Raw genomic sequence first — 54,773 nt, forward strand, 5'->3', positions numbered from 1 at the left:
ACTCGGCAGCCCGGAGAGCGCGAGCGCCGTCGTCACCGCGCTCGGACCCGGCGCCGCGGTGACCGGATAACCCGCGTCGAGAGCGGCCCGCACCAGACGGAAGCCGGGGTCGGACACGCTCGGCATCCCGCCGTCGGTCACCACCGCCACGACCGCGCCGCCGGCCAGGGCATCGACCAGTTCCGGCGTACGCCGCTCGTCGTTGCCCTCGAAGTACGAGACGATCCGGCCGGTGACCGTCACCCCCAGGTCGCGGGTCAGCCGGGCCAGCCGCCGGGTGTCCTCGGCCGCGATCACGTCGGCGGTCGACAGCACCTCACGCAGCCGGGCCGACGCGTCGCCGACGTTGCCCAGCGGGGCGCCGAGCAGAACCACCCGGCCTTTCTCTGACGAGTCCACCGGGAAAGTCCATCACACGCCCGGGCCCGGTGACGGCAGGCGTCACCTTCCAGCCGCACGCCCTACGATCGCGGGGTGACTACGGCGCCCACGACGGAGACTGAGCTCACCCCGGAACCGCCCGCGGCGGCCGAGCCCGGGGGTGTGCGCGGCGTCCCCGAGATCGTCCGGCGCCGGTTGAGCACGCTCGACAACTGGCTCAACCCGCACTCGTGGCTGGTCACCGCCGTCGTCGTGGCGATCGCGGCGATCCTGCGGCTCAACGGGATCAGCAACCCGAAGGGCTACATCTTCGACGAGGTCTACTACCCGACCGACGCCTGGGACATGCTCCAGCACGGCGTCGAGTGGGACGAGAAGACCAACAGCGCGGCCTACGTCGTGCACCCGCCGCTGGGCAAATGGCTGATCGCGCTGGGCGAGCTGATGTTCGGCAACACCGAGCTGGGCTGGCGCTTCCCGGCCGCGATCGCCGGCACGGTCATGGTCCTGATCCTGGTCCGGGTCGCCTACCGGCTGTTCCATTCGGTGCTGCTGGCCGGGCTGGCCGGGATGCTCATGGCCCTCGACGGCTTCCAGCTGGTGCTGTCGCGCACCTCGCTGCTCGACATCTTCCTGGCCACGTTCCTGCTGGCCACGTTCGCGGCGCTGGTGCTCGACCGCGACCACTACCGCCGCCACCTGCTGCGGGCGCTCGAGAACGGGTACGACCCCGGCCAGACCCCGTACGTGCCGCGCGCGGTGCCGGGGTGGCTGCTGGTCGCCGGCGTCCTGTTCGGCCTGGCCTGCGGCGTGAAGTGGAGCGCCCTGTTCTTCGCCCCGTTCCTGGCCGGCCTGGTCATCGCCTGGCGCACCCAGGCCCGTCGCTCGGCCGGGGTCCGCGGGCCGTTCCTGGCCGGCATCATCGGCGACCTGGGCTGGCTGTTCCTCAGCTTCGGGCTCACGTTCGTGATCTACCTGTCGACCTGGACCGGCTGGTTCGTCACCGACACCGGCTACTTCCGGCACTACCGCGAGGCCAACGGGCTCAGCGAGCCGCCGTTCCTGGGCGCCCTGCTCAACCTGTGGCACTACCACCACGAGGCGTACACGTTCCACAGTGGCTTGACCGAGCGACACGTCTACCAGTCCTGGCCGTGGCAGTGGCTGCTGCTCGGGCGGCCGGTCGCGTTCTACTGGAACAACAGCGGCGACTGCGGGGCGTCCAGCTGCGCCCGCGAGATCCTGCTGCTGGGCACGCCGGTGCTGTGGTGGTCGTTCCTGCCCGCGCTGGCCGGGCTGATCTGGTTCGGCCTGGCCCGACGCGACTGGCGGGCGTGGGCGATCCTGGTGCCGGCGGCGGCCGGGCTGCTGCCGTGGTTCTACTACGCGGTCAAGGACGGGCGCACGATGTTCTCGTTCTACGCCCTGCCGGCCCTGCCGTTCCTGATCCTGGCCGTGGTCTACGTGCTGGGGGCGATCATGACGCCACCGCAGGGCATCGTCGCGGGCTCGTCGCGCACCGATCGCCAGCTGGTGGGCACGGTGGTGGCCGCAGCCTATCTGGTGCTGGTGGCGATCTGTTTCGCCTACTTCTATCCGGTCTTCGTGGGCCAGACCATCCCGTACGAATCCTGGTCGAACCGCATGTGGCTGGGCGGCCGCTGGATCTAGTCCGTCCCACCCGAGCCGTCGCCGTGGACATGGTCCACGCGGCGGCTCGATGCTTTCCAGGCTCAACCGGCACGGGAGCAAAGCTGGAAAAGAAAGAGCGCGCCCCGATCGCCTGCCACGGGGGAAGCGGGCGATAGGGGCGCGCAAGATGAAGCTTAACGACCTCTGATGACGGATTCAACGGGTGGCCAGGGGAATTTCAAATTTCGATCACGCACAGGACCGACAAGTTGGACATAATGGTATATTCTTATTAAGGCGCACAATTAGGGCCATGAATAAGCTTCGCCATTTTGCCTCTTTCATTGTCGTTAATGCGACAGGAAAACAATGGGGAAATCGGCGTAACCTTCGGCCCTTCGTCATCCCCGTGCAGCTCAGAGATCTGTCCCCGGCCGTGGCACATATGACGTGCTATCTGGTCAAACGCTGGGCCTCATCATTTCGGTTGATTTCCGGGAAACGATCATCCGTCACTCCCGAGGGTGAGTAATAGCAAGATCGCCAATTATCTTTTTAAGCTCGCCGCGTGACTTCGCAGGAGCCTGAAAACCCGCATTTCGTTGCGACCGACGTTCTCGCGACCGAGGTGATCTCTGTCGAGATGCCCGCCCCGGTCTTCGTCGACAGCACCGGGCGCCGCAGCCGGTTCTTGCGGCGGATCGCGTACGCCTTCGGCGTGCTGGTCATGCTGTACGGCGGACTGATCAGCGTCAGCCTCGCCGGCGGACCGGTCCGTTCCAGTGCCGTGCTGCCGCTGCCCGGACTCGAGCCCGAGAAGAAGGAGACGCCGGCCCCCAAGCCGCCCGCCCCCGCGCCCAGCCCCACCCCGACGCCGACCCAGGTGGCGCGGGCCCTCTCCGTCGCCGATCCGCTGCCCCGCCGCACAACCGCGCGGCCGCGGACGCCCCGCCTGGAGTCCACCCGGACTCCGGCCGCGACCAGGACGCCCACGCCGAGCAAGACGACCAGCACCACCAAGCCCAAGCCGCCCACGACCACGAAGATCCCGGAGTCGACCACCTCGCCCAAGCCGGGGCCGGTCGTGGTGATCCCGCCGCCGGGCGGGGACACGCCCACCACTCCGACCACCACCCCGACGACCGAGCCGGTCGTCCCGGTGCCGCCGGCGCCGCCCGGCTCGGAGGGGACCGGCGGGACCGGCGGCGGGACCAGTGACGACGGCGGCGGCGGAACCGGCGGCGCCGGTGGCGGAACCGGCGACCCGACGAGCCCGAGCCCGACCGGCTCGGGCTCGTCCGCCTCCGGGGGCAGTTCCGGCTCCGGTTCAGGCAGCAGCGGGTCGGCCGGCAGCGGAGGGTCGGCCGCCGGCTCGTCCACCGAAGAAGCCACCGCCTCGGCCGTCGACCTCGTCATAGCTCGCGATGAAGACCTCACTTCCAAGGTGCTGCAGTGACCCCCCACACCCCCGCTCACAAGGCCCCGGCGCCCAACACCCCGCCGCCGATGCCGAGCAGCCGGCAGCGCACCCGCGGCCGCGGCCCGGTCCGGCGCCGTCTGCTCCCCCGCCCCCGCGTGCTGCTCGGCACCCTGCTGGTGTTCGTCTTCGTGGCCGTCCTGGTCGTCCAGGCCTACGTGAACGCCGAGTTCAAGGGCGACCACGTCGAGACCGAGGTCGGCGACAACGTGACCGTCCCGGCCGAGGTTCTCAACGGCGGCCCGGTCATCAACACGACCGGCGGTCAGGAGAGCACCAGCCGCATGCCGGCCAAGACCATCGCCCTCACGTTCGACGACGGCCCGGATCCGACGTGGACGCCGCGGGTTCTCGACGTGCTCAAGAAGCACGACGCGCACGGCACGTTCTTCGTGGTCGGCTCCGAGGTGTCCCGGCATCCGGCCCTGGCCAAGCGGGTCACCGACGAGGGCAACGAGCTCGGCCTGCACACCTTCACCCACCCCAACCTGCAGCTGCTCGCCCCCTGGCGGCGCACCCTGGAGCTGTCGCAGACCCAGGTCGCTATCGCCCGGGCCACCGGCGTGCACACCAACCTGGCCCGCTTCCCGTACTCGTCGAAGAACGCCGCGATCGACGACGAGAACTGGAAGATCATCAAGAACGCGGGGCGGCAGGGCTACCTGGTCGTCGTGAACGACACCGACAGCCAGGACTGGCAGCGGCCCGGCGTCGGGCAGATCGTCAAGAACGCGACCCCGGCCGGTGAGGCCTCGGCCGTCATCCTGTTCCACGACGCCGGCGGCGACCGGCAGCAGACCGTCGACGCGCTCAACCAGTTCATCCCGATGATGAAGGCGCGGGGCTATTCGTTCACGACGGTCACCGAGGGCCTCAACCGCACGATCGAACAAAGCAACACGGCCGCGGCGAAGGGGGCCGAGCCCGTACCGAAGCTGGCCGAGAATCCGGAGGCCGCCGGCAGCGACGTCTGGCGCGGCAGCGCGGTGATCTGGACCGTGCGGGTGGCCGACGGTCTGGTGTGGGTGATCGCCATCCTGTTCCTCGTCGTCGGTGCGCTCACCATCGGCCGTACGGCGTTGTTGCTGTTGCTGGCGACCCGGCACACCCGGCAGCGCCGCAAGCCCGGCTGGAGCTGGGGTCCGGTCGTGACCGAGCCGGTGTCGGTGATCGTGCCCGCCTACAACGAGAAGGAGGGCATCGAGGCCGCGGTGCAGTCGCTGGCCGGCGGCGACTACCCGCACATCGAGGTGGTGGTGGTCGACGACGGCTCCACCGACGGCACGGCCGCCCTGGTCGAGCAGATGCGACTGCCCAACGTGCGGGTCGTCCGCGTGCCCAACGGCGGCAAGTCGAACGCCCTCAACACCGGCATCGCGCTGGCCCGGCACGACCTCATCGTCACGGTCGACGGCGACACGATCTTCGAACCGGACTCGATCCGCAAGCTCGTGCAGCCGTTCGCCGACCCGACGGTGGGCGCGATCGCCGGCAACGTGAAGGTCGGCAACCGCGAGAAGATGGTCGCGGCCTGGCAGCACATCGAGTACGTGATCGGCTTCAACCTGGACCGCCGCCTGTACGAGGTGCTCGGCATCATGCCGACCGTGCCCGGCGCGATCGGCGCGTTCCGCCGCGAGGCGCTGGCCCAGGTCGGCGGGATCAGCGACGAGACGCTGGCCGAGGACACCGACGTCACGATCGCGATGCTGCGGGCGGGCTGGCGGGTGGTCTACACCGAGGACGCGAAGGCGTGGACCGAGGCGCCGGCCACTCTGGAGCAGCTCTACCGCCAGCGTTACCGCTGGAGCTACGGCACCATGCAGGCGATGTGGAAGCACCGCCGGGCGCTGTTCGACAAGGGCCCGTCGGGTCGCTTCGGGCGGATCGGCCTGCCCTTCCTGGCCCTGTTCGGCGTGGCCCTGCCGATGCTGGCCCCGGTGGTCGACATCATGCTGCTGTACGGCCTGGTCTTCTGGGAGCTCGAGGAGACCGTGGTGGCCTGGCTGGGCATGCTCGCCCTGCAGCTGTTCACCGCGGCGGTGGCGTTCCGCTTCGACAAGGAATCGCTCAAGCCGCTGTGGCGGTTGCCGTTGCAGCAGTTCGCCTACCGGCAACTGATGTATCTGGTGCTGATGCAGTCGGCGACCACGGCCCTGACCGGCGGCCGGCTGCGGTGGCACAAGCTGCACCGGGCCGGGCTGGGCCCGCGGTCGGCCACGGTGCCGCCGCCCCCGCCCATGCCCGAGGTCGCGCCCGTCATCGACACCTGGCCGTCGACCCTGGGCCAGGGCCGGCCCGACCTGCACCCGGCGGCGGGCCGCGCGGTCGCCCGTCCGGCCGTACCGACCCAGACCGTCCGCGACCTGAACCCCGAGGACCTTCCGTCAGCCGGCTCGCCCCCGGGTGGCGGCTCCGGCCCGGTCTACACCGGGTAATGCGTCGGCCCGCGCCTCGCTCGAACTGCAGCCGAGCGAGGCGCGGGCCGATGTGTCCTACGCCGCGATCAGGTCGTCGAGCATCGCGGCCGGGTTCAGGTCGGCCGACGGGAACACCACGTGCAACGAGGTGCCGTCACCGGGCCGGTCCGACAGCGCCACGGTCGCGTGATGCGCGTCCAGGATCTTCTTGGCCACGGCCAGACCGCGGTCGGGCCCGGGCACGGTGGCCGGGTTGGCGATCGCGCCGTAGTACAGGTGCGGGAACAGCTCGGGTCGCATCCCGTCCGGCAGGTCCATGTCGTCGAGGCGCACCGCCGGGCCCGACTCGATGTCGGTGCCGACCCGCACCCGCCCACCCGACGGCGTGTACTTCACCGCGGCGAACAGCAGATGGGTGAGCACCTGCTCGAGTCGTACGGGATCGGCGATGATCGGCAGCGTGGGCCCGTCGGCCTGGTTGAGGATCCAGATCTGTTTGGTGGCGGCGATCGGGCGCACCGCCTCGACCGCGCGCCGGGTGATGCGGGTGAGGTCGATCTGGCGCATGTGCAGGCTCTCGGCCCCGAAGCCGGTCTCGGCCATCTCGGTCAGGTGGTGCAGCAGGTCGGTGAAACCGCGGATGTGCCCAGCGGTAGCCCGCGCGACCTGATCGGCCAGGTCGGCGTCGTGCCGGCCGGTCCGGCCCAGCTTCTCGAGGTACGCCGCGACCACCCGCAGCGGCGCCCGCAGATCCCCGCCGATCAGCCCGGCCAGGTCGTCCTTGCGCCGTTCCAGCTCCTGCAGCCGGGCCGTGGTATTGGCCAGCGCGACCGCGTGCCGTCGCAACTCCATCTGCGAGGTCACCTGCCGGGCCAGCGCGCGCAGGGCCTGCAGTTGCTCGATGTCGAGCCGGCGCGGCTGATCGTCGACCACGCACAGCGTGCCCAGCGCGAAGCCGTCGGTGGTGACCAGCGGCGCCCCGGCGTAGAAGCGGATGCCGTTGGCGCAGTCGACCTGCGGGTTGTCGGCGAACCGCGGGTCCTTGGTCGCGTCGGGCACGACGAGCAGGTCCCGGCCGAGGATCGCGTGGGCGCAGAACGAGATCTCGCGGTCGGTGTCGGTCTCGTCCAGGCCGACCCGGGCCTTGAACCACTGCCGGTCCATGTCGACCAACGTCACCAGCGACATCGGGGTGCCGCACACGTTCGATGCGAGCGCGACGATGTCGTCGAAGTCCTGTTCCGGCGCGCTGTCGAGAATGTCGAGGGCGTACAGCGCCGCGAGCCGGTCGGTCTCGTTGTCGGGAAGGGGAGCTTTCATGAGGCACCTCCGAAGGCTTGCTTCAGAGGTACCACACGAAAGTAGCAATACCGACTTTTGGTACGGGCCCTCAGGCGGTCAGCGAGCCCGCCGGGCGCCACTGCTTCAACGGCTGGGTCGCCACCGGCCAGCCCAGGTGGGTGCGCAGCTCTTCCGGGGTGCACAGGATGTCGGCGCCCAGCTCGACCTCGGCCACCTTGCGGGCCGCGATCGGGTCGGGGTCGTAGCCGTACACCTCGGGCCACTGACGCCGCAGCCGGGGCTCGCCGCCGAACGTCGGGTCGGCGTTCTCGAGCACCATCGGGTCGCCGTAGACCGCGCCCTGGGCGCCGGCCAGCAGGCCGTACCAGATCGCGCTGCACAACCGGTTGGACACGACCCGCTTGTGACGGCGCAGCTCGGCCAGCTGGCGGACCAGGAAGTCACGGTCGTGGTCGCGCCACCAGAAGCCGCGGTAGCCGTGGCAGATGACCCGGAAGCCGGCCTTCTCGTACAGCCGGCGGATCGCCTTGACCTTGTGCTCGTTCCAGTACAGGCAGACCGTCAGCGGGCCGGTCTCGTGCGCCTTGATCTCGTCGATCAGCCGCTGGTGGTCACCCATGACCTCCTGCCCCTCCCAGCCGTGGAAGGGGTAGAAGATGGTGCCGTCGCGCTTCGACTCGTCGACCGGCGTCTCGTCCATCTCGAGCAGATAGGCGAAGGGCGAGCCGACCGCGATGACGTCGCGCCGGCCCTGCGACCAGGCCCGGCGGCGCAGCTGGTCGGACCAGACCAGCAGGCGGCTGCCGTCGACGAACGGGACACCGGGGGCCATGCCGTCGCCGATGTTCCACCCGTGCTGCAGGTAGCCCTGCATGCGCGGCGGGTGCATCCAATCGTCCAGCTGGGCGTAACGGGCAAGCAGGTGAGCGTGACCGTAGTAGTAGTTGGCGTGGTGCATACCCTCATCCAGACAGCGCAGCGGTGGGCGATACGTTCAAGCCGTTCGGCGAGCGATTGTACCGATCCGAAGAGACCACCAACCAACGGCGTGAGGGCAACTGATGAATGACCAGGCGGGGCCGGTCGTACCGGTCCGGGCGCGGGGCGCCTACCGCCAGTCGGCGCTGGTTCTCGGCACGGCTCAGCTCGGCGGGGCGTACGGCATAGCCAACCGCACCGGAATGCCGGACGACGACGCGACCGCGCGCATGCTGACCGCGGCCCGCGACCTCGGCGTCACCCACGTCGACACGGCCCGGGCCTACGGCGACAGCGAGCGCCGGCTCGGGGCCGCTCTGCCCGGCCTCGACCTGAACGTCATCACCAAGATCGGCCCCGGCGCTTCCGTGGGCGAGAGCCTGGCCACCAGCCGGGAGGCGCTGGGGATCACCGGCCCGCTGACCGTCCTGCTGCACCGCGCGGCCGACGTCCCCGCCGGGTGGGCTGACCTGCGGCAGCGCCTCGCCACGGGCGAAGCCGACCGCATCGGGGTCTCGGTGCAGTCCCCCGACGAGCTGCGCCAGGTGCTGACGCTGCCCGACCTCGGCTACATCCAGCTGCCGTGCAACATCCTCGACAAGCGGTGGCACTTTGAGGGCGATTTTTCCGACATAGTGGTCACCGTGCGGAGCGCCTATCTTCAAGGCCTCCTCGCCGCCGGCCGCGATGTGACCTGGCCGCACCTGCCCGACGCCGAGCGCGACGCCGTCGTCGCCACCCTCGACCGCCTGGCCGCCGAGTTCGGCCGCGAGGACCGTACGGATCTCTGCCTGGCCTATCTGCTCTCCCTGCCCTGGGTGACCTCGCTGGTGGTCGGGGCCGAGACCGAGGACCAACTGCGCCGCAACACCGACCTGATCAGCCGCAAGCCGCTGACCGACGCCGAACGGGAGCACGCGCTGGCCGCGCTGCCCGAGATGCCGGTGCAGCTGCTCGACCCGAGCCGGTGGAACTCATGATGACCCTGGAAGACCTTTTCGGCCTGCGCGGACGGGTGGCCGTGGTGACCGGCGCGACCGGCCGGCTGGGCCAGGTCATGGCCGAGGCGCTGGCCGCCGCCGGGGCGACGACGTATCTGGTCGGCCGCGATCAGGGCCGGCTGGAAGCGCTGGCCGACAAGCTGGGCCCCAGCTGCCACGCCGCCCGCTGCGACGTCACGGTCGACGAGGACGTGGCCGCCCTCGGGGCCCGGCTGCATGAGGACCATGGCCGGCTGGACGTGCTCGTGCACAACGCGCACGTCGGCCAGGGCGGCTCCCTGCGCAACGCCAAGCCGTCCGACTACCTGGCCGCGGCCGATCTCGCGCTGGGTGCCCTCCAACGCCTGCTCGACGCGACCCGCGACCTGCTCGAGGCCGCCTCCTCGGACAGCTCGCCGTCGGTCATCACCGTGGCTTCCATGTACGGCGTGGTCAGCCCGAAGCCGCACCTGTACGACAATCCCGAGGCCGGCAACCCGCCCTACTACGGCGCCGTCAAGGCCGGATTGGTGCAACTCACCCGGTACGCGGCGGTCGAACTCGGGCCGGCCGGCATCCGCGTCAACTGCGTGACCCCCGGCCCGTTCCCGGGCGACGGCGGCGACCCGGCCCTGCTGGCCCGCCTCGCCCAGCAAACGCCCATGGGCCGCGTCGGCGACTCGGCCGAGATCGCCACGACGGTGCTTTACCTGGCTTCGCCACGCTCCAGCTACACCACCGGCGCCAACATCGTCGTGGACGGCGGCTGGACCATCTGGTGACCTGATCCGCGTCGACCGCTGCCTGCTCGCCCTTTCAGGCCGCCGCGTTCTTCCGCTCCCGCAGCCGCACGAACACGAGCATGGCGATGTTGACCGCTCCGAGAATCAGCACGGCCGCATCACCGGTGTCGGTCGACCGGTCGATGGAGAACGGCTCCCCGTCCGACATGAGCGTGTTGACGCTGGTGAACAGGACGTTGTTGGCGACGTGGAACGCGACCGGCGCCTCGATCCCACCGCTCATGATCGCCATCAGCCCGGTCGAGGCGCTGATGAACGCGTAGTACCCGAACAACCAGGGATCCGAAGACCCGTGCAGCAGCGCGAACCCGAGGCTCGACACCACGAGACCGAGCACCAGAGCCGGGCGAACCGCACGCACCCACGACGCGGCGGCCGGCAAAGCGGCGCTGTGGAACATCAACTCCTCACCGAGCGCCTGCAGCGGCGTGGTCAGCAAAGTCAGCACCAGAATGACGACCGTCGTGCCGGACACCCCGAAAGCGATCCACCCCGGAGAGTCCGGGGCGACCAGCGCCACCACCCCGATCCCGACGGCCACCAGCACCGCGGCGCCAACCAGATACTCCCCCAGCCGACGCCGGTCGAAGACCCGCGGCGAACTGATCAGCCGACGCCAGGGCACCCCGGCCAGCCGAGCCAGCAGCAGAATCGCCACCACACCGGCGGCAATGGTGGCCAGGTTCACGGCCAGAAAATTCAACGGCGTCAGGGTCGCCGACATCGGGTCATCGCTGCCCTCGATGACCCCGACCAGCTGATACCCCAGAACCTGAAACACCAGCAACGCCACCGGCGGCACAAGAACGACCAGAAGCGGCTTCCACCAGCTCATACGCAGATGCGCGCCAAAGGGCCGCGCATCGTCAGGGACTGCGCCCATCAAGATTTCCTTAGGACTCGAGGACAATGCCTCGCGAGTGGAAACCCTGTTCCCAGGCCAGGGTCAAGCGGCTCAGCTGACTCCCACGATCCGAAGGTGCCCTTCACACTCAATAGGTCGCAACGCGGGCTTCAGGACACTCGACCCGAGCAACCACCCACCACCCACCACCCACCAACCGCAACAGACCGCAACGCGGGGCTTCAGGGCACTCGACCCGAGCAACCACCCACCACCCGCAACAGACCGCAACGCGGGGCTTCAGGGGCACTCGGCCCGAGCAACCACCCACCAACCGCAACAGACCGCAACGCGGGGTTTCAGGGGGCTCGGCCCCCTGAGCAGAAATGCGAAACGGCCCCCGGTTCGCGCTTACCGCGAACAGAGAGCCGCCAGACGTGGAGCTGTGGGGATTTGAACCCCAGACCCCCTCGATGCGAACGAGGTGCGCTACCAGACTGCGCCACAGCCCCTTACCAGCCCTCGGACAGCTGTCCGGGGAACCGCAGCAAGGCTAACAGGTTGTCAGCCATCGCCGCGAACCGACCCCTCTTATGCCGTGTGGTGTCGGCCGCCCGCCTCGTAGGCACGGCCGCGCAGGCCGCCCACCCGGCGGTAGTACACCGACGGCGCGGCAGCGGGCGGCTCGTCGCGGTCGAGGCCCATCGCCGTACGCCGGGCCGCCTCCCTCTGGGCCGCCAGCTGCTTCTGCTTCTCGCGGCGGTCGCGCGCCCGCCGGGCCTGTTCGCGGCGGACCATCGCCTGCTGGGCGGCCAGCCACGCCGCCTCGCGGGCCTCGACGCGGCGCCGGCGGCGGTCGGCCAGGGCTCGGTTGCGCAGGTGGACCAGGTCGAAGGCCAGCAGCATGCCGGTGACGGCGAAGCCGATCCAGAAGCCGGGGCCGACCGCGGCCACGCCGACCAGCTCGATGATGTTGAGCAGCAGCAGGGCCGCGAAGACCCGGCGCCGGCGGACGACCGCGGGGGTGTGCCGGCGTTGCGGCGCCCGGCGGACGGGGCGGCGACCCGGCGTGACCAGACGCAATCGGCGCTGCTGCTTCGGCAGAGCCGGAGAGACCGTAACCGTGACCAGCCGTCCGGGGTTGATCGGTCGGCGTCCGGGCACAGTGCGTCGACGGCGGTGGCGCTGCAGCACCCTCGCCGTGGACGACGCCCGCTCCGCGGCGAGCCGCTCGGTGGCGTCGTACCGGCGAACGAGCGCCGGCGCGAGGGCGAGCAGTCCGGCCGCGGCGAGGACGGCGAGGAGCACCGAGGTCGGCACCCTCACCCCTCCCGTCAGCTACGGGCGGTCCGCTTTACACGTCTCCGGTGGCGGACCGCAAGACCCAATCTCCCCGAGGCTACGGGCGCGAGCTGCGGAAACACGCTCGACGCGCCGGGCGTGTCGGGGTTGAGGATCAATAGGCACACGGGGGTCAGGCCCGGACGCGGCGCCAGCGGGCCATCAGGCCGCCTTCGGCCGCGATCTCCTCGCTGGTCAGGGCATATCCAAGATGATCACGCCAGGTGCCGTCGATGTGCATGTAGCGCTGGTGGTACGCCTCCTCGCGGAAGCCCAGCTTCTCGACCACGCGACGGGACGGGTGGTTCTCGGGGCGGATGTTGACCTCGATGCGGTGCAGCCCACCGGGGCCGAACGCGTGGTCGACGGCGAGCGCCAGCGCCGTCGGGATCACGCCGCGGCCGGCGGCCCGATGGTCGACCCAGTATCCGGCGTACGCGGAACTGAAGGCTCTTCGCACGATGTTGCCGAGGTTGAGATGGCCGACCAGCCGATCCTCGTAGAGGACCGCGAACGGCATGCTCTCGCCTTTACGGGCGGCCCGGCGCATGTCTTGATAGACGTAGCCGTAGGCCCGGGTCGAGTTCATCTCGGACCACGGGCCGGGTGGGGCCGACTCCCAGGGGGCGAGCCACTTCTGGTTGGCGATGCGCACCTCGGACCAGGCCCGGCCGTCGCTGCGTTTGTAGGGTCGCAACACCACCGGACCGTCCGCCAGCACGGCGGGCCATCCGGGTGTGGACCCCAGCATCATCGCCTCCGGTCGAGTAACAGCACGTCAACGGTCGAGCCGGCGGCTGCCGTGGTGACCCGTTCGCCGAGCACCAGCAGTCCGTTGGCCTCGGCCAAACCGGAGAGAGTGTACGGCCCACCGGCCAGCGGTTGCACCGTATGTCCGCCGCCGCGCCGCTCGGCCACGTGGGCGGGCCGGAATTCGCGCAGCCCGCCGGGGGACGACACGGTTTCGAGCAGGTGGGCCTTGACGCTTTTGCGGAAGACCGGTTCGGCCCCGGCCAGCAGCTGGATGACCGGGCGGGCGAGCACCTCGAAGCCGATCAGCGCGGCCCCGGGCTCGCCGGGCAGGCACACGACCGGCACCTCTTCGCCCCCGACCGTACCGAAGCCCAGGGTGGCGCCGGGGCAGAGCGCGACGTCGGTGAATTCGACGACGCCGCGGCCGGGGTCGCGGCGCGAGAGCACCCGGCGCAGCATGTCGCCAGGGCCGGTGCCGGTGCCACCGGTGGTGATGATCAGGTCGGCCCGCAGCGTCTGGTCCTCGAGCAGGCCACGCAGGCCCTCGGGGTCGTCGTCGCAGATTCCTATTCGGTACGCCAGGGCGCCCGCCTCGACCGCGGCCGCGGTCAGCGCGTGCGAGTTGGCGTCGACGACCTGCCCGGGCTGGCTGGGCCGGCCCACGTCGACCAGTTCGTCGCCGGTGGCCACGACCACGACGCGGGGGCTGGGCCGGACGACGACGTGACCGATGCCCGAGGCGGCGAACGTGGCCACCATGGGCGGCGTGACGTAGGCCCCGGCCGGCGCCAGCACCTGCCCGGCCGCGATCTCGTCACCGGCCCGGCGTACGCCCGATCCCCGCTTCGGCGCGTGCAGGATCTCGACCGCGGCCATGCCCTGGTCGGTCCAGTGCACGGGCACGACCACGTCGGCGCCGATCGGCAGCGGCGCGCCCGCGGCCACCGAGAAGCACGTTCCTGGGTTGAGCCGCACCGGCCGCCAGCTGGCCGCGCCGAGGTCGCCGACCACGTTGAGCCGCACCGGCCGCCCGCCCTCGAACCGCCCGAAGGACGGGTGCGAGCCGACCCGCCCGGCGCCGGAGAGGTCTTCCCAGCGGGCCGCGTAGCCGTCGATCGCGGCCTGGTCGAAGGCCGGGAACGGGTGCGGCGCCAGCACGTCGTTGGCCAGCACGTTGCCGTGGGCCTGGGTCAGGTCGAGGTCGAGCGGAGGCAGCGCCCGGAGCCTGCGCAGCACGCTGCCCAGGTATTCGGCGAGAGGCTTCAGCTCGTTGGCGGCCGCCTCGGCATCGGCCGTGGCCGTCATCCCCTCGCACCGCCGGCGACGAACTCGGCCAGCCAGCTCCGGAACTCCTCGCCCAAGTCGTCGCGCTCGGCCGCCAGCATGACGACGGTCTGCAGGTAGCCCAGCGGCATGCCGGTGTCGTAGCGGTGGCCGCCGTAGATGATGGCGTGCACGGGAACGCCGTCGGCCAGCAGTTGCGCCATCGCGTCGGTCAGCTGGATCTCGCCGCCGCGGCCAGGCTTGGTGTTCTTGATGGCCTCGAAGATGCTCGCCGGCAGGATGTAGCGGCCCAGGACGGCCAGGTTGCTCGGTGCGTCCTCGGGGTCGGGCTTCTCGACCAGGCCGGTGACCTCGACCACGCCGTCGTCCGACGGGGTGACCGCGGCGATGCCGTAGCGCGACGTCTCCTCGGGCTTGACCTCGCCCAGGGCCAGAACAATTCCCCCCGTACGGGCCTGAAGCTCGATCATGGCGGGCAGCAGCGGCTTGTCCGGCTCGACGAACTCGTCGCCCAGCAGCACCGCGAACGGCTGGTCGCCGATGTGCGCGGCGGCGGTGCCGACGGCGTGCCCCAGGCCCAGCGCTTCGCCCTGACGGACGGTGTAGATGTCGGCCAGCTCGCTCGTGCGGCGCACGGCGGCGAGCCGCTCGAGGTCGCCCTTCTTCTCGAGCCTGTCCTCGACGTCGGGCCGGCGGTCGAAGTGGTCGACCATCGACGTCTTGCCCCGGCCGGTGACCAGCAGGACGTCAGTGAGGCCGGCGGCGGCCGCTTCCTCGACGATGTACTGCAGCACGGGCCGGTCGACGATCGGCAGCAGTTCCTTGGGCACAGCCTTGGTGGCGGGCAGGAACCGGGTCGCCAGGCCGGCGGCTGGGATGACAGCCTTCACCGCCCGGCGGCCGGACTCTTGCTCGTTCGAGGTCATCAAGGTCACCGCACCTTCGCTCAGTCGTGCCCGTGGTATGCCGCGAGACTAGCGGCCACGACGGTGTTGCGGCGGTCGTGGCCCGCTGGGCACCGCCGTTGTCGGATCAAAATCTCCATCTTGATCGCCTGGTGAAACCCCTGACTTCGTCACATCCGCGGGCTCGGCCAACCGATATGTGTCGCGTCCGGCGTTTTTGGCCGCGTACAGCGCCCGGTCGGCCGCCCCGAGCACCTGCGGCGAATTCTCGCCGTGCTCCGGATAGACCGCCACTCCGATGGACACGCTGATCGGCACCGGGATGCCGTCCACGATCACCGGGCGTTCCCGGACCGCCGCGCCCAGCCGTTCGGCGACGATCGCCCCGCCGTACGCGTCGGTCTCGGGCAGCAACACTACGAACTCCTCGCCACCCTGGCGGAAGGCCACGTCGACCTCGCGCAGACCGACCCGGATGCGCCGCGCGAACTCGCCCAGCACGGCGTCGCCGGCGGCGTGCCCGTACGTGTCGTTGACGTCCTTGAAGTGGTCGAGGTCGAGCACCAGCACCGCGAGCATGCGCCCGAAGCGGCTGGCCCGCTCCACTTCCCGGCGCAGCGATTCGCGCAGGTAGCGGTAGTTCCAGAGGCCGGTCAGGGGGTCGGTCAGCGAGAGCCGCTGGGCCTCCTCGTGCATGCGGACGTTGTGCACGGCCACCCCGGCCTGCCCGGCGAACGTCCGCAGCGTGCTCAGGTCGGAGTCGTCGAACGTGTCGCCGCCGACCCGGTCGTAGAGGGCCAGCACGCCCAGCGTCTCGGGGAACGGGGCCGGATCGCCCGGTTCTTCGGGCACGCCCGGCGCACAGATGGGCACCGCCACATAGGTGCGGCAGGGCGGTTCGGACGAGGCGAGTTCGCCCCGGCCCCGGCGGGGTTCCCCGGTCGCGGCGACGCCGCCGAGAACCCCCTCGCCCAGCGGCAGGCGCTGCTGCGGCAACTCGGCCTCGGGCACGTCCCAGCGTCCGGCCAGGCCCAGCCCGCACTGCGCGACCAGCTGGCCCGACGAGTGGTCGATCAGCAGCACCAGGCCGGCCCGGGCGCCGGTCGCGGCCAGCGCCGTGCGCAGGATGACCTGCAGGATGCGGTGCAGGTCGTGCGTACTGGACAGGGTCTCGCCGAGGATCGCCAGGTGTCCCCGCAGCTGGTCGCGGCTGGCCGTCAGGGCCTGCACGTAGGCCTGCAGCTCGCGGGTCATCCGGTTGAAGGTGGCGGCCAGCCGGCCCAGCTCGTCGGGGTGCGGGATGGGGACGCGGGTGTCGAGCTCGCCGTCGGCCACCCGGTCGGCGGCCCAGGCCAGCTCGCCCAGGGGCCGGGTGGTGGAGTGGGCCAGCCGGCGCGCCACCAGCACCGCGGCCAGGGCGACGGCCAGCACGACGGCCGGGAGGACGGCGTACAGGAAAGCGGGTTGGTGTGATGGCACGGTGACCGTGAGGAAGAGGGGCTGGCCGGGCTGAGGGGTCAGGCGCCGGCCCTCGTCGGCGGGCTGCTCGGGCGACGTGAAGGTGACCTCGGCGCCGGCCGCCGCGGCGAGCCGGGTCATGAAGTCGTGGTCGGTGGCCTGGGCCGCGACGACGGTGAGGTCGCCGGTGACGGCCCGGGCGGCCACGGCGTTCGAGCTCTGGCCGGCGACCTCGGTGGCCGGGGTCGCGCAGTCCTGCCAGCCGTCGAGCTCGTCGGTGGCGCCGGGTGGACGGGGCGGCGGCGTGGTCGCGACGATCCTGATGTCGGTGGCCAGACCGCGGGCGATGAGCTGGCCGACCACGTCCCAGCGGGCGTCCGGCGGCACCACGGCCACCGCGTCGGCCGCGGCCTGCAGCTGGCGGCAGGTGGCGGCCAGGCCCGTGCGTACTGTCGTGGCGGCGTGGTCGAGCCGCTCGGCCGTCCGGTCCCGGCTCACCGTGGCGACAGTGACGGCGACAAAGATGGACCCGAGCAAGACCGGACCGAGAACGACCACCAGGAACGCAGTGGTGAGCCGGCCACGTAGCGTCACGCATCCTCCCGGCTGTGGCCCTCTTTGGAGCGATGCTGACATAGTGTGCACCGTTTGCCGCTTTTCACAAGGGGGGTGTTGCATGTCCGATTCAACCCGTGACGCGGAAGGATCTCGGTCGGTCAAGATCGCGCTCCGCAATCGGCTCCTCACTTCCCGTCGCTCTCTGACGTCCAACGAGTTAGCGGCGGCGGCCGCACAGGTTCAACGGCAAACCCTTTCCCTCGTACGTCGTGAGGGGGCGGCCGTGGTGGCCGCGTACGTGCCCATCGGGTCCGAGCCGGGCGGGCCGGGGCTGGTGGAGGCGCTCGCCGCTCAGGTCCGCGTGCTGCTGCCCGTCCTGCAACCCGACGGCGACCTGGACTGGGCTGCCTTTTCGTCGCTCGTCGCGGGGCCGCGTGGCCTGCTCGAACCGGTCGGGCCGCGGCTCGGGGCGGCGGCGATCACCACCGCCGACCTCGTGCTGGTGCCGGGGCTGGCCGTGGATCGCTCCGGTGTCCGGATGGGCCGCGGCGGTGGCTCGTACGACCGGGCGCTCTCGCGGCTGCCGGCCTCGGGCGGCCCGTTGGTGGTCGCGCTGCTGCACGACGGCGAACTGGTCGACACGGTGCCGGCCGAGCCGCACGACCGCCCGGTTCAGGCGGTAATCACCCCGGGCGGGGGCCTGACCGTTTTTGCCGATCGGCCGGTGTGAGCGCTCAGACGCCGGTCCGAGTGGACGAAATGACCTCCGATGGCGCAACATTGGCACTCGGAACTGGCGAGTGCCAGCCGACAGATCCGGAGGAGCCGTGCCTACCTACCAGTACGCCTGCACCGAGTGCGGACATCAGCTCGAAGCCGTGCAGTCGTTCTCCGACCCGGCGCTGACCGAGTGCCCGGACTGCGCCGGCAAGCTCCGCAAGGTCTTCAACTCGGTCGGCATCGTCTTCAAGGGCTCGGGCTTCTACCGCAACGACTCCCGCTCGGGCAACGTGAGCGCCGAGAAGTCCGGAACCAACGAGACCGCCAAGAAGTCCGAGACGTCGTCCACGTCGTCGAGCGACTCGTCCTCGTCGTCGTCCACCCCGTCGACGTCGTCTTCGTCCACGTCCTCGTCCACGTCGTCGTCCAGCTCCTCGACCACCTCGTCGTCGAGCTCGAGCAGCGGCACGAAAGCTGCGGCCTCGTCCTGACCCACCTCGCGGTTTGTCGCACCGAGGTTGTCCACAATTCCGCTCTGTCCACAGGCCCGGGGCGGGCGATCTTCCGTTCCGCCTAACGTCCGCCTCGGCGCCGCTGGACCGCGACGCCGGAGCGGAAGGGGCCGACGATGGGCCGAACCAGCAAGTCCCGGCTGGGCACGGCCCTGCCCGCGGCGCCGGAACCGACGGGCGGCGACGGCCGTCTCGATCCCGTGCGCTGGCGCCGACCTGCCCGCGGCCCGCTGCTGCGCCTCGCGGCGGTCGCGACTCTGCTCGGCATCGCCGCGCTGACGGCGTGGTCACCCCCGCCCACCTGCGACCCGCCGGCCTACACGGTTTCCGTCTCGGGTCCCGCGTCGCCGCCGGCGTCACCGGTCGTTCCCACCGGCAGCATGGGCGTCCCGGTCCGGCTGTCCGACCCGGCCGCGCTGGCCCTGGTCGCGCCGGGCAACCGGGTCGACCTGCTGCGCCACGACGAGGCCGACGGCAGCACCACGCCGGTGGCCGAGTCTGCTCTGGTGCTGCGGGTGACTGCCCCCGACGATCCCACCACCGGTGGTCTGCTGCTGGCGCTCGCTCCCGTCGACGCCCCGCGCGCCGTGGCCGGGCCCGGCCAGAGCTTCAGCGTCTTGATCCGCCCGGGCTGAGCCGCGGGTCACCAGTGGGGCGGGCGGTCCTCCAGCAGACGGTCGTCGTTGTCGTACGACCGCTCGCCCCAGCCCCGCTCGGTGTCGTCACGAGTCTGGTCGGGCAGGACGGCCGCCTCTTCCGAATCGAAGTCGACCTCACGCTCGGCGTCGTTGTCGCGCTCGGGCTCATCCAAGATGTCCACGTCTACGAGCGTAGGCCCGCGCCGCTGCCGAAGTCTTCCCCCTTCGGCTGTACCGTCGATGAACGTGACCACCCCCACGGGCGTCCCGGACGACGCGTACTGGCAGCGACCGGACCCGAACACCCCCGGTGAGCCCGACCGGCCCGCGCCCGAGCCCGCGCCCGGCCCCACCTATCCGGGTCCGCCGCGGACGCCGCCGCCGTCGGCCCACTGGCGGCCGCCGACGATCGCGAGCCCGCCCCCGCCCCGCAGCCTGCCGCCGCAGGACATGGACGCGCTCGACGAGTCCGAGGGGTCGGCCCGCACGGTCACCTACGGCGTGGGGCTGGTGGCCGCGGCCATCGCCCTGATCCTGCTCTGCCTGCTCTGCGCCCGCTTTCTCTTCTAGGGCATGGAAAACGCCCCGGGGTGCGAGACCTCGGGGCGTTTCGACGATTTTCTAGTAGGTGCCCCAGACGGCGTTGGCGCCCGAGTCGCCGGTCTGGAAGACGTACCAGCCCGAGAGCGCGGCCAGGACGATCAGCGCGACGGCGCCGCCGATCTCACCGGGCATCGGGAGGCGGGTGCTGCCCCGGCGCCACGTCAGCGCCACCATCACCAGGCTGACCAGGCCCAGCCCGAGCGTGAACCAGGCGGTCAGCGTGCCGAAGCCCATGTGGTCGTCGAGGATCTCCTTGCCCGCGCCGCTGATCCCCTGGTCGAGCAGGCGGTCGTAAAGCTTGCTGCCGGAGGCCATCGCCACGAAGGCCGACGCCGGCGCGACGATCGCGAGCAGGCCGAGCGCCCAGCCCATCTTGGGCCGCCAGCGGGGCACCAGCGCGTAGACCACCGCCCCCAGCGCCAGCAGCGGGACGAAAACGACCGCCGCGTGCAGCACGAGCACGTGCACCGGCAGGCCGTTGATCTGGTCGAACACGACGCCTCCTCATGAACTGGTCGAGCCGCCAGCCTAGAGATATCTGACGACGCAAGCATTCCTTCGTATCCGCGTACACCTGTCGGCGGGTCCCGGTTCACCGTTTCCGCCGATCTTGACCAAGTAGCGCCCGACCAGGTTCCCAGACTCCGCCCGTGGTTGGGGATTGCGACGATCCGTGTTGTCATTGAGCAATGTCCACCGGCGAGAAACTGCTGCGCGAGCACGGCCTGCGGGTCACCAAGCCGCGCCTGGCCGTGCTCGAGATCCTCGCCGCGGGCGGCCACCTCGAGGTGGACGAGATCGCCCGCCGGGCCCGGTCCCGCCTCGACTCGGTCTCGACCCAGGCCGTGTACGACGTGCTGGGGGCCCTCTCGCGCGCCGGTCTGGCCCGTCGCTTGGAGCCGGCCGGCAGCCCCGCCCGCTACGAGGCCCGCGCCAACGACAACCACCACCACATCGTGTGCCGGGGCTGCGGCGAGATAGCCGACGTCGACTGCACGGTCGGCGACCGCCCGTGCCTGACCCCCTCTTCCTCGCACGGCTTCGAGCTCGACGAGGCCGAAGTGACGTTCTGGGGCCTGTGCCCCGCCTGCCAGACCCGCCGCGCCACCGAAACAGCCTGACCAGCGGCCCTCGCCGCCCTGCCGCAAACCATCAGGCCCTCACCGCCCGACCGACACGCACTGGGTGCCCTCACACCCCCTGCCTGAGCGGCTCATACCGGCCGCGCTCGCCGGGTGAATCCGGGTCACCGCCGGAAATGAAACTGAACGAGTTCAACTTTCGCGGCATTGCGTGGCACTGTGGAAGGCATGAGCGTCGACGTCGGGTTGTTCGGGCCGGATTCGGTCACCTGGAAGCTCCACCGGGAACCGATCCTCCTGCTCGGTGGCCTTCGGTCCCTCTACCTGCAGGCCCTGCACCCGCGAGCCGTCGCGGGCGTGGCCCAGAACTCGGGCTATCGCGCCGACCCGTGGGGCCGCCTCAACCGCACCTCGGACTACGTCGGCACCGTCATCTACGGCACCACCAAAGAGGTCGAGCTGGCCTCGAGCCGCCTGCGCCGCCTGCACTCGCGCATGACCGGCACCGACCCTCGCACCGGCGAGACCTTCCGCATCGACGAACCCGACCTGCTGCGCTGGGTCCACGTGGCCGAGGTCGAGTCGTTCCTGACCACAGCAACCCGAGCCGGGCTGAAGCTGACCCCGGCCGAGGTCGACCAGTACTACACCGAGCAGCTCAAGGCAGCCGAGCTGGTCGGTCTCGACCCGTCGACGGTGCCCGCCACGGCCGCCGAGGTGGCGGCCTACTACGAAGCCATGCGCCCCGGCTTGTCACTCACCAAGGAGGGCGCAGAGACGGCCGCCTTCCTGACCGTGCCCCCGGTGCCCGACTTCTTCGGCAACCGCGCGCTGCGCCTGGGCCTCACGCTGGGCCCGCCCCGCTGGGCTTACCTCGGCGTCGCCGGCACCGCGATCGGGCTGCTCCCGCCGTGGGCCCGGCGCCTCTACGGCGGCCTGGGCTGGCCCACCACCGACGTCACCGCCGACCTTTCGGTACGCGGCATGCGCCTGCTGTTGACCACCGTGCTCAACACGCTGCCCAGCCGCTACCGCACCGCCCCGATGCGCCAGGCCGCCCTGACCCGAGCCGGCGTCACCGACAACTAGCCGCCCGGCCCGCGCCGACAGAGACGACGCCCCAGCGGCCGAGCCACGCCCGACGCCCGCCGCGCCGCGCGAAGCCGCGCCACGCCACGCAAAGTCACGCCACGCAAAGTCACGCCATGCCGCGCCGCGCGAAGTCGCGCCACGGCAAGCCGCCGCGCTGAAAGTCAGGCCGTGGGCGTCAGGTGTTCCACCGCGGTCCACGGGTCTTTGGCGGGGACCTCTTGGCCGGCCGGGCAGGTTTTGCGGAAGTCGCACCACGAGCAGAGCGCCCCCGGACTCGTCGGGAACTCCACATCGGGGTCCGCCCCCGCGGCCACGGCCTTTTCGGCGGCCATGATGTCGCGCGCCGTGTCCTCGGCCCGGCTGACCTGGCGGGCCAGCGACTCCTCGGTGTGCTCATGGGTGACGACGGTGGCGGTCGGCAGGTGGTGCAGCTCGACCCGGTAACTCGGCCGCCGGAAGACGCGCTGGGCCGCGTACGCGTAAAGGGCCAACGCCTGCGACCCGCGCGCGTCATCGGCGTCGAGCCCGGACCGGCCGGTCTTGTAGTCGACGATCACGGCCTCGGGCCCGTCGGGACCACGCCGCGAGTCGATGCGGTCGGCCCGGCCGTTGAAGGCCAGCACCGCCGTCTTGGTGGCGACGACCCGCTCGACGCCCAGCGGCTCGTCGGCCGGGTCGAGGCCGTTCACATAGGTCTCGAGCCAGCGCAAGGCTGCGCGGTAGGCCGTGCGCTCCTGGTCGACGTCGCGGTAGCCCTCGCGTACCCACGTGGCCTTGAGCAGTTTGGGCAGGGCCTCGGGATCGCGGCTGTCGGCGGGCACGCCGTACCAGTTCTTGAGGGCGGTGTGGACACTCGCGCCCAGCGAGTTGTGCGCCCACGGCGGACCCTTGGCCGGGGTGGGCCGGTCGACGTAGGAGTAGCGATAGCGCCGGGCACAGTCGGCGAACGCCCCGAGCTTGCTCGGCGTGCACACGAAGAGCCGCTCGGGCATGCCGGCGAAACCGAGCTGCTCGGGAACCGCGTTGCGGGGTCTGGTGGAGGGCACGGGACAATCCTGCCAGCCGGGTACGACAGAAATTCCGTCAGCCCTGGGCGATGTAAAGCTGGACGAAGGCGTCGATAGCGTCCGCGATCAGCTGCACGGCGATGGCCGCCAGCAGCAGACCCGCGATCCGCGTGAGCACCTCGATGCCGGCCGGTCGCAGCAGCTTGACGATGCCGCCCGAGAAGCGCAGCACCAGCCACACGGTCAGCATGACCAGCAGGATGCCGATGCCGATGACCAGGTATTCGTCGACCCCCTCGGCCCGGCGCACGAAGAGCATGGTGGCCACGATCGCGCCCGGCCCGGCCAGCAGCGGCGTGCCGATCGGCACCAGGGCGACGTTGCTGGTCCCGCCCTGTTCCGACGGCTCGTCGGCCTTGCCCGTGAGCAGCTGCAACGCGACCAGGATGAGCAGCAGACCGCCCGCCCCCTGCAGCGCCGGCAGCTCAACGTGCAGATAGTCGAGCAGGGTCTGCCCGGCCACGGCGAAGCCGACGATCACCCCGAGGGCGAGCAGGACGGCCTGGGTGCCCGCCTTCATCCGGGCCCGCCCGTCCATCGTCCCGGTCAGGGCCAGGAAGACCGGCACCATGCCGGGCGGGTCGACGATCACCAGCAAGGTCACGAAGACTTCGCCGAGCAGCTTCAGATTCACCCGATCACGGTAGGTGCCGGGCCCGCCTCGACGCAGTTCGATGCGGCCAGCGTCACCCCAGCACGGGCACCCCGGTCGCGGCCGAGACGATCTTCTCGTACGCCTCGGGGTCGGTCAGATAGTCGCCGAGCTGCACGGTCTTGTGGGTGCCGTGGAAGTCGGACGAGCCTGTGACCACCAGACCGAGATCGCCGGCGAGCGCCCGCACGTGGGCCCGTTCGGCCGGTGAGTGATCCTCATGGTCGGCCTCGAGCCCGAACAACCCGGCGTCGGCCAGCTGGATGATCAGCTCGTCGGGCACGACCCGCCCCCGCACCGTCGCTCGCGGGTGGGCGAAAACGGTCACGCCACCCGCCGCCCGCACCGCTCGCACGGCCTCGAAAACATCAAGATCTGATTTCGGTACGAAGTAACGGGCCCCCAGCCACCGCGACGCGAACGCCTCGTTGGTGGTGCGCACGAGCCCGGCCCGGATCAGCGCCTGGGCGATGTGCGGCCGCCCGACCGACCCGCCCGCGGCGTACCCGTGCACCTCGGCCCAGGTGATCGGCACCCCGTCGGCGGCCAGCTTGGACACGATCTTCTCGGCCCGCTGCTCCCGGTCGACCCGCATGCGGGCCAGGTCAGCGGCCAGGCGTGGCTCGGCCGGGTCGAACAGGTAGGCCAGCATGTGCAGCGCGATCGGCCACTGCTCGGCCCCCAGCCAGCGACAGGACAGCTCGGCCCCGCGCACCAGCCGCAGCCCGTCGGGCCGCGCCTCGGCCGCCGCCGGCCACCCGCCGGTGGTGTCGTGGTCGGTGATCGCCATGACGTCGAGCCCGGCCGCCGCACCGGCGCGGACCAGCTCGGCGGGGGTGAGCGTGCCGTCGCTGGCCGTGGAGTGGCAGTGCAGGTCGATTCGGGTCACCGCAAAACGTTACCGGCCTCGGGCCACAACCGGCCGCACCCCCGGCACGATCCCTTCGTCACAGGTTGTCAGGCGTCGTCGCCGTCGGTGTCCTTGCCGAGGCGGGCCTCGACCGCCTGGGGCTCGTACATCTCCTCGACCACGCGCAGGTAGAGCTCGTTCGGGTTGGGCAGGTGCTTGACCTCGCGCAACGCCTGGTCCTGACCGGCCGACTCGAGGACGAACGTGCCGTAGCTCAGCAGGCGGCCGAGCGCGGACTGCTCGTACTTCATGTCGGTGACCCGGAGCAGGGGCATCATTGCCACGCGGCGGGTGATGATGCCGTTGACGACCATGACCCGCTTGTTGGTCAGGATGAACCGGTCGAAGTACCAGTCGAAGACTTTCCAGGCGACCCAGCTGATCACGCCGAGCCAGATCAGGACGGCCACCGTGACCAGGCCGTTGATGTCTTGCCGGGTCAGGAAGCCGGCCAGGTAGCCCAGGGCCAGGGTGGCGCCGGCGCCGATGCCGAGCGGCGTGGAGAGGTGGATCCAGTGTCTCTTCCACTCGCCGCGGTAACGCTCGGTGGGGAAGAGATAGCGGGCGACCAGTGTGGTCGGTTCGTCCTCGAGGGGCAGCACCCGGCGCGGGCCGCCACCGCCCTCGGGGCCCAGGCCCACGAGCTCTTCCTCGGTGAAGACGGGAGCTTCGTACTCGTCGCCGACGTCGTCGTCGCGATAGGCGGTGCTGCGGCCGTAACCGGCGCTCTCGGAATAGCCGGCGTCGGGCGAGTAGCCCGCATCGGGTGAGAAGCCGGGACCGTCCGCATAGGCGCGACGCCGCCGCGCGTACTCCGGGTCCTCATCGAACGCCGGGTCGTTGAACCCGAAATTCTCGTCGTCGTCCCGAGGGCGACCAGCACCCTCGCCTCGAGGCTCGTTCGGCTCAGCTGGACCACCCATGTGGTGATGCTAAGCGACCAGGTTCGTGAAGAACGTGCCGAAGCCCCGGGCAATATCGGCGATCGTGCCTCCGAGGGACTCGAAGACCGATGCCGCCGAGTTGGGGTTGAAGGCGATGAAAAAGATCAAGAACGCGATACCAAGCCAGGTCAGAACCTTCTTGATCATGGCGGGCCTTCTCCTGTGGGTGCGGGTGACGGTCAGCGCCGCGGCAGTACTGACGGTATCAGCTTCGTCGCTCGGTGTGAACAATGTGGCCGAAAAGCCGATTCCATATCCGCAGGTCAGGGGCCAACTTGGCTAGTCAGGCGGCAACCCGGCTAGGCCTTGCCCTGCAGGTACGGCGACGGCGCTCCGTACACAAGCTCGGACGGAACGCCCTCACAGAGGTCGTGCAGGACGACGTGCTCCGCGAGGAAGTAGCCCGCGCTTGCCGGCCACGCTACCGCATAGAGCCACATTCCTTTCGCCTCACTCACGTACGCGCTTCGATCTTCCGGGGACTTGACGCACCACAGTGGAGTGGGGTGGCCGCCGGCGCGGATCTTGGCGTGTGGTCCAGGGTGGCCGTTCCCGGCGGTGAGCGCCTCGGCAATGAGGTGACCAGGGTCGATGCCCGGAATACCGCCGAATCTGGTGCCCAGCCCGACGCCCGGCTGCTCGGCGATGAGCACGACGTCGGCCGGGCCGCCGCCGAGCGGATCGGGGCCGCTGCAGGCGAGGGCGGTGGCGCGTACACCCGTACGGTCGTCACCCGCCCAGCCGACGCCGGTGACCATCCATCCGGCGGGTAATGGCCACGGGCACCAGAACGGTGTTTTCTCAGCCGAACCGGCCTGCCGGCGCAGCATGCTGTCGACGATGTCGGCGTTGATGTGTTCCGCGACGTGGAACGGCGGAACCTCGCCACAGTTGTCGCAGCGCCAGTCGGTGTGCATCAGGTCGGGCTTGCGCACCTGTGCACCGCATCTGGGGCAACTCACTGTGACACCCACGCCTCCTACCGTGCGGCCCGCGGCAGGCCGCGTCAAGCGGATCCGCAGAACCCGGGCCTATCAGCGAGATTCACCCGGGCGGGGGCCCGGCGTGGGCGCGGATCCAGGCGTGCATCGCGATGCCGCTGGCGACCCCGGCGTTGATCGAGCGGGTCGAGCCGTACTGGGCGATCGAGAAGAGCTCGGAACACGCCGCGCGGGCCGGCGCCGAGAGACCCGGCCCCTCCTGCCCGAAGAGCAGGACACAGCTCTTCGGCAGGGTGACGGTCTCCATCGGCCGCGAGCCCGGCAGGTTGTCGATGCCGATCACCGGCACGCCGGTCTCGGCGGCCCAGGCCACGAACTCCTCGATGGTGGGGTGGTGACGCACGTGCTGGTAACGGTCGGTGACCATGGCGCCGCGCCGATTCCACCGCCGCTGACCCACGATGTGCACCTCGGCCGCGAGGAAGGCGTTGGCGTTGCGCACCACGGTGCCGATATTGAAGTCGTGCTGCCAGTTCTCGATGGCCACATGGAAGTCATGCCGGCGGGTATCCAGGTCGGCGACGACGGCCTCACGGCGCCAGTAGCGGTAGCGGTCGACGACGTTGCGCCGATCGCCCGCGGCCAGCAGCTCAGGGTCGTAGCGGGGGTCGTCGGGCCGTTCGCCCGCCCAGGGGCCCACTCCGACTTCGGCGGACTCGTCCTCGGCGGCAATCATGGGCGGTTACGCTACCCAACCGGGCCCCCGGGCCGTCTCACCGGGCGCAGAACCGAGGGGGGACGCAATGAGCGGCGGGGCCCTCCCCGGCACCCGCCGCCCACGCTCTGATACGGCAGAGTCTGCCTTACCCTGCGTATCCACGTGAAGGTTACTCGCATGTGACACAGCTCACATTTAACAATCCTTCCTATTACGTACGGTACGAAGGATCTCCGAGGTCAACCGCCTGACCGGCCGACCGCTCCCGCCATGTCGTGATTCAGGGCACGAAACGGGCGTTACAACTTGGCTCGTTACGGTGAGCGCTCTCTTCACTAATCGTTACGATGAGTTGCCCGAGGCCCACACCGCGTCCCGATTCGTGCTCCAGACCACGTGTTGTCCGGGGTTCCACCGGGAATGGCTGGGGTGAACTATGGGTTTCACCGCACGAATGCCAAATTCCCGTGGACGGAGACATCATGGCGACGACTGCGCTGACCGCTGAGAACTTCGACGAGGTCACCGGCAAGGACGGCATCGTCCTGGTCGACTTCTGGGCGAGCTGGTGCGGGCCGTGCGTCCGCTTCGCTCCGACCTACGAGCGGTCTTCCGAGAAGCACACCGAGATCACCTTCGGCAAGGTCGACACCGAGGCCGAGCAGGCGCTGGCCGCGAAGTTCGACATCCGCTCGATCCCCACGATCATGGCGATCCGCGACGGCGTGATCGTCTTCTCGCAGCCCGGCGCTCTTCCCGAGTCCGCGCTCGAGAACCTGATCGAGCAGGTCGAGAAGCTGGACATGGACGACGTCCGTCAGCAGCTGGCCGCCCACAGCCACTGACGCGCCCGTTTCACCTCGTCAAGGCCCGCGAGCCGGTTCGGTTCGCGGGCCTTTTCGTGCCCTCGGCGAGCCGCCGGCGACACGCGGGAAGGTGACTGGACAAGCGGATCGAACATGTGTTCGAATTCCTGCCATGCGATGGTCCAACCTGTCGGCCCCGACCGACGGCGACTCGCTCCTCGACAGGGCAGCGCCGGCGGCACCACCCCTGCCGCTGGCGCTGCCCGGCGCCGCGGTGCGCACGTTCGACACTCCCGGCTTCGCCGGCATGACGTTCTACGAGATCCAGGCGAAAAGCCTGATCAACCGGGTTCCCGGCGCGTCCCGAGTGCCCTTCGAGTGGACGATCAACCCCTATCGGGGCTGCTCCCACGCCTGCGCCTACTGCCTCTCGGGCGACACGCCGATCCTGCTGCCCGACGGCGCCACCCGGCGGCTGGCCGAGCTGCGCCCCGGTGACGCGGTCATGGGCACCATGGGCGCCGGTTCCACCCGCCGCTACGTCGCCACCACGGTGCTCGACCACTGGTCGACCACGAAGGCCGCGTTCCGGGTCACCCTGGCCGACGGCACCCGGCTGGTCTCCAGCGGCGACCACCGGTTCCTCACCGACCGCGGCTGGCGGCACGTCAGCCCGGCCGAGCCCCACCAGCCCGCGCTGGCCGTGGGCGACCTGATGTTCGGGGTCGGCCACTTCGCCGAGCCACCCAAAGAGTCGCCCGACTACCAGTCCGGCTACCTCTGCGGGCTGATCCGGGGTGACGCCGGCCTGGCCCGGGGCGAGGGCGTCCGCGGGGGCGAGCCGCCTCGGGGCGGCGACGCCTGGGCCCGCGCCGACAGCTATCTCGAAGACGTCCCGCTGCACGAGGCGCTGCGCTGGCCCGAGCTCCCCACCTCCGACTGGTATCGCGGCTTCCTGGCCGGCGCGTTCGGCTCGGTCGGCCAGGCCGACCGGCTGGCCGTCAGCTTCGCCGGCGCCGACCGGCTGTTCCTGGCCCGGGTGACCGAGGCGCTGACCCATCTCGGCCTGCCCAGCCGCACCCCGGTGCGGGTTCGGGGCGGCGGCGGTCCGGGCGTGGTCGAGATCGACCGTGACCTGTGGGCGGCTCTGCGCTTCCGCCACCTCACCGGCGTCGTCGGCGCTCCGCTCGACGCGTCCGGGGTCGGGGTGCGGGCCGGGCGGCAACTGGCCGTGGTCGACATCGAGGATCTCGGGCTCACCCTGCCGCTGTTCGACATCTCGACCGGCACTGGCGACTTCGTCGCCGACGGCGTGGTCAGCCACAACTGCTTCGCCCGCCACACCCACAGCTATCTCGACCTCGACACTGGCCACGACTTCGACAGCAAGATCGTCGTCAAGGTCAACGCGGGCGAGCTGATCCGGCGCGAGCTGGCGGCGCCGCGGTGGTCGGGCGCCCCGATCGCCATGGGCACCAACGTCGACGTCTATCAGCGCGCCGAGGGCCGCTACCGGCTGATGCCCGAGATCCTGGCCGCCCTGCGCGATCACGCCAACCCGTTCTCGATCCTCACCAAGGGCACGCTGATCCTGCGCGACCTCGAGTTGCTGACCCAGGCCGCCGCGGTGACCCGGGTCGGTCTCTCGTTCTCGGTCGGCTTCGTCGACGAGCAGGTCTGGCGGGCGGTCGAGTCGGGCACGCCCAGTCCGCGCCGCCGGCTCGACGCCGTGCGCCGGCTCACGGATGCCGGCTTCGACATCGGCGTGCTGATGGCGCCGATCCTGCCCGGCCTCACCGACTCCGACGAGTCGATCGACGAGACGGTCGCGGCCATCGCGGCGGCCGGCGCCACCAGCGTGACCCCGCTCCCGCTGCACCTGCGGCCCGGCGCCCGCGAGTGGTATGCCGCCTGGCTGACCAGCACCCGCCCCGAGCTGGCGCCGCGCTATCGCGAGCTCTACGGCAACGGCTCCTACACGCCGCAGGTCTACCAGCGCGAGGTCACCGCCCGGGTGCGCATGGCGGCCCGGCGCCACGGCCTGCATCGGGCCGGGCCCAGCGAGGCCCGCGCGATCGAGACCCCGACGGAGGTGCGGGACGACCGGCAACTGACGCTGCTGTGACTACAGTCGATCGCATGAGGGATGCACAGCAGATCCTGGCCGAGGCGAACGTCATCGCCGTGGTCGGCGCGTCACGAGACCCGTTCAAGCCGGCCCACACGGTCCCGCTCCAGATGCTGCGGCACGGCTGGCGGATCATCCCGATCAACCCGTTCGTCGACGAGGTCTTCGGGGTCAGAACCGTCCCCACGCTGGCCGACCTCGACGAGCCGGTCGACCTGGTCAACGTGTTCCGGCCCGCCCACGACGCGGTCGAGGTGGTGCGGCAGGCGGTCGCGATCAAGGCGCCGGCGGTGTGGCTGCAGAGTGGCATCTTCTCGGCCGAGGCGCGGCAGATCGCCGAAGAAGCGGGCCTCGACTACGTCGAGGATCGCTGCCTGGCGGTCGAGCGTGCCGTGGGCAGCTTGACCAAGCTGTCCTGAGAACGACAGTCTCATAACCATCGCAACCTGCGGACACGTACACCTATCGTGTTCTCTTCGGCGCCCCGGCTAGTACGGTGCCCGGGGAACGAGGAGGACTTGATGACTTACCCACCCGGTGGCACGCCGGATCCATATCAGCCGCAGCAGCCGTACGGGCAGCAGCCGCAGTACGACCCGACCACGCCCTACACGCCCGAGCCGCCGCCGTCGAGCGGCCAGCCCTACGGGTCGCAGCCGTCCAGCGGCCAGCCGTACGGGCAGCCTTACGGTGCGCCCTCCAGCGGGCAGCCGTACGGGTCGCAGCCGTCGAGCGGGCAGCCCTACGGGCAGCCGTCGTCCTACGGGCAGGACGCGTACAAGCAGCCGTACGGGCAGCCGGGCTACGGCGGGGGCTACGCTCCGCCCGCCACGACCAACACGATGGCGATCCTGTCGCTGGTGTTCGCGTTCGTCTTCTCGCCCGCGGGCATCGTGATGGGCCACGTCGCCAAGAAGCAGATCCGGCAGACCGGTGAGCAGGGCGACGGCCTGGCCACGGCCGGCCTGTGGCTCAGCTACATCTTCACCAGCATCTACGCGTTGATCTGTGCGTTCTACGTCGTCGTCGTGGTCATCGCGGTCGGCAGTTCGAGCACCAGCCCGTAAGCCCCGCGCCGGTCGGCCGGTCGGCCGGTCACCCGGCCGACCGCGCGACGAGCCGTGGATCAGCGGAACTCGGCCTCGCGCACGCTGTTGCCGCCATCGACCACCAGCATCTGGCCGGTGATGTACGAGGCGGCGGGCGAGCAGAGGAAAGCGATAGCGGCCGCGACCTCGTCGGGCGTGCCGGGGCGGCCGATCGGGGTGCCCAGGCCCTGCTTGATCTCGGTCACGGTCGAGGCGGCGGTGTAGATCGTGCCCGGCGCCACGCAGTTGACGTTGACGCCGTCGGCCACCAGCTCCATCGCCAGCGCGCGGGTCAGACCGACGACACCGGCCTTGGCCGCCGCGTACGCCGCCTCGGTCGGCAGCGCGTTGACCGGGCCGGCCGTGGCGGCCAGGTTGACGATGCGCCCCCAGCCCTGCTCGGCCATGCCGCCCTGGAAGGCCCGGCTGCACAGGAACGCCGTGCTGAGGTTCCGGTCGATCTCGGACTTCCACTCGTCATACGTGAGCTGAGAGACCGGCCGCAGGATCTCGGGGCTGGCCCGGCTGGTCAGGCCCGCGTTGTTCACCAGCACCTCGACGTCGCCGAGCTGGTCGGAGACGGCGTCGGCGAGCGCGCCCACCTCGGCCTCGTCGGTGAGGTCGGCGACGAAGCCGGTGATGCTCAGCTCGGCCGCCCGTTCGTGGATGCGCCGGGTGGTCGACACGATCGCCACCCGCGCCCCGAGGTCGCGCAGGCGGCGCGCCGTCGCATAACCGATACCGTCCGGACTGCCGGCCCCCGTGACCAGGGCAACCTTGCCGTCCAGCCGCAACGTGACCGGCGCTTCCTGCGGCTCCGCAGCCTCCACCTGGACCTCCACCTCTCGTACGGCCTCCGGCCCGGCGCCGGCGCAGGCCGCGGCCCGTCCCGTACGCGAGACCGGGCGGACGTCGCAGCCGGCGTGACGCAGGCCCCGGGCCATCCTCTCAGCCCGTTTCCACCCGGTCAGCCCCAGGGACGCCATTCCCACCTTCACTCATGGTTTCGCCCGAAGGGCCGACCCCACCGGTGAAAAGGGGTCAGTCGTGGCGCGGGGTGGCGGTCGGGTTGGTCAGGGGCCGGACCGGGGCCTCCTGGGTGAACAGCAGCGGGGCGTCGGGGCCGTAGCGGGCCGGGATCTCGGTGCGGGCCTTGGCCAGGTCCTGCGTGCCGATCTCGACCCCGGCGCCGTCGTGGCGGGCGCCGACCGAGACGATGCGGATGCCGTTGTGGGTCCAGTAGGCGAGGTCGGCCAGCACCCGGTCGTGCCAGACGGCGAGATCGACGGCCGAGCGCGGGGCGTCGCGCACGATGATGCATGTGTCCTGGGCGGCGCGGCGGATGAACTCGTCGAAGGCGGCCGACGGAACGCGGTAGACGATCGCGCGAGTGTTCTCTTGATCGACCTCGAGACCGGCGAAGCTGGCGCTGAACTCGGCGCGACCTGCGTTGTCGATCCGGTCCATGGCCGCCTGGAGTTTGGCCGGGGTGATCGGCATGGCCACGCCGGCCACGGCCATCTGCTCGGGCAGGCGCAGGAATTCGCAGCCGGCCGTGCTCCAGCCGCCGGTCAGGCCGGGACCGTCGGCGGACTGGTCGCCGGCCGAGTCGGCACAGCCACCGATCACGAGGACCGCCGCCAGCACGGCGAGACAGATGATCCGGAATCGAGACTTGTGCATCGCATTCCCCCTCTCTACCCGGCACCGGCTCCTGCCGCCAGACGCGCGTCCGTCTGGCTCAACGACCGAAAGCCCCGAACCGCGCAAATGGGAAGGAGTCAGTCGGGGAGGGCGGGGTCGACGGCCAGGCGGGAGGCGCGGGTGGCGCCGAGCAGGAAGACGGCGACCCCGGCCAGGAGCAGGGCGATGCCGGGCAGCGCGGCCAACCGCGGCTGCTGATCCAGCCACACCCAGGCCAGGAAGGCCGCGCCCGGCACCTCGATCAGGCCCAGGACGGCGACCATGGTGGCCGAGGTGTGCTCGAGGGCGTAGTTGAACATCGAGTGCCCCAGCAGCTGGGCGCCGACCACCAGGCCCAGGATCGCCAGCCAGGTGCGGTTGTCGTAGCCACCGAGGTCGAGACCGGCCACCAGACACACCACCAGCAGGATCGCCGCACAGACGCTGTAGCAGATCCAGGTGTACGTGGTCGTGCGCAGCTCGGTGCGGGCCTGCTCGCCGAGCGCCGTGTAGACGGCCGCGAAGACGCCGCCCAGCAGCGCGAGCACATCAGCGAACACGGCCTGCGTCGAGACACCGAAGTCAGCCCCCGTGGCCCACGCGGCACCGGCCACGGCCAGCCCGATGCCGATCCACCCGGCGAGCGGCAGGCGCCGCCCCTGAGCGGCCGCGATCAGGCCCTGCCACACGGGTTGGGTCGCGACCAGGGCCGACGCGGTCGCCACCGAGCCGAGCTGGACGCTGGGCATCCAGGTCGCGAAATGGGCGGCCAGCGCCACCCCGGCCAGCACGCCGAAGACCTTGGCCCGGCGGGACGCACCGGTGATCTCGGAGCGCCGCGGCCCGTACGTGATCGGAGTGAGCACGGCGGCCGCGATCGCATTGCGCCAGAACGCGATGGCCAGGGCCGGAGCGGCCGCGAAGACGATCAGCGGGGCCGACGACGAGACCGCGAGGACGGCGACGGTCAGAGCCAGAACCGTCGGCAAACGGGTCGATGAGCGCTCATTCATCCCCGGCAGTCGCTTCTTGCGGACTGGTGCGCCACAGTTTGCGACCCCCTATTGAACGGAAAGTGATGGTGTCGTTACAGTCACCGAGGTTTCCCGCCCCTTTCACCCCCCTCTATGTCCTGGGAGGCGTTTCGCCGTGCCCGCATACCGTGCGGTCGTGTTCGATTTTTTCGGCACGTTGACCCGATCTGTCCAGCGTGGCCCCCAGCATGCGGAGATCGCCCGATCTCTCGGCGCCGACCCCGAGGCGGTCAACGGGGTGCTCGACCGCACGTTCCGCGCCCGGGCCCGGGGCCGCTACGGGTCCGCCGAGGCCACCCTACGGTTCGTGATCGAGCAGGCCGGTGGTCGCCCCCGCACCGACCAGCTGCGGGCCGGTGTCCCGGCCCGGATCGACGCGCTCAAGGCCGACACCAGGCTGCGCGACGACGCGGTGAGCGCACTCGACGCGATCAAGCGCCGGGGCCTGGCCACCGCGCTGATCAGCGACTGCACGCACGAGCTGCCCGCGTTCCTGCCCAGCCTGCCGGTCGCTCCGCTGCTCGACACCACGATCTATTCCGTACGCCTGGGAGTCTGCAAGCCGGATGCCCGCATCTACCTCGCGGCGTGCGAGCAGCTCGGCGTGGCCCCCGACGAGTGTCTGTACGTGGGCGACGGCGGCAGCCACGAACTGACCGGCGCCGCCGCCGTGGGCATGACCCCGGTCCGGCTGGCCGCCCCCGACCTGACCAACCACCTGGTCTTCGACGCCGACACCAACTTCGCCGGCCGCACAGTCCGCTCCCTCACCGAGCTGGTCGGCCTGGTCGACCGCTCCCGCATCGCCGACCCCCGCCAGCGGGCCGCGGTGTAAGGCGGCGCGTGCGAGGATGGCGCGGTGACTTCCGCGGTGCTCGAAGAGGCGCTCAAGAAGGCCGCGCTGGCCTGGATCGCCGTCGGCGACGGCCAGCCGCTGGCCCTGTGGGTGATGCCGCTCGACGGCACGTTGCTCGTGGTCACCGGCCCGGGCGAACAGTTCGCCCCGGGCCTGGCCGAGGCCACCCGAGCCACCGTCCGCCTGCGCGGCGACAACGGCGGCCTCATCGTGATCACCGAGGCCGCCGTCACCCGCTTGGCCCCCGGCAGCGAAGAGTGGGCCGAGGTCACCCCGCAGCTGGCGGCCAAGCGCCTGAACGCCTCGGGCACGGCCGACGAGACGGCCGATCGCTGGGCGGCCTCGGGCTGCGCGGTCGTCCGCCTGACCCCGGTCGAAACGAAACCACCGGTCGCCGCGCCCGACCTGCCGACCGACTCCGGCGCCGCCGAACCCCGGGAGACACCGGCCCGCGTCGAAACCCGCCGCCCGTTCCGCCTCCACCGCGTCAAGCGCCGCTGAAAGCCTGTGGATAACTCCCTCACCGCTGTGGATAACCCGTTTTCCCGCTGACCCAACATGGGTCATCACCGTGCTCGCGGCGAACCCCTTGAACCCCACGTTGTCCTCTGTTGCGGTCGGTGCTCCGCCGTCGTCGGCGCGGGACATCGCCAGTGGCGGCTTCGTTACTGGGGATCAGCGTGTTCCGGGGGATCGAAAGTCAGCGTCAGGGTGCTGCGGTAGGCGGCGCTGGGGGCGGATTCGGCGGGGCGGTCGACGGGTTCGCTGTCGGCGGGCCAGAAGCGCACTGCTCGGTAGGCGTAGCCGTCCTGGTGGGCTGGCTCCCACTCCAGGAGGACTGGCTGACCGGGCGTGAAGTGGGGGGCGCCGGCGACCGCGGCGGCGCTGAAATGAGCCCAGCAGCCGCCAGGGCACTGCTCCGAGTCGATGACGCCCCAGCCTTCGTCGTCATCGAAGAATCGAATTGTCCCCGGATCGGCCATGGGCGAATCGTAGAACGGTCGCCTGGTCGGTGGGCTAGCCGATGAACGGTGGGATGTGGATTTCGCCCTTGGCTATGGGGCACACATGGCCGGCAACGGTGGCTGAGGTGGCGGCGCCTGCGGTGGCGGTCACAGTGCAGGTCAGCAGGGATGGGCGTCTCATTTCGAGGCCCTGGTGCACGCGATAGGGCGAGGTGCCGTCGGAGGGCAGCAGGCCCGCGGCGACCAGCCAGACACCCAGGCCCAGGGCGGCTGAGCCGGTGGCGGGGTCCTCGGGGACGGCGCCGCCGGGGACGAAGACCCGGGAGTGGGCTTCCGAGGTTTCGGCCGACCATGAGAAGACGCAGAGGTCGGTGATGCCCGCTCTTTGCGCCGCGGGCTGGTCGATCCGCACGTCGGTCAGGGCCTCACGGCGTACGGGAAGGAAGGCCCAATCGAGGCCGCACCCGGCCCATCGGGGTGCGCCCTCGGCGTACGCGTCGGCGGGTAGGCCCGCCAGCTGCAGCAGGAGCTTCGGGTCGAGCGACTCCCCCAGGCGTGGGGTTCCGCCGGTCAGGGTGGCCGAGCCGGATTCGGTCACGGTGATCGGCAGGAGGCCCGCGCCGCACTCCTGGACCACCTCTCCCGGGGGAAACAGGCCGCGCCTCATCGAGGTGACCGCGGCGCCGACACTCGGGTGGCCGGCGAACGGCAGCTCGGCCTCGGGGGTGAAGATGCGGGCCCGGTAGGTGGCCTTCGGATCCGTCGGCGGGAGCACGAAAACGGTCTCGGCCAGGTTGAACTCGCGGGCCAGGGTATGCATCTGGTCACCGGCCAGGTCGGCGGCGTCGTAGACCACGGCGAGTGGGTTGCCCGCGAACGGGCGATCGGTGAACACGTCGACGATCTCGTACGCCACTCCTGACATGTCCGGACCCTAACCTAGGCTGGACCGGTGACCATGGGGACGAGGGTTTATCTGGCTCGGCTCGCCGGGCTGCCCGTGTTCGACCCCAACGGCGACCGGGTCGGGCGGGTCCGGGACGCCGTGGTGCGTCTGCGGACGACGAACCGGCCGCCGCAGGTGGTGGGGCTGGTGGCCGAGATGGCGCTGCGGCGGCGCATCTTCCTGCCCATCGGGCGGGTGACGTCGATGGATGCCGAAGCGGTCGTGCTGGCCAGTGGCGTGCTCAACCTGCGCCGGTTCGAGAAGCGGCCGAACGAGCTGCTGGTGGTCGAGGATCTGCTCGATCGCCGGGTGACCGTCCGGCCCGAGAGCGGTGACGGGCCGGACACGCCGAGCACCGTGGTCGACATCGGCATGGATCTGAACCGCAACAACGAGTGGCTGGTGACCCGGGTCGCCGTGCGGGGGCTGACCGGGCGGCTGGCCCGGCGCGGTCACGTCTTCCAGGCCGACTACGAGCGGGTCCGCGGGCTGATCGGGCCGACCGACACGCAGGGCACCTCCAACCTGCTGGCGCTGCTCGAGCAGATGAAGCCGGCCGACATGGCCAACGCCCTGCAAGACCTGCCCGACGCCCGCCGCAACGAGGTCGCGGCCGCGCTGAGTGACCGCACGCTGGCCGACGTGCTGGAAGAGCTGCCCGAGCACGACCAGGTCGAGATTCTCGTACGCCTCGACCGGGAACGCGCGGCCGACGTGCTCGAGCGGATGGACCCGGACGACGCGGCCGACCTGCTCGGCGAGCTGCCCAAGGCCGAGCAGTCGGTGCTGCTCGACCTGATGGAGCCGGACGAGGCCGATCCGGTTCGTCAACTGCTGGAATACCGTCCGGGTACGGCGGGCAGTGTGATGACGTCGGAGCCGGTAATCATGACGCCCGACTCGACGGTGGCCGAGGCGCTGGCCCGCATCCGTGAGCCCGAGCTGTCGCCGGTGGTCGCGGCCCAGGTCTTCGTGGCTCGCGCTCCCTCGGCCACGCCGACGGGAAAGTATCTCGGCATGGTGCACTTTCAGCGCCTTCTGCGCGAACCGCCCGCTTCCATCCTCGGCGGCCTCGTCGACTCCGACCTCGAGCCGTTGCGCCCCGAGACCTCGCTGGCCGAGATCACCAAGCGGATGGCGACGTACGACCTGGTGGCGATGCCGGTGGTCGACTCCACGCGCCGGTTGGTGGGGGCGGTGACGGTCGACGACGTGCTCGACCACTCGCTGCCGCGGGACTGGCGTGACCGCGACCTGACCGAGAACGACGAGGTCGTGCTGTGACCGATCCGCGCCGCGAGCGTCCCGACCGTCTCGACCAGCCCGTCGAGCCGGGCCGGGTGCGGCTGCCGCGCTTCGACCCCGAGGCGTTCGGCCGCTGGTCCGAGGGCATCGCCCGATATATGGGCACGGCCCAGTTCATCGTGTGGATGACGCTGGTCATCGCCGCCTGGTTCGCCTGGAACACGCTGGCTCCGGCCGGGTGGCGCTTCGACCCGTACACGTTCACGTTCCTGACCTTGATCCTGTCGTTGCAGGCGTCCTACGCCGCGCCGCTGATCCTGCTGGCCCAGAACCGGCAGACCGACCGCGACCGACTGGGCATGGAGGAGGACCGCCGGCGGGCCGCGATGCAGAAGGCCGACACCGAATACCTGACCCGCGAGATCGCCTCGCTGCGGATCGCGCTGGGTGAGGTCGCGACCCGCGACTTCCTGCGCTCGGAGCTCACCCGGCTCGCCGATGAGCTGGACGAAGCCGCCCACCGGCGGGAGAAGCGAGCCCGCTCGGAGTGGGAGGAGGATCGCAAGGTGTGGGAAGAAGATCACTGATACGCCCGACGTAGCATGGGCGACATGTCCGCACCTGCCTCCACCGTCGAGGACGCGATCCAGGCCGCTCTGGCCACCGTCGACGACCCCGAGATCCGCCGCCCGATCACCGACCTCGGCATGGTCAAGGGCTTCACCGTCGCCGAGGGCACGGTCCGGGTCGAACTGTTGCTCACCGTGGCCGGCTGCCCGCTGCGCGACAAGCTCAACAACGACATCACGGCCGCCCTCACGGCGATCCCCGGCATCACGTCGGTCAGCGTCGACTTCGGGGTCATGGACGAGGAACAGCGCAAGGCCCTGCAGGTCACGCTGCGCGGTGGCGGCGCCTCGGCGGAACCGGTCATCCCGTTCGCCCAGCCCGGCTCGCGCACCCGGGTGTACGCGGTGGCCAGCGGCAAGGGCGGGGTCGGCAAGTCCAGCGTGACCGTCAACCTGGCCGCGGCCCTGGCCAAGCGCGGGTTGTCGGTCGGGGTCATCGACGCCGACATCTACGGCCACTCGGTGCCCCGCATGCTCGGGGTCGAGGGCCGCCCGACCCGCGTCGAAGACATGATCATGCCGCCGCAGTCGCACGGCGTGAAGGTCATCTCGATCGGCATGTTCACCGCCGGCAACGCCGCGGTCGTATGGCGCGGCCCGATGCTCCACCGGGCCCTGCAGCAGTTCCTCGCCGACGTCTACTGGGGCGACCTCGACGTGCTGCTGCTCGACCTGCCCCCGGGCACGGGCGACGTGGCCATCTCGCTGGCCCAGCTGCTGCCGAACGCCGAGATCCTGGTCGTCACCACGCCGCAGACGGCCGCGGCCGAGGTGGCCGAGCGGGCCGGCGCGATCGCCATGCAGACCCACCAGCGGCTGGTCGGCGTGGTCGAGAACATGTCGTGGCTCGAGCTGCCCGACGGCTCCCGCATGGAGGTCTTCGGGGCCGGTGGCGGGCAGAAAGTGGCCGACTCGCTGACCACCACGGTCGGCGCCTCGGTGCCGCTGCTGGGGCAGATCCCGCTCGACACCCGGGTGCGCGAGGCGGGCGACGCCGGTGACCCGATCGTGCTGGCCGCGCCGGACGCTCCGGCGGCCAAGGCCCTCGACGCGGTGGCCGACAAGCTGGCCGTCCGCCGGGAGTCGCTGGTCGGCAAGCCGCTGGGTCTCATGGTCAACGCGCGCCGCTAGCCGCAGACGAGTACGGCCCTCGCCCATTCCGGGCGGGGGCCGTTTCACGTGGTGACGAAAACTTACGTGGCGTCGAGGTCGAAGCGCTGAGTCGGGGCGACCGCGGTGGAGCTGGACGACGTCGAGCGGTTGTTTTTGATGTCGGCCGCCTCGGCCACTTCGGAGAGATCGCTGCGCACGCCGTTGAGGTCTTGCTTCACGTCGTTCATGAGGCTCTGGAGGGGCTGGCGGATCGCCGCCTCGTCCTCCTCGCTCAGCAGGTGTTTGCGGATGAACGCCTTGGGGTGCAGGTCTTGCAGCTGCAGGTCGGTGCCCAGCTCACGGTTGAGGTCGGTGGTCGCGTTCTGGGCCATGGCCCGCAGCCCGCGCAGCATCCGCAGGCCGTCGCCGATGACCTTGGGCAGACGCTCGCCGAAGATGAGCAGCGCCAGCATCAACAGCGCGCCGATCTCCCACCAGTTCAGATTCTCGAACACGTGGCCTCCCAGGTTCCCGCGCCCAGCCTACGCACGCGAGGTGTCCCGCGGCCATCCGCTCGGCAATCAGTTGGAGTCGGCGGCCAGCGTCACTGAGGCGGTCTGCGTCTTCGTTCCGCGACGGTACTCCACCGGGATCGTCGTGCCGGGGTCGTACTTGCGGACCAGGGCGATCAGGTCGGTGCCGTCCTCGAGCAGGTGCCCGTCGAGCTTGGTGACCGTGTCGCCGGCCTTGAGCCCCGCGGCCCCGGCCGGGCCGGACGGCTCGACCGAGCGCAACCGGGCCCCCGACGTGCTGGTGCCGCCGGTGGCCACCTCGGCCCCGATCACCGTACGGCGGGCCTTGCCGCGGTCGATGATGTCGATCGCCACCCGTTCGGCCTGGTTGATCGGGATGGCGAAGGCCAGGCCGATGTTGCCGGCCTCGGTCTCGCTGCCGCCGACCGAGCGGATCACCGAGTTGACCCCGATGACCTGACCGGCCGCGTTGACCAGCGGACCGCCCGAGTTGCCCTGGTTGACCGCGGCGTCGGTCTGGATCGCCGCGTAGTAGCGGGTAGTGCCCGCGTCGCCGGCCTCGATGGGGCGGTCGACCGCGCTCACGATGCCGGCCGTCACCGTGTTGACCAGGGCCAGCGGGGAACCGAAGGCGAGCACCGGGTCACCGACGGCGATCGACTCGGAGTCGCCCATCGCGACCGGGGTGAGGCCGTTCTTGGCGACTTTGATCACAGCGACGTCGGACTGGGGGTCGCGGCCCACCAGCTTGGCCGGAGCGGTGGAGCCGTCGCTGAACGACACCGACATCGTGTCGTCGGCCCCCTCGACCACGTGGTCATTGGTGATCACATAGCCGTCCGCGGAGACCACGAAGCCGGAGCCGATGGCGCCGGTGACCCGGACGGTGACCACGCTCGGGAGCACCTTTCCGGCCACGCCGGCCAGCGAGTCGGGGGCCCGGTTGGCCGCGGCCGGCGGGTCTTGGGCGGTGGCCCCGAGCTGGCTGCCACCGCCGGTCGCGACGCCGCCGCGGACCGCGAAGACATAGCCCAGCGTGCCGCCCAGACCGCCCGCGAGCAGGGCAGTGATCAAACAGATGAGCAGGATCGGGGTGTACGACCGGCGGGGCGCGTCGGGGTCGGCCACCGGCTCGGGCGGCGGGCCACCGGTCGACCGGGCCGGTTGCAGGACGACCGCGGTCGGCGCCCACGGGTCGCGCCAGGGGTCGGCGAGCGCGTCGGACCACCAGGGTGAGCCTGGCGGGACGGGCTGGCCCGGTGCGGGCGGCGGAGCGGGACGCGCGTTCCAGCCGTCGGTCACGTCGGTGCCTCCACTCAATTCCTCCCGATCCCCCTCCAGGATGACACGGATCCCGGACGACGCCCTGCCCCGGCCTGTTTATGCATAGACGGCCCGGTGCATCCCCGGCGAGCACCGTTCTAGTCTTCTACCCGATGTACGCGGCTCGCTGCCACGTCGTCACCGAGTGCCCCGGAGGTTCGTCATCGTCCCGTCAGCCCGCCCGTTCGGCCCGTCGACGGGCCAGGCCATGCAGTTCGCCGAGGCGTACGCCAGCGAGGACATCGTCCTGGCGACCGCTCGCAGCCTCGCCCTCGAGCTCGGACTCGACAGTGTCAGCCCGGCCTCGGGGTCGGTGCTGCGCCTGCTCGCGGCGGCCGGCAGCGCCAAGGCGGTGGTCGAGATCGGCACCGGCACCGGGTCCAGCGGTGTCTGGCTGCTGCGCGGCATGCGGGCCGACGGCGTGCTGACCACGATCGACGTCGAGAACGAGCACCAGCGGATCGCCCGCCGCATCTTCGTCGAGGCCGGCTTCGCCCCGTCGCGCACCCGGATCATCACCGGCCGCGCCCTGGACGTGCTGCCCCGGCTGGCCGACGGCGTCTACGACCTGGTGTTCGTCGACGCCGACGTGACCGAGTTCGGCGCGTGTGCCGACGCCGCCCTGCGCCTGCTCCGGCCGGGCGGGGTGCTGCTGGTCAACGGGGCCATGGCCAACGGCCGGATCAGCGACCCGGCCGCCCGCGACGTGGACACGCTGACCGTGCGCGAGACGCTGCGGGCGGTGCGCGAGTCCGAGGAGTGGATCCCGGCCGTGGTGCCCTCGGGCGCGGGCCTACTGGCCGCCGTCAAGCGCTGAGAGGTAGCGCAGCAGCATCCGTACGCCCCAGCCGGTGCCACCCCGGGTCAGCTCGCCCTCTGTGCTGTCGGTCCAGGCCGGACCGGCGATGTCGAGGTGGGCCCAGCGGTCGGCGTAGGGGCCGGTGAACTCGCGCAGGAACAGCGCGGCCATGCCCCCGCCGTGGGTCGGCGAGCTGTGCCGGTCGGCCACGTCGCTGCGCAGCAGTTCGCGGTAGTCGGCGGCGAGTGGCATACGCCACATCCGTTCGCCGGCCTCGGCCCCGGCGTCGCGCAGAGCGGTGGCGAGCGCGTCGCTGTCGCTGTAGAGCGCGGCGATCCGCGGGCCGAGCGCGACCGGAGCGGCCCCGGTCAGGGTGGCCAGGTCGATCACCACGTCGGGATCGAGCTCGGCCGCGTAACCCAGCGCGTCGGCCAGCACGAGCCGGCCCTCGGCGTCCGAGTTGGTGGTCTCGCTGGTGGTGCCGTCGTAGTGGGTGATCACGTCGCCGGGGCGGTAGGCCGAGCCGCTGACCGCGTTCTCGGCCAGCGGCAGCAGCGCGGTGATGCGTACGCAAAGGTCGAGCTCGGCCGCGGCGAGGGTGGCGGCGGCGACCGCGGCCGCGCCGGCCATGTCGTTCTTCATCCGCTTCATGCCCTCGCGGGTCTTGATCGAGATGCCGCCGCTGTCGAACGTGATGCCCTTGCCGACCAGCACCACGTGGGTCGTCGCCCCGGGCGGGGCCCAGGTCAGCTCGACCAGGCAGGGCTTGAACCGGGAACCGCCGCCGACCGCGCGCAGCCCGCCGAACCGGGCCAGCTCGGCCCCGGCCCGCACGCGGACGCTCGTGCCGGGACGCTTGGCCGCGGCCCCGCTGACCTCCTCGGCGATCCAGTCCGGGTTCTTGATCGAGGGCGGGGTGTTGGTGAGGTCGCGCGCGAGCCACGTCGCCCGGGCCGCCACCTCGGCCTGGCGCAGAGCTCCGGCGTACGCCGGGGAGTCACCCGTGACGAGCTCGACCGCAGCCGTCCGGGGCTCCTCCTGGGCATCCCGGTAGCGATAGCCGCCCAGCCACAGGCCTTCGGCCAGCCCGCGTACGGAAGCCGCCCCGCCCAGGAGCACCTGAGCCTCTTCGTCGCCGGGCAGTTCCCGCGCGAGGGCGGCGCCGGCCGTCCGCCAGCCCGCCTCGTCACCCGCCCCCACGTGCGCCAGCAGCACCTTGGCCGGGCGCCGCAACGGGCGGGGAAATTCCTGGACCGTGCCCGCCGGTCGGCCCGGCGAGGCCAGCTCGGCAATCTCGGCACCGAGTTCGCCGCCGGCGTGCGACAGTGGACCGGACGCGCCGATCGGCACGACCCGGGTCCGGTCGTCGTCGAGGCGGTCGGTCAGCCGGATCGGATACACGAGAGCGTGACCTTTCTCGAAGACGTGGAAAGCCCGCCGGTCCGGGCGGTACCGTACCGGCGGGCTCGCGGTGAAACGTCAGCCGGCGATGGACTTCAACGCATCACCCAGAGCGCTGGCCTCGTCCGGAGTCATCTCAACGACGAGACGGCCACCACCTTCCAGCGGGACACGCATGACGATGCCCCGACCCTCCTTGGTGACCTCCAGCGGACCATCGCCCGTCCGCGGCTTCATCGCCGCCATCTTGTCTCCCCTCAGACCCACATCAGGGTGTCGGTGGGTTACCCCACAGCCACTTCTTACGCCGTGTGCTCAGCCCCACACGGCGTCAATACTTCGTTTCCGACCGGCGGCCGAGGGCCATTGCGCGTGCTGACGCGACCCGGCCCACCGTGCCGATCAAACATTTTCCCTGATGAACACCGGCGAACCCAAACCCAGCCCGGGCGGATGTGACAGCGTCTAGCATATCGTCTTTCGGGCTGTCACAATGTGCGGTCATGCAGGCGCGGTCGGCACTCTTCGACCTGTACGGCGACTACCTCCGCCCCCGAGGCGGCCGCGCGCCGGTTGCGGCCCTGGTCAGACTGCTTGCGCCGCTCGGCATCGCGCCGCCCGCGGTGCGCACGGCGATCTCTCGCATGGTGCGTCAGGGCTGGCTGCACCCTATGCGGCTGGTGTCCGGACCGGGCTATCTGCTCACCCCGAAGGCCGCCCGCCGGCTCGACGAAGCCGCCGCCCGGATCTATCGGACTCACCGCTCAGGCTGGGACGGAAGGTTCGATCTGATCCTGGTCCAAGGGTCGCTGGGCAAGCGGGAGGCGGGCCGGCTGGCCTTTCTCGGCTACGGCCCCCTGGGCGAGCACGCATGGGTCGCGCCCCGGGCCGCCGACGAGGCCGACGCCGTGCTGACCGAGGCCGGAATAGGGTACGAACGGTTCAGCGCCAGCCATGCCGCCGGGTCGCCCGGCGCGGCCGAGGTGGTCGGGCGGGCCTGGGATCTGCCCGAGCTGGCCCGGTCGTACGAGCATTTCGTGGCCGACCTGCGGCCGGTGGTCACGTCGGTCAACGCCCGCAGCAGCGACGAGGAGGCGTACGCGGCCCGCTTCCACCTGGTCCACGCGTGGCGCTCGTTCCTGTTCCGCGACCCGCAGCTGCCTGCCTCGCTGCTGCCCCCACGCTGGCCGGGCGTGAGCGCGGCCGGCTTCTTCGACCGCCACGCGACTCGTCTGCGCCCGGCCGCGGACCGTTACGTCGAACGATGCCTGCAGTCAGTGAGTCGTAACCGTGTGGGATTCTCAGAGCCATGACCGACTCCCTGCTTGTGGACCGCAACGGTGCGGTAGTCACGCTCACGCTCAACCGCCCCGACGCCATGAACGCGCTGACCGTCGAGCTCAAAGAGGCGCTGCGCGACACGCTGGCCTCGCTCGAGAGCGACAAGTCGTGCCGGGCGATCGTGCTGGCCGGCGCGGGTAAGGCGTTCTGCGTCGGGCAGGACCTGCGCGAGCACGAGCAGCAACTCGAGTCGGGCCGCACCGACCTCGACACCGTGCGGGTGCACTACAACCCGATCGCGCAGCGGCTGGCCAGTATGCCCAAGCCGGTGGTGGCGGCGGTGCGGGGCATGGCGGCCGGCGCCGGGGCGTCGTTCGCGCTGCTGGCCGACTTCCGGATCGGCGGGCCCAACACGTCCATCCTGATGGCCTTCGCCAACGTGGGGCTGGCCGGCGACAGCGGCGTCTCGTGGTCGCTGCCGCGGATCGTCGGGCACGCCCGGGCGCTCGAGCTGTTGCTGCTGGCCGAGCCGGTGCGGGCCGAGCGGGCGTACGAGATGGGTCTGCTCTCGCAGTTGGCCGAGGACGACGAGCAGGTGCTGCCGGTCGCGCACGCGCTGGCCGAACGGCTCGCGGCCGGGCCGACGGTGGCCTACGGGGCGATCAAGCGGGAGCTCTCGATCGGGGACGCCGGCACGCTGTCGGACGCGCTCGCGGCCGAGGCCCAGGCCCAGGCCATCTGTGGCGCCACCGCCGACCACAAGGCCGCGGTGTCGGCCTTCGTGGCCAAGCAGAAGCCGGTCTTCGAGGGCAAGTAGCCCCGCTGTTCCTGCCCGCCGGGCCCCGCCGGGCCCCGACGCTCCGGCGCGCCGTCGCGAGGCCCGGCGGTATGACGGTTTTGGGATCGTCACATCCACGAACTTCAATGCCTACGCTCCTCCCCTACGCGTCCTACCGGGCGCGCTCGTTGGTGGGGAGGACCGGATGGTCAAGTGGCGGATCTTCGTGGGCACGGCGCTGACCGCGCTCACAATGGCGGCGTGGGGTGCCACCGCAGCGCCCGCCGTGGCGGCACCGACCGCACCGGGTGACGGCGTGGCCGGCCCGTCGGTGGTCGGCGGCAGCCGGGCCGCGCAGGGCGAGTTCCCGTTCATGGTGCGGCTCTCGATGGGCTGCGGCGGCGCCCTCTACAGCCCCACCCTCGTGCTCACGGCCGCGCACTGCGTGAGCCGCACCGGCAACAACACGTCGATCACGGCCACGATGGGCAGCGTCGACCTGCAGTCGAGCAGCCGGATCACCCGGACCTCGAACTACGTGTACCGGGCGCCCGGCTACAACGGCAACGGGGACGACTGGGCCTTCATCCGGCTCTCCAGCCCGGTGACGACGCTGGCCACCCTGCCCATCGCGACCAGCACGGCGTACGACTCGGGGACGTTCACGATCTCGGGCTGGGGCGCCGCCCGCGAGGGTGGGGCGCAGCAGCGCTACCTGCTGAAGGCCACGGTCCCGTTCGTCAGCGACAGCACCTGCAACTCGTCCTCCATGTACGGCGGCGACGTGATCGCGGCCGAGGAGATCTGCGCCGGCTACACCTCGGGCGGCATCGACACCTGCCAGGGCGACTCGGGCGGCCCGATGTTCCGCCGCGACGCGAGCAACGCCTGGATCCAGGTCGGCATCGTCAGCTGGGGCGACGGCTGCGCCCGCCCGAACAAGCCCGGCGTCTACACCCAGGTCAGCTACTTCTCCTCCGCCATCCGCAGCGCCGCCTCTTCCTTGGGCGGCTGACAACCTCGGCGGGCGTGGGGGCTGAACAGATCGCTACCTGAGCGGCAAACGCCCGCTGACAGACCGGGCGCCGGGACGAGCACCGTCCCGGCGCCCGGCCCACTGCGTTCTGAGCCAGCTATCGATGGGGTGCCGACCGGACGCCCTTACCGGCCATCCGCAGACCAGTCCTTGAAGGTGGGAAGTGGGTGGTCCCGCGGGCCGGGCTCGTTCCCCCCACCCGCTTCGGCCAGGCCCGTTCGCCCGCCATGCCCGCAGGTGGCCGTTGGGCAGCCGTCACATGCGGGCAGCCGTCACAAGCGGGCAGCCGTCACAAGCGGGCAGCCGTCACAAGCGGGCAGCCGGATTCTGCGTCGAAGCGAAGCTCAGTCCTCGTCTTCTTCTTCGGGGTCCTGGTTGGCTTCCTCGCCGAGGACGAAGGCCTGCATGGCCAGCTCGTTGCCGGAGGGCCAGACGTAGGTGGGGAGCTCGACCGGGCCCAGCTCGAGCATGTGCGACCAGAACTGGCGCACCGCCTCAGCCGGGGTCTGGGCCTCGATCGGGAGGGCGACGCTGACCAGCCACGTCTTCTTCTCGGCGACGGCCGTCGCGCCGCCGATGGCCCCCGCGAGCCGCCGGAACACGACAGGATCGACCGGCGCGATACGCACGTCGTGTTCGTCGAGGTGCAGCTCGTCGGCGGGCACCGGCTGGTCGAAGGCACGCCGCAGGTAGGCCAGCGCCAGCTCGTCGCCGTCGGCCTCCACCGCCTGGGCCAGGGCCACGACCTCACCGCCGACGACGAGGAGCACCTCATCGTCGGGCTCGATCGGGCCCGCGCCACCCGACACGTTCACCGTGTCGTGGTGGAAGAGCCGCTCGGTCGCCCATCGATCCGCCGGAATGATCACCGCCCACTGCGCCATACGTTCCATCTCATCACGCGTCCCGAACGAGCCGTCACGCGGCTGGGAAGGGCAGCCTTACCCAGCCGGTACGGCCGCCTCACCCGCGCACAACCGCAGCCTCACGCCCTATGGCCGCCACCCTCGCGCGGTCACGGTCGGCAGCCTCACGCCCCCGATGGCCGCCGCCTCACGCGACCGGGTCGGCACCGAGAGGTGGGACCCAGCAGCCGGCCACGTGGTCGTCGACCATGCCGGTGGCCTGCATCAATGCGTAGGCCGTGGTGGGGCCGACGAAGCGGAAACCTCGTTTCTTCAGGTCTTTGGCCATGGCTTTGGACTCGGGTGTCTGCGCCGGCACGTCGGCCCGGGTGGCCGGGCGGGGCGGGCGTGGGGACGGCGCGTAGGACCACAGCAGCTCGGACAGGCCACCGGGCAGGTCGGCCGCGACCCGGGCGTTGGCCAGCGCCGCGTCGACCTTCATGCGGTTGCGGACGATGCCCGTGTCGGCCATCAGGCGGGCCGCGTCGCGCTCGTCGAAGGCGGCCACCGCGGCGATCGAGAAGCCGGCGAACGCGGCCCGGAACGCCGGCCGTTTGCGCAGGATCGTGATCCAGGCCAGACCGGACTGGAACGCCTCGAGGGTCATGCGCTCGAAGAGCCGGTCGTCGCCGTGGACCGGGCGGCCCCACTCGTCGTCGTGGTAGGGCACGTAGTCGGGCGTGCTGCCGCCCCAGAAGCAGCGGGCCCGGCCGTCGTCACCGACCACCAGGCCGGATTCCAGCAAACCGGACGCCGAAGGGTCTGTCATGGCGACCAACTTAGAGCGGGGGTCCGACAGAAAATCAGGGCAGGCGGCCCTCTTCGACCAGCCGGCCGAACTTCTTCAGGGCGCCGGTGAAGCCCAGCTTCGAGCCCGGCCAGACCACCGGCCAGGCCAGCTTGCCGACCGGGCCGCCCGGCAGGTGGAACCACTCGTGCAGCACGACCTGGGTGCGGTCGCCCGACATAGCGGTGCAGCGCATCGTGCCGGGCCCTCGCAGCACCTTGCCGCAGTGCACGACGCCCACCTCGTACGGTGGATTGACCTTGACCACCCGCAGCTCGTCGCGCAGCACGGCCGGGCCGAGCGCGGTCACCGCCTCGACCAGGCTGCCCTCGCCGCCGTCGCCCTCGACCACCCGGACCCTGGTCAACGGGATCCAGTCGCCCTGCTTCTCCCAGTTGAGGAACGCGGCGAAGACCTTCGGGGCCGGCGCGTTGACGATCACCGTGGCGGTGACCTCGCCGGTGCCGGGGCGGGCGGCCTCGCCGAGCCCGTCGACCGGGTCGGTCGCGCTCACCGCGGCTCCGCCGATTCGGACGTCGGAGCCGCGGACGAGACCGAGGACGAGGACGCCGTGGCATCGGCCGGAACGGCGTCGTCGGGAACGCGGTTGACCTCGATCTGCAGCTCGGGCTGGGCCGGCACGGTCACCTCGGCGGGGGCGATCGCCGCCTCGCGGGCCTTGCGGAGCACGTCGGCGTCGGCCGTGCGGCCCTCGCGCAGCGCCGCCACCTCGGCCTCGAGCACACCGATGAGCTCGCCCTTGTAGCCGATGTCGTAGGCCGCCCGCTGCAGCGCCTGGTCGACCTGGGACATGCGGTAGCCGCGCCAGGCGGTGTCGAACTTGGTGCGGGCGACGTCCTGCTCACCGAGCGGCCGGTCGCTGGGCAGGGGCACGGCGGCCCCGTCCGGCTCGACGGGCGTCAATGCGTTGTCGCCGCCACCGATCATCACGGTCACGCCGAACACGATCGCGGCCACGACCAATGCCACGACGATGAAGAGGAGAAGCTGGCCCATGCGCTGAATGTTGGCATGTCGGACAGCGCGTGGCGAGTCCGCCACCCCGACACGCCCGGGGCCGGACCTCTAGGTCCAGGTCAGGATCTTTTTGCGCCAGGCGTACAGGATGCCCAGGGCGAGGACCGCCACGAACACCCCCATCTCGGTCACGGTGGCCCAGCCGAAGCCCGGAAGGTCGAAAACGACAGCCCACGGGAAAAGAAAAACGGCCTCCACGGCGAAGAGCACATAGAGGTACGCATAGACGTAGTAGCGGATCTGCGCCTGGGCCCAGTCGCCGCCCACCGGGTCGATGCCACTTTCGTACGCCAGGAATTTGCCCGGCGGCTGGGCCGGAGCGGCCGGGCGCAGCAGCTTGTTGGCCCCGAAGGCCCCCACGAAGACGAGCACGCCGGCCGCCGCGACCAGGCCCAGCGTGGCGTAAGAACCGAGATACCCGTCCACGATCGTTCAGGGTAGCCGGATAGTGGACTCCTGTGGTTCAGCCAAGCCTCACCTGGCTACTGTGGTCAACGGCCTGCCCCCGCCCGTAAGGAGCGGCGACGTAGGCTGGAAGTGACGAAGCGGGCCGGCCCATCGATGTGCTCTCATCCCCCGCCGGCCGGCCCTCATGGGAGGTTGCGAAGTGTCCGCTGGAGCGAAGCGAGTCGAACAGCTGGACCGGGTGGTCATCCGGTTCGCCGGCGACTCGGGCGACGGCATGCAGCTGACCGGTGACCGATTCACCTCGGAAACCGCCCAGCTGGGCAACGACATCTCGACCCTGCCGAACTTCCCGGCCGAGATCCGCGCACCAGCCGGCACCCTGCCCGGTGTCTCGAGCTTTCAGGTGCATTTTGCGGATTACGACATCCTGACCCCGGGCGACGAGCCCAACGTGCTGGTCGCGATGAATCCGGCCGCGCTCAAGGCCAACCTGGCCGACCTGCCGTCCGGCGCCGACATCATCGTCAACACCGACGAGTTCACCAAGCGCAACCTGGCCAAGGTCGGTTACGCGGTGAGCCCGCTCGAGGACGGTTCGCTGGCCGACTTCGCGGTGCACCCGGTCGCCCTCACCTCGATGACGGTGGGCGCGCTGGCCGAGCTCGGGGTGGCCAAGAAAGACGGCGAGCGCGCCAAGAACATGTTCGCGCTCGGCCTGCTGAGCTGGATGTACTCGCGCCCGTTCGAGTCGACGCTGCGCTTCCTCGAGACCAAGTTCGCCAAGCGCCCCGACCTGGTCGCGGCCAACAAGGCGGCCTTCCAGGCGGGCTGGAACTTCGGCGAGACGACCGAGAGCTTCACCGTGCGGTACGAGGTGAAGCCGGCCCGCATGAAGCCGGGCACCTATCGCAACATCACCGGCAACCAGGCGCTCGCGCTGGGTCTGGTGGCCGCGAGCGTGCGCAGCAAGCTGCCGCTGTTCCTGGGCGCCTACCCGATCACCCCGGCCTCCGACATCCTGCACGAGCTGTCCAAGCACAAGAAGTTCGGCATCACCACGGTCCAGGCCGAGGACGAGATCGCGGCCATCGGGGCGGCGGTCGGGGCCTCGTACGGTGGGGCCCTGGGGGTCACCACGACGTCGGGGCCCGGGGTGGCGCTGAAGGGCGAGACGATCTCGCTGGCCATCGCGCTCGAGTTGCCGCTGGTCATCGTCGATGTGCAGCGGGCCGGCCCGTCCACCGGCATGCCGACCAAGACCGAGCAGGCCGACCTCAACATGGCGCTGTTCGGCCGGCACGGTGAGGCTCCGCTGTCGGTGATCGCGCCCAAGTCGCCGTCCGACTGCTTCCACGCGGCGATCGAGGCCGCCCGCATCGCCTTGAAATACCGGACGCCGGTCATCCTGCTCTCCGACAACTACGTGGCCAACGGCTCCGAGCCCTGGCTGCTGCCGTCGGCCGACGAACTGCCGGACATCTCGGTCGAGTTCACCACCGAGCCCAACGGCGACGACGGGCGCTTCCTGCCCTACCTGCGCGACCCCGAGACCATGGCCCGGCCGTGGGCGATCCCCGGCACGGCCGGTCTCGAACACCGCATCGGCGGGCTGGAAAAGGCCGACAAGACCGGCGACATCTCGTACGACCCGGCCAACCACGAGTTCATGGTGCGCACCCGGGCCGCCCGCATCGAGGCGATCGAGGTGCCTGACGTCGAGGTCGAGGACGCCGACGAGAATGCGCGCGTGCTGGTACTGGGCTGGGGTTCGACGTACGGCCCGATCGGCGCGGCCTGCCGGGCCCTGCGGCAGCGCGGGTTGCCGATCGCCCAGGCCCACCTGCGCCACCTGGCGCCGTTGCCGGCCAACCTGGGTGAGGTGCTGGCGGCGTACGAAAAGGTCGTCATCCCCGAGATGAACCTGGGCCAGCTGGCCCACGTGATCCGCGCGAAGTACCTGGTCGACGTGGTCCCCTTCAACCAGGTCAGCGGCCTGCCCTTCACCGCCGCGACGCTGGAGAACATGCTCGAGGACGTGGTCAAGAATGGCTAGCCCCACTATCCCGATTACCCCGGTCAAGCTGACGGCCAAGGACTTCAAGTCCGACCAGGAAGTGCGCTGGTGCCCGGGCTGCGGTGACTACTCGATCCTGGCCGCCATGCAGCGGTTCATGCCCGAGCTGGGCATCGCACGCGAGAACATCGTCTTCGTCTCGGGCATCGGCTGCTCCTCGCGCTTCCCGTACTACATGAACACGTACGGCATGCACTCGATCCACGGCCGGGCGCCGGCCATCGCCACCGGGCTGTCGGTGTCGCGGCCCGACCTGTCGGTGTGGGTCGTGACGGGTGACGGTGACGCGTTGTCGATCGGTGGCAACCACCTGATCCACGCGTTGCGCCGCAACGTCAACCTCAAGATCCTGCTGTTCAACAACCGGATCTACGGCCTGACCAAGGGGCAATACAGCCCGACGTCCGAACTCGGCAAGATCACGAAGTCGACGCCGGCCGGCTCGGCCGACTCGCCGTTCAACCCGATCTCGCTCGCGCTCGGGGCCGAGGCCACGTTCGTCGCCCGGACCATCGACTCGGACGCCAAACACCTGCAGTCGGTGATGCGGGCGGCCGCCGAACACCAGGGCTCGGCGTTCGTCGAGATCTACCAGAACTGCAACATCTTCAACGACGGCGCGTTCGAGCTGATCAAGGACTCGGGCACCCGCGACGACCACCTGATCCGCCTCGAACAGGGCGAGCCGATCACGTTCGGCGCCGACCAGCAGTTCTCGGTGACCCACCCGGCCGGCAGCTTCGGGCTCAAGGTCGAAGCGGGCGGCGAGGCGCTGGTCCACGACGCCACCGTGGACGACCCGGCGTACGCGTTCGCCCTGTCGCGCCTGTCCGGGTCCGACCTGAACACCACGCCGATCGGGGTGTTCCGCAACGTGCAGCGTCCGTCCTACGACGAGCTGATCACCAAGCAGCTGGTCGACGCCAAGGCGCAGGCCGACGGCACGCCCGAGCAGATGCTCGACGGATTGCTCGCCAAAGCCGACACCTGGACCATCCTCTGAGGAGCTGAAAGCGGTAGGCTGTCAGCCCTCATCGATGCCTGGGGGCCGGCCATGACCGAACCTGAGCTCAACACCGAGGTCGCGCATTCGGCTCGGGTGTGGAACTACCTGCTCGGCGGCAAGGACAACTTTGCCGCCGACCGCGAGGCGGCCGAGTACGCCCTGGCCCTGATGCCCGAGCTCGTGCAGTCGGCCCGGGCCAACCGCGAGTTCCTGGGTCGCGCGGTCCGCTTCCTGGCCGGCGAGGCGGGCGTTCGCCAGTTCCTCGACATCGGCACCGGGCTGCCCACCGCCGACAACACCCACGAGGTGGCCCAGGTCGTCGCGCCCGACAGCCGGGTCGTCTACGTCGACAACGACCCGATGGTGCTGGTCCACGCGCGGGCGCTGCTGACCAGCACCCCGCAGGGCGCCACCGACTACATCGAGGCCGACCTGCGCGATCCGGCCGCCATCCTTCGCGCGGCGGCCGGCACGCTCGACTTCGACCGGCCGATCGCGATCATCCTGTCCGGCATCGTCAACTTCGTGGTCGACGACGCCGAGGCGACGGCCGTGGTGCGGCAGCTGGTCGAGGCGGTGCCGGTCGGCAGCTACCTGGTCGTCTCGCACCCGACCACCGAGGTCAACGGGCCCGCGGTCGAAGAGTCGATGAAGCAGTGGAACGAGAGCGGCGCCGCGCCGATCACCGCCCGCACGCGGGACGAGATCGCCGCGTACTTCGCCGGCCTCGACCTGCTCGATCCCGGCGTCGTGACCTGCTCGGCGTGGCGGCCCGACCCGGCTCGGCCCCAGATCACCGACAAGGTCTCCGAGTTCGCCGGGGTCGGGCGGCTCACACAGCGACGTTGACGTCGCTGGTCTCGTCGCGGATGTACACGATCATGTCGCCGGTCTCGATGGTGACGACCTGCTCGCCGCCCAGCGGCAACACTTTGCCCCGGCGGATCAGCGCCACGACCAGCGTCTGCAACTGCCGCGGGTTCTGGCCCACCTCGGCCCGCTCGGCGCTGCGCATGGCCAGCGCCATGCCCTGACCGGGGGTGAGCAGGTCTTCCACCACGTCGATGAGCGGCGGGGCGGTGGTCGTGAGGCCGAGCAGACGGCCGGCCGTGGCCGACGAGACGATCACGTGGTGGGCGCCGCTCTGCTTGAGCAGGGCCGCGTTCTCCTGCTCGCGGACCGAGGCGATGATCCGCACCTGGCCCGCCGTGAGCTGGCGGACGGTCAGCGAGATCAGCACCGAGGCCTCGTCGGTGTCGGTCGCGATGATGACCGCCTTGCAGTTCTTGACGTCGGCGTCGAGCAGCACGGCCGAGCGCGTCGCGTTTCCCTCGATCACCACGAGGCCGTTGGCCTGGGCCTGGCGTACGCCGTCGGGCCGGCTCTCGACGACGACGATCCGCGCCTTGGTGTAGCCCGTCTCGAGCAGGGCGGCGACCGCGGCCCGGCCTTTGGTGCCGTAGCCGCAGATGATGATGTGGTCCTTCAACTGTCGCCTCCACCGGCTGACAAGCAGGCTGTTGCGGTACTGGTCGGTGAGCACCTCGAGGGTGGTGCCGACCAGGATGATGAGGAAGAGCACGCGGGCCGGGGTGATGAAGAGGATGTTGACCAGCCGGGCGTGCGGGGTGAAGGGCGTGATGTCGCCGTACCCGGTGGTGGAGAGCGACACGACCGCGTAATAGAAGCAGTCGAGCAGGGTCAGCCCGTCCTCGTTGACGTCCCGGTAACCGTCCCGGTCGACGTAGATGATCGTCACCGTGACCAGGACGAGCAGCAGCGCGAGCGCCAGACGAATGGCGAGCGCGCGGAGAGGGCCCTTCCGGACCCTCGGCAGATGGATCATGAGATGCCCCGCACGGTGACACCATAGCGATCGTGCCTGGGCCGACCACCCAGGACATCACATTAATCATCGTTCAGGAACATCAAATCCG

The 54,773-nt window shown here is 70.7% G+C and carries 60 protein-coding genes and 1 tRNA gene (1 of these 61 only partly in view); 26 read left to right on the forward strand and 35 right to left on the reverse strand.

All coding sequences use genetic code 11. The features are described from left to right. Positions 1–399: the 5' end (the start) of a 16S rRNA (cytidine(1402)-2'-O)-methyltransferase gene (rsmI, locus tag M1L60_RS17995; protein ID WP_253238585.1), read on the reverse strand. It extends 450 nt beyond the left edge of the window; the window shows 399 of its 849 coding nt (coding positions 1–399); the start codon lies at positions 397–399; its stop codon lies off the left edge, out of view. A 75-nt stretch (positions 400–474) separates the two neighbouring features. On the opposite strand from rsmI, the gene M1L60_RS18000 reads away from it, so the two are divergent. From M1L60_RS18000 to M1L60_RS18010, 3 genes are all read left to right on the forward strand, one after another. Then, positions 475–2,052, forward strand: a complete 1,578-nt coding sequence (locus M1L60_RS18000; protein WP_253238586.1) for a dolichyl-phosphate-mannose--protein mannosyltransferase — start codon at positions 475–477, stop codon at positions 2,050–2,052. 529 nt (positions 2,053–2,581) lie between these two features. After that, entirely contained in the window at positions 2,582–3,469 is an 888-nt protein-coding gene (locus M1L60_RS18005; RefSeq protein WP_253238587.1) for a hypothetical protein, read from the forward strand. 50 nt (positions 3,470–3,519) lie between these two features. After that, entirely contained in the window at positions 3,520–5,928 is a 2,409-nt protein-coding gene (locus M1L60_RS18010) for a bifunctional polysaccharide deacetylase/glycosyltransferase family 2 protein (RefSeq protein ID WP_253238682.1), read from the forward strand. Positions 5,929–5,985: 57 nt separating this feature from the next. Here the strand turns inward: M1L60_RS18010 and M1L60_RS18015 are convergent, their stop codons facing one another. Together M1L60_RS18015 and M1L60_RS18020 are read right to left on the reverse strand one after the other, a co-directional pair. After that, complete coding sequence (locus M1L60_RS18015) at positions 5,986–7,230, reverse strand: GAF domain-containing sensor histidine kinase (protein WP_253238588.1); 1,245 nt, start codon at positions 7,228–7,230, stop codon at positions 5,986–5,988. Positions 7,231–7,300: 70 nt separating this feature from the next. Then, the gene (locus tag M1L60_RS18020; protein WP_253238589.1) at positions 7,301–8,170 is read right to left on the reverse strand and encodes a hypothetical protein; all 870 of its coding nucleotides are present in this window, start codon (positions 8,168–8,170) and stop codon (positions 7,301–7,303) included. Between the two features lie 103 nt (positions 8,171–8,273). Here M1L60_RS18020 and M1L60_RS18025 point away from each other — a divergent pair, with 103 nt between their 5' ends. Together M1L60_RS18025 and M1L60_RS18030 are read left to right on the forward strand one after the other, a co-directional pair. Beyond that, the gene (locus tag M1L60_RS18025; RefSeq protein ID WP_253238590.1) at positions 8,274–9,170 is read left to right on the forward strand and encodes an aldo/keto reductase; all 897 of its coding nucleotides are present in this window, start codon (positions 8,274–8,276) and stop codon (positions 9,168–9,170) included. Then, positions 9,167–9,952, forward strand: coding sequence for an SDR family NAD(P)-dependent oxidoreductase (locus M1L60_RS18030; RefSeq protein ID WP_253238591.1), 786 nt, complete (start codon positions 9,167–9,169; stop codon positions 9,950–9,952). Before M1L60_RS18025 ends, M1L60_RS18030 begins: the two co-directional genes overlap by 4 nt. Positions 9,953–9,986: 34 nt before the next feature. On the opposite strand, the gene M1L60_RS18035 is transcribed toward M1L60_RS18030, so the two are convergent. The 7 genes from M1L60_RS18035 to M1L60_RS18065 form a co-directional block, all read right to left on the reverse strand. Continuing rightward, positions 9,987–10,808 carry a CPBP family intramembrane glutamic endopeptidase gene (locus M1L60_RS18035; protein WP_253238592.1) on the reverse strand — a complete coding sequence of 274 codons (822 nt, stop codon included), beginning with the start codon at positions 10,806–10,808 and terminating at the stop codon, positions 9,987–9,989. Between the two features lie 447 nt (positions 10,809–11,255). Next, positions 11,256–11,329: transfer RNA gene (locus tag M1L60_RS18040), tRNA-Ala, on the reverse strand. A gap of 79 nt (positions 11,330–11,408) precedes the next feature. Beyond that, positions 11,409–12,137, reverse strand: a complete 729-nt coding sequence (gene sepX / locus M1L60_RS18045) for a divisome protein SepX/GlpR (RefSeq protein ID WP_253238593.1) — start codon at positions 12,135–12,137, stop codon at positions 11,409–11,411. A 154-nt stretch (positions 12,138–12,291) separates the two neighbouring features. Beyond that, positions 12,292–12,912 (reverse strand): GNAT family N-acetyltransferase, encoded by a 621-nt coding sequence (locus M1L60_RS18050; RefSeq protein ID WP_253238594.1) that lies wholly within the window; start codon positions 12,910–12,912, stop codon positions 12,292–12,294. Beyond that, positions 12,909–14,216, reverse strand: coding sequence for a molybdopterin molybdotransferase MoeA (locus M1L60_RS18055; RefSeq protein WP_253238595.1), 1,308 nt, complete (start codon positions 14,214–14,216; stop codon positions 12,909–12,911). Before M1L60_RS18055 ends, M1L60_RS18050 begins: the two co-directional genes overlap by 4 nt. Further along, entirely contained in the window at positions 14,213–15,121 is a 909-nt protein-coding gene (locus tag M1L60_RS18060; protein WP_253238596.1) for a UTP--glucose-1-phosphate uridylyltransferase, read from the reverse strand. The genes M1L60_RS18055 and M1L60_RS18060 overlap by 4 nt, the downstream gene beginning before the upstream one ends. Before the next feature lie 48 nt (positions 15,122–15,169). Continuing rightward, entirely contained in the window at positions 15,170–17,152 is a 1,983-nt protein-coding gene (locus M1L60_RS18065; protein WP_253238597.1) for a sensor domain-containing diguanylate cyclase, read from the reverse strand. Positions 17,153–17,234: 82 nt separating this feature from the next. Between M1L60_RS18065 and M1L60_RS18070 the strand changes: the two genes are divergently transcribed. Next, positions 17,235–17,846: a 5-formyltetrahydrofolate cyclo-ligase gene (locus M1L60_RS18070; protein WP_253238598.1), complete on the forward strand. Its 612-nt coding sequence runs from the start codon at positions 17,235–17,237 to the stop codon at positions 17,844–17,846. A 252-nt stretch (positions 17,847–18,098) separates the two neighbouring features. Here the strand turns inward: M1L60_RS18070 and M1L60_RS47855 are convergent, their stop codons facing one another. Further along, positions 18,099–18,362, reverse strand: a complete 264-nt coding sequence (locus tag M1L60_RS47855; RefSeq protein ID WP_253238689.1) for a hypothetical protein — start codon at positions 18,360–18,362, stop codon at positions 18,099–18,101. A 102-nt stretch (positions 18,363–18,464) separates the two neighbouring features. Here M1L60_RS47855 and M1L60_RS18080 point away from each other — a divergent pair, with 102 nt between their 5' ends. Next, the gene (locus tag M1L60_RS18080; protein WP_253238599.1) at positions 18,465–18,983 is read left to right on the forward strand and encodes a hypothetical protein; all 519 of its coding nucleotides are present in this window, start codon (positions 18,465–18,467) and stop codon (positions 18,981–18,983) included. An 8-nt stretch (positions 18,984–18,991) separates the two neighbouring features. Here M1L60_RS18080 and M1L60_RS18085 read toward each other — a convergent pair whose 3' ends face one another. Then, positions 18,992–19,168, reverse strand: coding sequence for a hypothetical protein (locus M1L60_RS18085; protein ID WP_253238600.1), 177 nt, complete (start codon positions 19,166–19,168; stop codon positions 18,992–18,994). 58 nt (positions 19,169–19,226) lie between these two features. Between M1L60_RS18085 and M1L60_RS18090 the strand changes: the two genes are divergently transcribed. Continuing rightward, the gene (locus M1L60_RS18090; RefSeq protein ID WP_256516640.1) at positions 19,227–19,556 is read left to right on the forward strand and encodes a translation initiation factor 2; all 330 of its coding nucleotides are present in this window, start codon (positions 19,227–19,229) and stop codon (positions 19,554–19,556) included. 51 nt (positions 19,557–19,607) lie between these two features. Here M1L60_RS18090 and M1L60_RS18095 read toward each other — a convergent pair whose 3' ends face one another. Continuing rightward, positions 19,608–20,084: a DUF2231 domain-containing protein gene (locus tag M1L60_RS18095; protein ID WP_253238602.1), complete on the reverse strand. Its 477-nt coding sequence runs from the start codon at positions 20,082–20,084 to the stop codon at positions 19,608–19,610. 194 nt (positions 20,085–20,278) lie between these two features. On the opposite strand from M1L60_RS18095, the gene M1L60_RS18100 reads away from it, so the two are divergent. Further along, positions 20,279–20,710, forward strand: coding sequence for a Fur family transcriptional regulator (locus M1L60_RS18100; RefSeq protein WP_253238603.1), 432 nt, complete (start codon positions 20,279–20,281; stop codon positions 20,708–20,710). 189 nt (positions 20,711–20,899) lie between these two features. Next, complete coding sequence (locus tag M1L60_RS18105; RefSeq protein WP_253238604.1) at positions 20,900–21,760, forward strand: oxygenase MpaB family protein; 861 nt, start codon at positions 20,900–20,902, stop codon at positions 21,758–21,760. 164 nt (positions 21,761–21,924) lie between these two features. On the opposite strand, the gene M1L60_RS18110 is transcribed toward M1L60_RS18105, so the two are convergent. From M1L60_RS18110 to M1L60_RS18140, 7 genes are all read right to left on the reverse strand, one after another. Then, on the reverse strand, positions 21,925–22,755 hold the full coding sequence (locus tag M1L60_RS18110; RefSeq protein ID WP_253238683.1) for a RecB family exonuclease: 831 nt from the start codon (positions 22,753–22,755) through the stop codon (positions 21,925–21,927). Positions 22,756–22,846: 91 nt separating this feature from the next. Beyond that, positions 22,847–23,464 (reverse strand): MarC family protein, encoded by a 618-nt coding sequence (locus tag M1L60_RS18115; RefSeq protein ID WP_253238605.1) that lies wholly within the window; start codon positions 23,462–23,464, stop codon positions 22,847–22,849. A gap of 52 nt (positions 23,465–23,516) precedes the next feature. Beyond that, a complete protein-coding gene (locus tag M1L60_RS18120) occupies positions 23,517–24,371 on the reverse strand; it encodes a PHP domain-containing protein (protein ID WP_253238606.1) in 855 nt (284 codons plus the stop codon). Positions 24,372–24,439: 68 nt separating this feature from the next. Then, positions 24,440–25,315 carry a PH domain-containing protein gene (locus tag M1L60_RS18125; protein WP_253238607.1) on the reverse strand — a complete coding sequence of 292 codons (876 nt, stop codon included), beginning with the start codon at positions 25,313–25,315 and terminating at the stop codon, positions 24,440–24,442. A 9-nt stretch (positions 25,316–25,324) separates the two neighbouring features. After that, positions 25,325–25,483, reverse strand: coding sequence for a hypothetical protein (locus M1L60_RS18130; RefSeq protein ID WP_166661190.1), 159 nt, complete (start codon positions 25,481–25,483; stop codon positions 25,325–25,327). 152 nt (positions 25,484–25,635) lie between these two features. After that, entirely contained in the window at positions 25,636–26,310 is a 675-nt protein-coding gene (locus M1L60_RS18135) for a DUF6758 family protein (protein ID WP_308208505.1), read from the reverse strand. Positions 26,311–26,380: 70 nt separating this feature from the next. Next, a complete protein-coding gene (locus M1L60_RS18140) occupies positions 26,381–27,013 on the reverse strand; it encodes a TrmH family RNA methyltransferase (protein WP_253238608.1) in 633 nt (210 codons plus the stop codon). Between the two features lie 464 nt (positions 27,014–27,477). Here M1L60_RS18140 and trxA point away from each other — a divergent pair, with 464 nt between their 5' ends. From trxA to M1L60_RS18160, 4 genes are all read left to right on the forward strand, one after another. Beyond that, complete coding sequence (gene trxA, locus M1L60_RS18145) at positions 27,478–27,840, forward strand: thioredoxin (protein ID WP_221378546.1); 363 nt, start codon at positions 27,478–27,480, stop codon at positions 27,838–27,840. A gap of 133 nt (positions 27,841–27,973) precedes the next feature. Next, the gene (locus M1L60_RS18150) at positions 27,974–29,926 is read left to right on the forward strand and encodes an intein-containing Rv2578c family radical SAM protein (protein WP_253238609.1); all 1,953 of its coding nucleotides are present in this window, start codon (positions 27,974–27,976) and stop codon (positions 29,924–29,926) included. A gap of 14 nt (positions 29,927–29,940) precedes the next feature. Continuing rightward, on the forward strand, positions 29,941–30,348 hold the full coding sequence (locus M1L60_RS18155; protein WP_253238610.1) for a CoA-binding protein: 408 nt from the start codon (positions 29,941–29,943) through the stop codon (positions 30,346–30,348). Between the two features lie 102 nt (positions 30,349–30,450). Then, complete coding sequence (locus M1L60_RS18160; RefSeq protein ID WP_253238611.1) at positions 30,451–30,996, forward strand: DUF4190 domain-containing protein; 546 nt, start codon at positions 30,451–30,453, stop codon at positions 30,994–30,996. Between the two features lie 59 nt (positions 30,997–31,055). On the opposite strand, the gene M1L60_RS18165 is transcribed toward M1L60_RS18160, so the two are convergent. From M1L60_RS18165 to M1L60_RS18175, 3 genes are all read right to left on the reverse strand, one after another. Further along, on the reverse strand, positions 31,056–31,961 hold the full coding sequence (locus tag M1L60_RS18165) for an SDR family NAD(P)-dependent oxidoreductase (protein WP_253238685.1): 906 nt from the start codon (positions 31,959–31,961) through the stop codon (positions 31,056–31,058). Between the two features lie 97 nt (positions 31,962–32,058). Continuing rightward, entirely contained in the window at positions 32,059–32,700 is a 642-nt protein-coding gene (locus tag M1L60_RS18170; RefSeq protein ID WP_253238612.1) for a hypothetical protein, read from the reverse strand. A gap of 98 nt (positions 32,701–32,798) precedes the next feature. Further along, positions 32,799–33,722: a DMT family transporter gene (locus M1L60_RS18175; protein WP_438862129.1), complete on the reverse strand. Its 924-nt coding sequence runs from the start codon at positions 33,720–33,722 to the stop codon at positions 32,799–32,801. Between the two features lie 127 nt (positions 33,723–33,849). Here M1L60_RS18175 and M1L60_RS18180 point away from each other — a divergent pair, with 127 nt between their 5' ends. Both M1L60_RS18180 and M1L60_RS18185 read left to right on the forward strand, forming a co-directional pair. Next, positions 33,850–34,569 (forward strand): HAD family hydrolase, encoded by a 720-nt coding sequence (locus M1L60_RS18180; RefSeq protein ID WP_253238614.1) that lies wholly within the window; start codon positions 33,850–33,852, stop codon positions 34,567–34,569. A 24-nt stretch (positions 34,570–34,593) separates the two neighbouring features. Continuing rightward, positions 34,594–35,091 carry a hypothetical protein gene (locus M1L60_RS18185; protein ID WP_253238615.1) on the forward strand — a complete coding sequence of 166 codons (498 nt, stop codon included), beginning with the start codon at positions 34,594–34,596 and terminating at the stop codon, positions 35,089–35,091. Between the two features lie 164 nt (positions 35,092–35,255). On the opposite strand, the gene M1L60_RS18190 is transcribed toward M1L60_RS18185, so the two are convergent. Both M1L60_RS18190 and M1L60_RS18195 read right to left on the reverse strand, forming a co-directional pair. Continuing rightward, on the reverse strand, positions 35,256–35,573 hold the full coding sequence (locus tag M1L60_RS18190; RefSeq protein ID WP_253238616.1) for a cold-shock protein: 318 nt from the start codon (positions 35,571–35,573) through the stop codon (positions 35,256–35,258). Positions 35,574–35,607: 34 nt separating this feature from the next. Further along, positions 35,608–36,480 (reverse strand): PhzF family phenazine biosynthesis protein, encoded by an 873-nt coding sequence (locus tag M1L60_RS18195; protein WP_253238617.1) that lies wholly within the window; start codon positions 36,478–36,480, stop codon positions 35,608–35,610. A 27-nt stretch (positions 36,481–36,507) separates the two neighbouring features. Between M1L60_RS18195 and M1L60_RS18200 the strand changes: the two genes are divergently transcribed. The 3 genes from M1L60_RS18200 to M1L60_RS18210 are packed head-to-tail and all read left to right on the forward strand — an operon-like array spanning position 36,508 to position 39,506. Next, entirely contained in the window at positions 36,508–37,785 is a 1,278-nt protein-coding gene (locus tag M1L60_RS18200; RefSeq protein ID WP_253238618.1) for a magnesium transporter MgtE N-terminal domain-containing protein, read from the forward strand. Next, positions 37,782–38,333: a DUF1003 domain-containing protein gene (locus M1L60_RS18205; protein WP_253238619.1), complete on the forward strand. Its 552-nt coding sequence runs from the start codon at positions 37,782–37,784 to the stop codon at positions 38,331–38,333. The genes M1L60_RS18200 and M1L60_RS18205 overlap by 4 nt, the downstream gene beginning before the upstream one ends. Positions 38,334–38,357: 24 nt before the next feature. Next, positions 38,358–39,506, forward strand: a complete 1,149-nt coding sequence (locus M1L60_RS18210; RefSeq protein WP_253238620.1) for an Mrp/NBP35 family ATP-binding protein — start codon at positions 38,358–38,360, stop codon at positions 39,504–39,506. A gap of 62 nt (positions 39,507–39,568) precedes the next feature. Here M1L60_RS18210 and M1L60_RS18215 read toward each other — a convergent pair whose 3' ends face one another. After that, on the reverse strand, positions 39,569–39,982 hold the full coding sequence (locus M1L60_RS18215) for a twin-arginine translocase TatA/TatE family subunit (protein WP_253238621.1): 414 nt from the start codon (positions 39,980–39,982) through the stop codon (positions 39,569–39,571). Between the two features lie 66 nt (positions 39,983–40,048). Next, on the reverse strand, positions 40,049–41,302 hold the full coding sequence (locus tag M1L60_RS18220; protein WP_253238622.1) for a S1C family serine protease: 1,254 nt from the start codon (positions 41,300–41,302) through the stop codon (positions 40,049–40,051). A 229-nt stretch (positions 41,303–41,531) separates the two neighbouring features. On the opposite strand from M1L60_RS18220, the gene M1L60_RS18225 reads away from it, so the two are divergent. Further along, a complete protein-coding gene (locus M1L60_RS18225) occupies positions 41,532–42,140 on the forward strand; it encodes an O-methyltransferase (RefSeq protein WP_253238686.1) in 609 nt (202 codons plus the stop codon). Here M1L60_RS18225 and M1L60_RS18230 read toward each other — a convergent pair. Next, positions 42,117–43,523, reverse strand: coding sequence for a leucyl aminopeptidase family protein (locus M1L60_RS18230; RefSeq protein ID WP_253238623.1), 1,407 nt, complete (start codon positions 43,521–43,523; stop codon positions 42,117–42,119). The two genes, M1L60_RS18225 and M1L60_RS18230, sit on opposite strands and share 24 nt — an antisense overlap. A gap of 78 nt (positions 43,524–43,601) precedes the next feature. Beyond that, a complete protein-coding gene (locus M1L60_RS18235; protein WP_014694782.1) occupies positions 43,602–43,769 on the reverse strand; it encodes a DUF3117 domain-containing protein in 168 nt (55 codons plus the stop codon). Between the two features lie 257 nt (positions 43,770–44,026). On the opposite strand from M1L60_RS18235, the gene M1L60_RS18240 reads away from it, so the two are divergent. The 3 genes from M1L60_RS18240 (at position 44,027) to M1L60_RS18250 (ending at position 46,597) form a co-directional block, all read left to right on the forward strand. Further along, entirely contained in the window at positions 44,027–44,836 is an 810-nt protein-coding gene (locus M1L60_RS18240) for a PaaX family transcriptional regulator (protein WP_253238624.1), read from the forward strand. Then, a complete protein-coding gene (locus M1L60_RS18245; RefSeq protein WP_253238625.1) occupies positions 44,833–45,621 on the forward strand; it encodes an enoyl-CoA hydratase-related protein in 789 nt (262 codons plus the stop codon). The genes M1L60_RS18240 and M1L60_RS18245 overlap by 4 nt, the downstream gene beginning before the upstream one ends. Before the next feature lie 166 nt (positions 45,622–45,787). Then, on the forward strand, positions 45,788–46,597 hold the full coding sequence (locus M1L60_RS18250) for a S1 family peptidase (protein WP_253238626.1): 810 nt from the start codon (positions 45,788–45,790) through the stop codon (positions 46,595–46,597). Between the two features lie 365 nt (positions 46,598–46,962). Here M1L60_RS18250 and M1L60_RS18255 read toward each other — a convergent pair whose 3' ends face one another. The 5 genes from M1L60_RS18255 to M1L60_RS18275 all read right to left on the reverse strand — a co-directional run bounded on the left by M1L60_RS18255 (position 46,963) and on the right by M1L60_RS18275 (position 49,774). Next, the gene (locus M1L60_RS18255; protein WP_253238627.1) at positions 46,963–47,502 is read right to left on the reverse strand and encodes a hypothetical protein; all 540 of its coding nucleotides are present in this window, start codon (positions 47,500–47,502) and stop codon (positions 46,963–46,965) included. A 169-nt stretch (positions 47,503–47,671) separates the two neighbouring features. Then, positions 47,672–48,292 (reverse strand): DNA-3-methyladenine glycosylase I, encoded by a 621-nt coding sequence (locus tag M1L60_RS18260; RefSeq protein WP_253238628.1) that lies wholly within the window; start codon positions 48,290–48,292, stop codon positions 47,672–47,674. A 34-nt stretch (positions 48,293–48,326) separates the two neighbouring features. After that, positions 48,327–48,824, reverse strand: coding sequence for an SRPBCC family protein (locus M1L60_RS18265; RefSeq protein ID WP_253238629.1), 498 nt, complete (start codon positions 48,822–48,824; stop codon positions 48,327–48,329). After that, positions 48,821–49,327 carry a DivIVA domain-containing protein gene (locus tag M1L60_RS18270; protein ID WP_253238630.1) on the reverse strand — a complete coding sequence of 169 codons (507 nt, stop codon included), beginning with the start codon at positions 49,325–49,327 and terminating at the stop codon, positions 48,821–48,823. The genes M1L60_RS18265 and M1L60_RS18270 overlap by 4 nt, the downstream gene beginning before the upstream one ends. Before the next feature lie 69 nt (positions 49,328–49,396). Next, complete coding sequence (locus M1L60_RS18275) at positions 49,397–49,774, reverse strand: NADH-quinone oxidoreductase subunit A (RefSeq protein WP_253238631.1); 378 nt, start codon at positions 49,772–49,774, stop codon at positions 49,397–49,399. 166 nt (positions 49,775–49,940) lie between these two features. Here M1L60_RS18275 and M1L60_RS18280 point away from each other — a divergent pair, with 166 nt between their 5' ends. From M1L60_RS18280 to M1L60_RS18290, 3 genes are read left to right on the forward strand one after another with little or no spacing between them, the layout of a single operon-like run. Next, a complete protein-coding gene (locus M1L60_RS18280) occupies positions 49,941–51,809 on the forward strand; it encodes a 2-oxoacid:acceptor oxidoreductase subunit alpha (protein ID WP_253238632.1) in 1,869 nt (622 codons plus the stop codon). Further along, positions 51,802–52,833 carry a 2-oxoacid:ferredoxin oxidoreductase subunit beta gene (locus M1L60_RS18285; RefSeq protein WP_253238633.1) on the forward strand — a complete coding sequence of 344 codons (1,032 nt, stop codon included), beginning with the start codon at positions 51,802–51,804 and terminating at the stop codon, positions 52,831–52,833. Before M1L60_RS18280 ends, M1L60_RS18285 begins: the two co-directional genes overlap by 8 nt. Positions 52,834–52,884: 51 nt before the next feature. Beyond that, entirely contained in the window at positions 52,885–53,685 is an 801-nt protein-coding gene (locus M1L60_RS18290) for an SAM-dependent methyltransferase (RefSeq protein WP_253238634.1), read from the forward strand. On the opposite strand, the gene M1L60_RS18295 is transcribed toward M1L60_RS18290, so the two are convergent. Then, a complete protein-coding gene (locus tag M1L60_RS18295) occupies positions 53,669–54,682 on the reverse strand; it encodes a potassium channel family protein (RefSeq protein WP_253238635.1) in 1,014 nt (337 codons plus the stop codon). The genes M1L60_RS18290 and M1L60_RS18295 overlap by 17 nt on opposite strands. Positions 54,683–54,773 lie beyond the last annotated feature (91 nt).

Source organism: Paractinoplanes aksuensis (assembly GCF_024137025.1).
Taxonomy (GTDB): Bacteria; Actinomycetota; Actinomycetes; order Mycobacteriales; family Micromonosporaceae; genus Actinoplanes; species Actinoplanes aksuensis.

What these genes read in the sequence shown, in the direction of transcription:
- M1L60_RS18010 (WP_253238682.1), top strand. Translation starts at nt 3,520, where the DNA reads ATGCCGAGCAGCCGGCAGCGCACCCGCGGCCGCGGCCCGGTCCGGCGC.
- M1L60_RS18015 (WP_253238588.1), bottom strand. Translation starts at nt 7,230, where the DNA reads ATGAAAGCTCCCCTTCCCGACAACGAGACCGACCGGCTCGCGGCGCTG.
- M1L60_RS18020 (WP_253238589.1), bottom strand. Translation starts at nt 8,170, where the DNA reads ATGCACCACGCCAACTACTACTACGGTCACGCTCACCTGCTTGCCCGT.
- M1L60_RS18025 (WP_253238590.1), top strand. Translation starts at nt 8,274, where the DNA reads ATGAATGACCAGGCGGGGCCGGTCGTACCGGTCCGGGCGCGGGGCGCC.
- M1L60_RS18030 (WP_253238591.1), top strand. Translation starts at nt 9,167, where the DNA reads ATGATGACCCTGGAAGACCTTTTCGGCCTGCGCGGACGGGTGGCCGTG.
- M1L60_RS18035 (WP_253238592.1), bottom strand. Translation starts at nt 10,808, where the DNA reads ATGAGCTGGTGGAAGCCGCTTCTGGTCGTTCTTGTGCCGCCGGTGGCG.
- M1L60_RS18050 (WP_253238594.1), bottom strand. Translation starts at nt 12,912, where the DNA reads ATGATGCTGGGGTCCACACCCGGATGGCCCGCCGTGCTGGCGGACGGT.
- M1L60_RS18055 (WP_253238595.1), bottom strand. Translation starts at nt 14,216, where the DNA reads ATGACGGCCACGGCCGATGCCGAGGCGGCCGCCAACGAGCTGAAGCCT.
- M1L60_RS18060 (WP_253238596.1), bottom strand. Translation starts at nt 15,121, where the DNA reads ATGACCTCGAACGAGCAAGAGTCCGGCCGCCGGGCGGTGAAGGCTGTC.
- M1L60_RS18070 (WP_253238598.1), top strand. Translation starts at nt 17,235, where the DNA reads ATGTCCGATTCAACCCGTGACGCGGAAGGATCTCGGTCGGTCAAGATC.
- M1L60_RS18080 (WP_253238599.1), top strand. Translation starts at nt 18,465, where the DNA reads ATGGGCCGAACCAGCAAGTCCCGGCTGGGCACGGCCCTGCCCGCGGCG.
- M1L60_RS18090 (WP_256516640.1), top strand. Translation starts at nt 19,227, where the DNA reads ATGAACGTGACCACCCCCACGGGCGTCCCGGACGACGCGTACTGGCAG.
- M1L60_RS18100 (WP_253238603.1), top strand. Translation starts at nt 20,279, where the DNA reads ATGTCCACCGGCGAGAAACTGCTGCGCGAGCACGGCCTGCGGGTCACC.
- M1L60_RS18105 (WP_253238604.1), top strand. Translation starts at nt 20,900, where the DNA reads ATGAGCGTCGACGTCGGGTTGTTCGGGCCGGATTCGGTCACCTGGAAG.
- M1L60_RS18110 (WP_253238683.1), bottom strand. Translation starts at nt 22,755, where the DNA reads ATGCCCGAGCGGCTCTTCGTGTGCACGCCGAGCAAGCTCGGGGCGTTC.
- M1L60_RS18125 (WP_253238607.1), bottom strand. Translation starts at nt 25,315, where the DNA reads ATGGGTGGTCCAGCTGAGCCGAACGAGCCTCGAGGCGAGGGTGCTGGT.
- M1L60_RS18130 (WP_166661190.1), bottom strand. Translation starts at nt 25,483, where the DNA reads ATGATCAAGAAGGTTCTGACCTGGCTTGGTATCGCGTTCTTGATCTTT.
- M1L60_RS18140 (WP_253238608.1), bottom strand. Translation starts at nt 27,013, where the DNA reads ATGATTGCCGCCGAGGACGAGTCCGCCGAAGTCGGAGTGGGCCCCTGG.
- trxA (WP_221378546.1), top strand. Translation starts at nt 27,478, where the DNA reads ATGGCGACGACTGCGCTGACCGCTGAGAACTTCGACGAGGTCACCGGC.
- M1L60_RS18150 (WP_253238609.1), top strand. Translation starts at nt 27,974, where the DNA reads ATGCGATGGTCCAACCTGTCGGCCCCGACCGACGGCGACTCGCTCCTC.
- M1L60_RS18155 (WP_253238610.1), top strand. Translation starts at nt 29,941, where the DNA reads ATGAGGGATGCACAGCAGATCCTGGCCGAGGCGAACGTCATCGCCGTG.
- M1L60_RS18160 (WP_253238611.1), top strand. Translation starts at nt 30,451, where the DNA reads ATGACTTACCCACCCGGTGGCACGCCGGATCCATATCAGCCGCAGCAG.
- M1L60_RS18165 (WP_253238685.1), bottom strand. Translation starts at nt 31,961, where the DNA reads ATGGCCCGGGGCCTGCGTCACGCCGGCTGCGACGTCCGCCCGGTCTCG.
- M1L60_RS18170 (WP_253238612.1), bottom strand. Translation starts at nt 32,700, where the DNA reads ATGCACAAGTCTCGATTCCGGATCATCTGTCTCGCCGTGCTGGCGGCG.
- M1L60_RS18190 (WP_253238616.1), bottom strand. Translation starts at nt 35,573, where the DNA reads ATGGCCGATCCGGGGACAATTCGATTCTTCGATGACGACGAAGGCTGG.
- M1L60_RS18195 (WP_253238617.1), bottom strand. Translation starts at nt 36,480, where the DNA reads ATGTCAGGAGTGGCGTACGAGATCGTCGACGTGTTCACCGATCGCCCG.
- M1L60_RS18210 (WP_253238620.1), top strand. Translation starts at nt 38,358, where the DNA reads ATGTCCGCACCTGCCTCCACCGTCGAGGACGCGATCCAGGCCGCTCTG.
- M1L60_RS18225 (WP_253238686.1), top strand. Translation starts at nt 41,532, where the DNA reads ATGCAGTTCGCCGAGGCGTACGCCAGCGAGGACATCGTCCTGGCGACC.
- M1L60_RS18235 (WP_014694782.1), bottom strand. Translation starts at nt 43,769, where the DNA reads ATGGCGGCGATGAAGCCGCGGACGGGCGATGGTCCGCTGGAGGTCACC.
- M1L60_RS18240 (WP_253238624.1), top strand. Translation starts at nt 44,027, where the DNA reads ATGCAGGCGCGGTCGGCACTCTTCGACCTGTACGGCGACTACCTCCGC.
- M1L60_RS18245 (WP_253238625.1), top strand. Translation starts at nt 44,833, where the DNA reads ATGACCGACTCCCTGCTTGTGGACCGCAACGGTGCGGTAGTCACGCTC.
- M1L60_RS18250 (WP_253238626.1), top strand. Translation starts at nt 45,788, where the DNA reads ATGGTCAAGTGGCGGATCTTCGTGGGCACGGCGCTGACCGCGCTCACA.
- M1L60_RS18255 (WP_253238627.1), bottom strand. Translation starts at nt 47,502, where the DNA reads ATGGCGCAGTGGGCGGTGATCATTCCGGCGGATCGATGGGCGACCGAG.
- M1L60_RS18260 (WP_253238628.1), bottom strand. Translation starts at nt 48,292, where the DNA reads ATGACAGACCCTTCGGCGTCCGGTTTGCTGGAATCCGGCCTGGTGGTC.
- M1L60_RS18270 (WP_253238630.1), bottom strand. Translation starts at nt 49,327, where the DNA reads ATGGGCCAGCTTCTCCTCTTCATCGTCGTGGCATTGGTCGTGGCCGCG.
- M1L60_RS18280 (WP_253238632.1), top strand. Translation starts at nt 49,941, where the DNA reads ATGGGAGGTTGCGAAGTGTCCGCTGGAGCGAAGCGAGTCGAACAGCTG.
- M1L60_RS18285 (WP_253238633.1), top strand. Translation starts at nt 51,802, where the DNA reads ATGGCTAGCCCCACTATCCCGATTACCCCGGTCAAGCTGACGGCCAAG.
- M1L60_RS18290 (WP_253238634.1), top strand. Translation starts at nt 52,885, where the DNA reads ATGACCGAACCTGAGCTCAACACCGAGGTCGCGCATTCGGCTCGGGTG.
- M1L60_RS18295 (WP_253238635.1), bottom strand. Translation starts at nt 54,682, where the DNA reads ATGATCCATCTGCCGAGGGTCCGGAAGGGCCCTCTCCGCGCGCTCGCC.